The 57,671-nt window shown below is 73.2% G+C and carries 42 protein-coding genes, 1 pseudogene and 1 riboswitch (2 of these 44 only partly in view); of the genes and pseudogenes, 27 read left to right on the forward strand and 16 right to left on the reverse strand.

The features are described 5' to 3' along the window. A protein-coding gene (locus ACGFI9_RS10445; protein ID WP_393177248.1) for an OmpL47-type beta-barrel domain-containing protein crosses the window boundary here: on the reverse strand, nt 1-1,096 show its 5' portion. The gene continues 2,027 nt to the left of window position 1, outside the view; 1,096 of the gene's 3,123 nt are visible here — the first part of the coding sequence; the start codon lies at nt 1,094-1,096; its stop codon lies off the left edge, out of view. 504 nt (nt 1,097-1,600) lie between these two features. On the opposite strand from ACGFI9_RS10445, the gene ACGFI9_RS10450 reads away from it, so the two are divergent. Next, the gene (locus ACGFI9_RS10450; protein ID WP_393177250.1) at nt 1,601-2,476 is read left to right on the forward strand and encodes an ATP-grasp domain-containing protein; all 876 of its coding nucleotides are present in this window, start codon (nt 1,601-1,603) and stop codon (nt 2,474-2,476) included. Between the two features lie 547 nt (nt 2,477-3,023). Next, nucleotides 3,024-5,057 carry a M4 family metallopeptidase gene (locus ACGFI9_RS10455; protein ID WP_393177252.1) on the forward strand — a complete coding sequence of 678 codons (2,034 nt, stop codon included), beginning with the start codon at nt 3,024-3,026 and terminating at the stop codon, nt 5,055-5,057. Between the two features lie 67 nt (nt 5,058-5,124). Here the strand turns inward: ACGFI9_RS10455 and ACGFI9_RS10460 are convergent, their stop codons facing one another. The 4 genes from ACGFI9_RS10460 to ACGFI9_RS10475 all read right to left on the reverse strand — a co-directional run bounded on the left by ACGFI9_RS10460 (nt 5,125) and on the right by ACGFI9_RS10475 (nt 9,647). Beyond that, nucleotides 5,125-5,586 (reverse strand): YbaB/EbfC family DNA-binding protein, encoded by a 462-nt coding sequence (locus ACGFI9_RS10460; protein ID WP_393177254.1) that lies wholly within the window; start codon nt 5,584-5,586, stop codon nt 5,125-5,127. 78 nt (nt 5,587-5,664) lie between these two features. Further along, nucleotides 5,665-6,675 (reverse strand): radical SAM/SPASM domain-containing protein, encoded by a 1,011-nt coding sequence (locus tag ACGFI9_RS10465; protein ID WP_393177256.1) that lies wholly within the window; start codon nt 6,673-6,675, stop codon nt 5,665-5,667. 129 nt (nt 6,676-6,804) lie between these two features. Next, a complete protein-coding gene (locus ACGFI9_RS10470; protein ID WP_393177258.1) occupies nt 6,805-7,458 on the reverse strand; it encodes a transglycosylase family protein in 654 nt (217 codons plus the stop codon). A 5-nt stretch (nt 7,459-7,463) separates the two neighbouring features. Next, nucleotides 7,464-7,628: riboswitch (cyclic di-AMP (ydaO/yuaA leader) on the reverse strand. Nucleotides 7,629-7,817: 189 nt separating this feature from the next. Continuing rightward, nucleotides 7,818-9,647, reverse strand: coding sequence for a glycoside hydrolase family 3 protein (locus tag ACGFI9_RS10475; protein ID WP_393177260.1), 1,830 nt, complete (start codon nt 9,645-9,647; stop codon nt 7,818-7,820). 166 nt (nt 9,648-9,813) lie between these two features. Between ACGFI9_RS10475 and ACGFI9_RS10480 the strand changes: the two genes are divergently transcribed. The 4 genes from ACGFI9_RS10480 to ACGFI9_RS10495 all read left to right on the forward strand — a co-directional run bounded on the left by ACGFI9_RS10480 (nt 9,814) and on the right by ACGFI9_RS10495 (nt 13,113). Next, nucleotides 9,814-11,382, forward strand: coding sequence for an LLM class flavin-dependent oxidoreductase (locus ACGFI9_RS10480; protein ID WP_393177262.1), 1,569 nt, complete (start codon nt 9,814-9,816; stop codon nt 11,380-11,382). 71 nt (nt 11,383-11,453) lie between these two features. Then, a complete protein-coding gene (locus ACGFI9_RS10485) occupies nt 11,454-11,930 on the forward strand; it encodes a winged helix-turn-helix transcriptional regulator (RefSeq protein WP_393177264.1) in 477 nt (158 codons plus the stop codon). Nucleotides 11,931-11,966: 36 nt separating this feature from the next. Continuing rightward, a complete protein-coding gene (locus ACGFI9_RS10490; RefSeq protein ID WP_393177266.1) occupies nt 11,967-12,665 on the forward strand; it encodes an SDR family oxidoreductase in 699 nt (232 codons plus the stop codon). Nucleotides 12,666-12,753: 88 nt separating this feature from the next. After that, nucleotides 12,754-13,113, forward strand: a complete 360-nt coding sequence (locus ACGFI9_RS10495) for a hypothetical protein (protein WP_393177268.1) — start codon at nt 12,754-12,756, stop codon at nt 13,111-13,113. 111 nt (nt 13,114-13,224) lie between these two features. Here the strand turns inward: ACGFI9_RS10495 and ACGFI9_RS10500 are convergent, their stop codons facing one another. Continuing rightward, complete coding sequence (locus ACGFI9_RS10500) at nt 13,225-15,918, reverse strand: AAA family ATPase (RefSeq protein ID WP_393177270.1); 2,694 nt, start codon at nt 15,916-15,918, stop codon at nt 13,225-13,227. 110 nt (nt 15,919-16,028) lie between these two features. Between ACGFI9_RS10500 and ACGFI9_RS10505 the strand changes: the two genes are divergently transcribed. Both ACGFI9_RS10505 and ACGFI9_RS10510 read left to right on the forward strand, forming a co-directional pair. Next, on the forward strand, nt 16,029-16,376 hold the full coding sequence (locus ACGFI9_RS10505) for a nuclear transport factor 2 family protein (protein ID WP_393177272.1): 348 nt from the start codon (nt 16,029-16,031) through the stop codon (nt 16,374-16,376). A 20-nt stretch (nt 16,377-16,396) separates the two neighbouring features. Next, nucleotides 16,397-17,776, forward strand: a complete 1,380-nt coding sequence (locus tag ACGFI9_RS10510) for an MFS transporter (protein WP_393177274.1) — start codon at nt 16,397-16,399, stop codon at nt 17,774-17,776. A gap of 52 nt (nt 17,777-17,828) precedes the next feature. On the opposite strand, the gene htpG is transcribed toward ACGFI9_RS10510, so the two are convergent. Next, nucleotides 17,829-19,661 carry a molecular chaperone HtpG gene (htpG, locus tag ACGFI9_RS10515; RefSeq protein ID WP_393177867.1) on the reverse strand — a complete coding sequence of 611 codons (1,833 nt, stop codon included), beginning with the start codon at nt 19,659-19,661 and terminating at the stop codon, nt 17,829-17,831. Nucleotides 19,662-19,860: 199 nt separating this feature from the next. Here htpG and ACGFI9_RS10520 point away from each other — a divergent pair, with 199 nt between their 5' ends. From ACGFI9_RS10520 to ACGFI9_RS10530, 3 genes are read left to right on the forward strand one after another with little or no spacing between them, the layout of a single operon-like run. Continuing rightward, nucleotides 19,861-20,589, forward strand: coding sequence for a FadR/GntR family transcriptional regulator (locus ACGFI9_RS10520; RefSeq protein WP_393177276.1), 729 nt, complete (start codon nt 19,861-19,863; stop codon nt 20,587-20,589). Beyond that, nucleotides 20,586-21,413 carry a sterol desaturase family protein gene (locus tag ACGFI9_RS10525; RefSeq protein ID WP_393177278.1) on the forward strand — a complete coding sequence of 276 codons (828 nt, stop codon included), beginning with the start codon at nt 20,586-20,588 and terminating at the stop codon, nt 21,411-21,413. Before ACGFI9_RS10520 ends, ACGFI9_RS10525 begins: the two co-directional genes overlap by 4 nt. Before the next feature lie 11 nt (nt 21,414-21,424). Beyond that, nucleotides 21,425-22,051: a lysoplasmalogenase gene (locus ACGFI9_RS10530; protein WP_393177280.1), complete on the forward strand. Its 627-nt coding sequence runs from the start codon at nt 21,425-21,427 to the stop codon at nt 22,049-22,051. Between the two features lie 101 nt (nt 22,052-22,152). Here the strand turns inward: ACGFI9_RS10530 and ACGFI9_RS10535 are convergent, their stop codons facing one another. Continuing rightward, nucleotides 22,153-22,404, reverse strand: a complete 252-nt coding sequence (locus ACGFI9_RS10535; protein WP_393177282.1) for a flavin reductase — start codon at nt 22,402-22,404, stop codon at nt 22,153-22,155. Nucleotides 22,405-22,694: 290 nt separating this feature from the next. Between ACGFI9_RS10535 and ACGFI9_RS10540 the strand changes: the two are divergent. Further along, nucleotides 22,695-23,228: pseudogene (locus ACGFI9_RS10540) on the forward strand (DUF5753 domain-containing protein); the annotation flags it as partial. Then, a complete protein-coding gene (locus tag ACGFI9_RS10545; RefSeq protein ID WP_393177284.1) occupies nt 23,219-23,416 on the forward strand; it encodes a DUF397 domain-containing protein in 198 nt (65 codons plus the stop codon). The pseudogene ACGFI9_RS10540 and the gene ACGFI9_RS10545, both read left to right, overlap by 10 nt. A gap of 81 nt (nt 23,417-23,497) precedes the next feature. On the opposite strand, the gene ACGFI9_RS10550 is transcribed toward ACGFI9_RS10545, so the two are convergent. Together ACGFI9_RS10550 and ACGFI9_RS10555 are read right to left on the reverse strand one after the other, a co-directional pair. Next, nucleotides 23,498-24,571 carry a PKD domain-containing protein gene (locus ACGFI9_RS10550; RefSeq protein ID WP_393177286.1) on the reverse strand — a complete coding sequence of 358 codons (1,074 nt, stop codon included), beginning with the start codon at nt 24,569-24,571 and terminating at the stop codon, nt 23,498-23,500. A 109-nt stretch (nt 24,572-24,680) separates the two neighbouring features. Continuing rightward, nucleotides 24,681-25,019, reverse strand: a complete 339-nt coding sequence (locus tag ACGFI9_RS10555; protein ID WP_393177288.1) for a hypothetical protein — start codon at nt 25,017-25,019, stop codon at nt 24,681-24,683. 67 nt (nt 25,020-25,086) lie between these two features. Between ACGFI9_RS10555 and smpB the strand changes: the two genes are divergently transcribed. The 7 genes from smpB to ACGFI9_RS10590 all read left to right on the forward strand — a co-directional run bounded on the left by smpB (nt 25,087) and on the right by ACGFI9_RS10590 (nt 30,761). After that, entirely contained in the window at nt 25,087-25,575 is a 489-nt protein-coding gene (gene smpB, locus ACGFI9_RS10560; protein WP_393177290.1) for an SsrA-binding protein SmpB, read from the forward strand. 146 nt (nt 25,576-25,721) lie between these two features. After that, a complete protein-coding gene (locus tag ACGFI9_RS10565; RefSeq protein ID WP_393177292.1) occupies nt 25,722-26,615 on the forward strand; it encodes an SGNH/GDSL hydrolase family protein in 894 nt (297 codons plus the stop codon). A 130-nt stretch (nt 26,616-26,745) separates the two neighbouring features. Next, nucleotides 26,746-27,321: a helix-turn-helix domain-containing protein gene (locus ACGFI9_RS10570; protein WP_393177294.1), complete on the forward strand. Its 576-nt coding sequence runs from the start codon at nt 26,746-26,748 to the stop codon at nt 27,319-27,321. Beyond that, nucleotides 27,318-28,595, forward strand: coding sequence for an MFS transporter (locus ACGFI9_RS10575; RefSeq protein WP_393177296.1), 1,278 nt, complete (start codon nt 27,318-27,320; stop codon nt 28,593-28,595). The genes ACGFI9_RS10570 and ACGFI9_RS10575 overlap by 4 nt, the downstream gene beginning before the upstream one ends. 86 nt (nt 28,596-28,681) lie before the next feature. Further along, nucleotides 28,682-29,911 carry an NAD(P)/FAD-dependent oxidoreductase gene (locus ACGFI9_RS10580; RefSeq protein WP_393177298.1) on the forward strand — a complete coding sequence of 410 codons (1,230 nt, stop codon included), beginning with the start codon at nt 28,682-28,684 and terminating at the stop codon, nt 29,909-29,911. Nucleotides 29,912-29,916: 5 nt separating this feature from the next. Beyond that, nucleotides 29,917-30,231: a TusE/DsrC/DsvC family sulfur relay protein gene (locus ACGFI9_RS10585; protein ID WP_393177300.1), complete on the forward strand. Its 315-nt coding sequence runs from the start codon at nt 29,917-29,919 to the stop codon at nt 30,229-30,231. A gap of 14 nt (nt 30,232-30,245) precedes the next feature. Next, nucleotides 30,246-30,761, forward strand: a complete 516-nt coding sequence (locus tag ACGFI9_RS10590; protein WP_393177302.1) for a DsrE/DsrF/DrsH-like family protein — start codon at nt 30,246-30,248, stop codon at nt 30,759-30,761. Nucleotides 30,762-30,819: 58 nt separating this feature from the next. On the opposite strand, the gene ACGFI9_RS10595 is transcribed toward ACGFI9_RS10590, so the two are convergent. Continuing rightward, on the reverse strand, nt 30,820-33,447 hold the full coding sequence (locus tag ACGFI9_RS10595; RefSeq protein WP_393177304.1) for a glycoside hydrolase family 3 N-terminal domain-containing protein: 2,628 nt from the start codon (nt 33,445-33,447) through the stop codon (nt 30,820-30,822). 235 nt (nt 33,448-33,682) lie between these two features. Here ACGFI9_RS10595 and ACGFI9_RS10600 point away from each other — a divergent pair, with 235 nt between their 5' ends. Both ACGFI9_RS10600 and ACGFI9_RS10605 read left to right on the forward strand, forming a co-directional pair. Further along, the gene (locus tag ACGFI9_RS10600) at nt 33,683-34,921 is read left to right on the forward strand and encodes an RICIN domain-containing protein (RefSeq protein ID WP_393177306.1); all 1,239 of its coding nucleotides are present in this window, start codon (nt 33,683-33,685) and stop codon (nt 34,919-34,921) included. Between the two features lie 160 nt (nt 34,922-35,081). Further along, the gene (locus ACGFI9_RS10605; protein ID WP_393177308.1) at nt 35,082-35,933 is read left to right on the forward strand and encodes a PhzF family phenazine biosynthesis protein; all 852 of its coding nucleotides are present in this window, start codon (nt 35,082-35,084) and stop codon (nt 35,931-35,933) included. Between the two features lie 48 nt (nt 35,934-35,981). Here ACGFI9_RS10605 and ACGFI9_RS10610 read toward each other — a convergent pair whose 3' ends face one another. Both ACGFI9_RS10610 and ACGFI9_RS10615 read right to left on the reverse strand, forming a co-directional pair. Beyond that, nucleotides 35,982-45,653 carry a hypothetical protein gene (locus tag ACGFI9_RS10610; protein WP_393177310.1) on the reverse strand — a complete coding sequence of 3,224 codons (9,672 nt, stop codon included), beginning with the start codon at nt 45,651-45,653 and terminating at the stop codon, nt 35,982-35,984. A 252-nt stretch (nt 45,654-45,905) separates the two neighbouring features. Further along, nucleotides 45,906-51,704 (reverse strand): TIR domain-containing protein, encoded by a 5,799-nt coding sequence (locus tag ACGFI9_RS10615; RefSeq protein WP_393177312.1) that lies wholly within the window; start codon nt 51,702-51,704, stop codon nt 45,906-45,908. Nucleotides 51,705-51,800: 96 nt separating this feature from the next. Here ACGFI9_RS10615 and ACGFI9_RS10620 point away from each other — a divergent pair, with 96 nt between their 5' ends. Next, nucleotides 51,801-53,027 carry an SLC13 family permease gene (locus tag ACGFI9_RS10620; RefSeq protein WP_393177314.1) on the forward strand — a complete coding sequence of 409 codons (1,227 nt, stop codon included), beginning with the start codon at nt 51,801-51,803 and terminating at the stop codon, nt 53,025-53,027. Next, on the forward strand, nt 53,024-53,863 hold the full coding sequence (locus ACGFI9_RS10625; protein ID WP_393177316.1) for a PhzF family phenazine biosynthesis protein: 840 nt from the start codon (nt 53,024-53,026) through the stop codon (nt 53,861-53,863). The genes ACGFI9_RS10620 and ACGFI9_RS10625 overlap by 4 nt, the downstream gene beginning before the upstream one ends. A gap of 6 nt (nt 53,864-53,869) precedes the next feature. Here the strand turns inward: ACGFI9_RS10625 and ACGFI9_RS10630 are convergent, their stop codons facing one another. Then, entirely contained in the window at nt 53,870-54,373 is a 504-nt protein-coding gene (locus tag ACGFI9_RS10630; protein WP_393177318.1) for a winged helix-turn-helix transcriptional regulator, read from the reverse strand. 115 nt (nt 54,374-54,488) lie between these two features. Here ACGFI9_RS10630 and ACGFI9_RS10635 point away from each other — a divergent pair, with 115 nt between their 5' ends. Both ACGFI9_RS10635 and ACGFI9_RS10640 read left to right on the forward strand, forming a co-directional pair. Continuing rightward, nucleotides 54,489-55,280 carry an SDR family oxidoreductase gene (locus tag ACGFI9_RS10635; RefSeq protein WP_393177320.1) on the forward strand — a complete coding sequence of 264 codons (792 nt, stop codon included), beginning with the start codon at nt 54,489-54,491 and terminating at the stop codon, nt 55,278-55,280. Nucleotides 55,281-55,307: 27 nt separating this feature from the next. Beyond that, the gene (locus ACGFI9_RS10640) at nt 55,308-55,631 is read left to right on the forward strand and encodes a nuclear transport factor 2 family protein (protein WP_393177322.1); all 324 of its coding nucleotides are present in this window, start codon (nt 55,308-55,310) and stop codon (nt 55,629-55,631) included. An 11-nt stretch (nt 55,632-55,642) separates the two neighbouring features. Here the strand turns inward: ACGFI9_RS10640 and ACGFI9_RS10645 are convergent, their stop codons facing one another. Both ACGFI9_RS10645 and ACGFI9_RS10650 read right to left on the reverse strand, forming a co-directional pair. Beyond that, nucleotides 55,643-56,092: a hypothetical protein gene (locus ACGFI9_RS10645; RefSeq protein ID WP_393177324.1), complete on the reverse strand. Its 450-nt coding sequence runs from the start codon at nt 56,090-56,092 to the stop codon at nt 55,643-55,645. Next, nucleotides 56,085-57,413 carry a molybdopterin-dependent oxidoreductase gene (locus tag ACGFI9_RS10650; protein ID WP_393177326.1) on the reverse strand — a complete coding sequence of 443 codons (1,329 nt, stop codon included), beginning with the start codon at nt 57,411-57,413 and terminating at the stop codon, nt 56,085-56,087. Before ACGFI9_RS10650 ends, ACGFI9_RS10645 begins: the two co-directional genes overlap by 8 nt. A gap of 160 nt (nt 57,414-57,573) precedes the next feature. Here ACGFI9_RS10650 and ACGFI9_RS10655 point away from each other — a divergent pair, with 160 nt between their 5' ends. After that, on the forward strand, nt 57,574-57,671 hold the beginning of the coding sequence (locus ACGFI9_RS10655) for an NAD-dependent epimerase/dehydratase family protein (RefSeq protein WP_393177328.1). 964 nt of this gene lie beyond the right edge of the window; 98 of the gene's 1,062 nt are visible here — the first part of the coding sequence; it begins with the start codon at nt 57,574-57,576; the stop codon falls past the right edge of the window.

The raw sequence follows: 57,671 nt of genomic DNA on the forward strand, positions 1-57,671 counted from the left end.
CCGTGGCGGTGACGGTGGGCGGGGTGGTGTCGACGGGCGGCGGCTCGACCACGGTGAACGAGACCTGCTGCGCCGACGAGGTGTTGCCGGCCTTGTCGGCGGCCCGGTAGCTCAGCGTGTGCTGACCCGGCTGGTTCACCGTCACCGGCGCGCCGTAGGTGGCGTATGCGGCCCCGTCGAGGGAGTACTCGACCGTGTCCACCCCGGACTCGGTGTCGGTGGCGGAGAGGGTGACGGTCGCGCTGCCCACGTACGCCCCGTTGGCGTCGCGCTGGCCGGTCACGGCGGCCGTCACGGTCGGCGGGGTGGTGTCCGTCGGGGCCGGCTCGACCACGGTGAACGACACCTGCTGCACCGTCGAGGTGTTCCCCGCCTTGTCGGTCGCGCGGTAGCTCACCGTGTGCTGGCCCGGCTGGTTCACCGTCACCGGCGCGGAGTAGGTGCCGTAGGCGCCGCCGTCCAGGGCGTACTCGACCCGGTCGACGCCCGAGCCGCTGTCCGACGCGGACAGGGTGACCGTGGCGCTGCCGACGTACGCCCCGTTGGCGTCCTTCTCCCCGGTCACCGCGGCGGTGACGGTGGGGGCCGTGGTGTCGGAGCTGCCCCCGCTGACCACCAGCAGTCCGGTCATCCCGCCGTGGCCGGGAATGGAGCAGAAGTACCGGTAGGTGCCTGGGGAGAGCACCACGTCGACCGTCCAGCGACCCCCGTTGGCGTCCGTCGGATCGGCCAGGATGTTGACGTCGACGTCGCTGTTGTACCGGCTGTCACCGGTCTCGAACGTCAGGGTGTGCTGCATCCCGGTGGTGTTGCCGGTGGCGGCGCTGTTCTCGAAGACGAGGGTGGCCGGGCCGGCGACGGCGGTGGTGGGCGCCGACCGGTAGGCGAGGAAGTTGTCGCCCGCCGTCCAGGTGAGCACCTGGGCCTGCAGGGGCGCCGGGGCGGCGGCCGACGCCGACCGTTCCGGGTCGGCCGGCCGCGCGTTCGCCGGGGACGAGGAGAGGCCGGTGGTCAGCAGCGCCAGGGCGGCGAGGGCGGCCACCGATCTCCGGAGCCGGCTCAGGGAATGCCGGTCCCGCGGTGGATGTGGGTTCATGGAAGCCTCTTTCACGGTCCGGGAGACAGCGGGCGGAGCGTGCGTCGGGTGTCGTCGGTCCGGCGGAGCTGTGGATGCCGGCTCAGCAGCCCGGCGGCCTCCTCCCAGGCCGCACGGGATCCCCGGCCGTGGCCGGCGGCCACGGTCGTCCGATGTGCGTGGAGAGCTGTCACCACGCCGGCGGTGCGGCCGCCGGGCACGGTGGTACGTCGGAGCTGGCGATCGGTCGGGTACGGACGGTCGGTCGGCCCGTGAGGCGGGGCCGCCGTGATGCGTTGACCCGGGGTACGGCCATCCCTGGCCGGTCGTGGTCACCAGACGTGTTGCGCCGCCGGTGGGCCACAGTCGAGAGCTACCGTGCCGGGTAGTTCATCTCGACGAAACATATTGATGGTGCCCGACACTACTGACTTACCTTCAGCGTGTCCATAGCTTTCGTTGGTTTCGTGACTACTTTTCTACGCAGCAAACGAAAGTGGCCGAAGGATTCCTACCCCCGGCAGGATGGACACCGTGCTGCTGCTGTTTCCCGCCGACCCGCTCCGGCCCCGTCGGCCGGATCCCCACTTCGCCCCCGAGGCGGACGCCGCCCGCGCCGCCGGGGCGCCGGTCGCCCTCATCGACCACGACCTCCTCGCGGCAGGCGGGGACCCGGCCCGGGCGGTGGCCGCGGTACGCACCCCGGGGTGGGCCGTCTACCGGGGCTGGATGCTCTCGAGCGACCGGTACGCCGCCCTCACCGAGGCCCTCGCCGCCCGGGACGTCCACCTGTGGACCACGCCGGAGCGGTACCGGCGCGCCCACGAGCTGCCCGGGTGGTACGCCGCCCTGGCCGCCGTCACGCCCGCGTCGGCCTGGACGGCCGGATCCGACCGGGCGGCGTTCGACGAGGCCCGGCGCGCCCTGGGCCCGGGGCCGGCCGTGCTGCGCGACCACGTGAAGTCGGCCAAGCACCACTGGCATGAGGCGGCCTTCGTCCCGGACCTCGCCGACGGTGCAGCCGCGTGGCGGGTCGCGACCCGGCTGCGGGAACTGCGGCAGGACGACTTCGCCGGCGGGTTCGTGCTGCGCCGCTTCGAGCCGTTCACCGGCGCCGAGGTGCGGACCTGGTGGATCGGCGGCCGGTGCGTGCTGGCCGGAGCGCACCCGGACACCCCCGAGCAGCCACCCGAGGGCGGGCCGGACCTCTCCCTGCCGGCCGCGGCGGTCGCCGCGCTCGACCTGCCGTTCGTGACGGTCGACCTGGCCCGGCGCACGGACGGGCGGTGGCGGGTGATCGAGCTCGGTGACGGTCAGGTGAGCGACCGGCCGGCCAGCCTCGATCCGGCCGCCCTCATCGAGGCGCTGCTCGCCGCCGCGCCGACCCCCGCGTCCCGGTGATCGTCTCGGGGCACGCCGCACCGGTCCGGCGGACCGGGCACGATGAGACAGTCGTCGATCATTCGTTACCAGTCGGTAACCGGGCGGACACGGCGTAGTGACATCCACCGTACGGATGATCATCAGGGCCCGTTCGGCACCGACCGGCGGTCCGGAAGGCCCCGGAGTGATCGACATCTTGACCGAGGGGGAATACGCGCCATCCGTCGAGAGCGGCAATGGTCGCGAAATGGACGCTTAATCGTCCACTCAGGACGGCATCAGCCCTGATCAGGGGCTATAGAAGATCATGGCTTCCTTGGTTCGTCGCTTTCCGGGCCGCGACCGAAAGGTGACGGTTGCCCGGGTCACCCATTGCTCCGGGCCCGGGACCGTGTGATTGTGCTCCACGAGTCGCCGACCCCCGGCGGCTCAGGCGGTCGATCTGTCGAACCGGGGCCACGCCGGCATGCCTCGGAGAGCGGCCGTCGCCCGCCTCACGGCTACACCGCGCCACGCGCCCCCACCGGGCTCCGTGCGGCGCGCCTAGGAACAGGAGCACACCCCCTTGAAGCTCTCACCCCGCCTTGCCGCGCTCTCCGGCGCGGCCGCGGCCGGCCTGATCGCCGCGGGCACCGCCGCGGCCGTGCAGGCCGCCCCGCCCAGTCCCACGCCCGACGCCGCCCAGGCCCGCGCCATCGCCGCCAAGTCGGCCAGCGCGCTGGTCGCCTCCCGCCCCTCGTACCTGCACGCGAGCGCCGACGAGGCGTTCGTGCAGAAGCAGGTCTTCTCCTCCGAGGGCACCCAGTACGTCTCCTACGAGCGCACCTACAAGGGCCTGCCGGTGACCGGTGGTGACTTCGTGCTGGCGACCGACTCCGCCGGCAACCTGAAGTACGCCTCGGTCGCCCAGGAGCGGGCCATCGGCAACCTGGCCACCACGCCGAAGCTGACCTCCGCAACCGCCGAGCAGACCGCCCGGGCCCAGCTCAAGACGGTCACCGCCGTCGAGGGCAGCAGCCTGGTCGTCTACACCCTCGGCGCCCAGCCGGCGCTGGCCTGGGAGACCACCGTGCGCGGCACCGACGCCGACGGCCCCAGCCGGCTCACGGTCGACGTCGACGCCCTCACCGGCAAGGTCCTGCGCACGCAGGAGCACATCGTGACCGGCAGCGGCACCGGCGCGTGGAACGGGCCGGTCACGCTGAACACCACGCTGTCCGGCAGCACGTACTCCATGAAGGACCCGAGCAAGCCCACCCTGGTCTGCCAGGACGCGGCGACCAACACCACGTTCAGCGGCTCGGACGACGTCTGGGGCAACGGCACCGCCACCAACAAGGAGACCGGCTGCGTCGACGCGCTCTTCGGCGCGCAGACCGAGGACAAGATGCTCTCGGCCTGGCTCGGCCGCAACGGCGCCGACGGCAACGGCGGCTACTGGCCAATCCGGGTCGGCCTGAACGACCAGAACGCCTACTACGACGGCACCCAGGTGCAGATCGGCAAGAACACCGCCGGCGGCTGGATCGGCTCGATGGACGTGGTCGCGCACGAGATCGGCCACGGCATCGACGACCACACCCCGGGTGGCATCTCCGGCAGCGGCACCCAGGAGTTCGTCGCCGACACCTTCGGCGCGGCCACCGAGTGGTACGCCAACGAGCCGTCCACCTACGACCCGCCGGACTTCCTGGTCGGCGAAGAGGTCAACCTGGTGGGCAGCGGCCCGATCCGCAACATGTACAACCCGTCGGCGCTGGGCGACCCGAACTGCTACTCCAGCAGCATCCCGAGCACCGAGGTGCACGCCGCGGCCGGCCCGGGCAACCACTGGTTCTACCTGCTGGCCATGGGCAGCAACCCGACCAACGGCCAGCCGACCAGCCCGACCTGCAACGGCAGCACGGTGACCGGCCTGGGCATCCAGAAGGCCATCAAGATCATGTACAACGCGATGCTGCTGAAGACCACGTCGTCGTCGTACCTGAAGTACCGCACCTGGACCCTGCAGGCGGCGAAGAACCTCTACGGCAGCACCGGCTGCACCGAGTTCAACACCGTCAAGGCCGCCTGGGACGCGGTCAGCGTGCCGGCCCAGACCGGTGACCCGACCTGCTCCGGCAGCACCACCCCGCCGCCCACCGGCTCCTGCTCCGGCCAGAAGCTGGCCAACCCCGGCTTCGAGTCGGGCAACGTGAGCTGGAGCGCCTCCTCCGGCGTCATCACCACCGACACCGGCCAGGCGGCCCACAGCGGCTCGTGGAAGGCGTGGCTGGACGGCTACGGCACCACCCACACCGACACCCTGTCCCAGTCGGTGACGATCCCGTCGGGTTGCCGGGCGACGCTGACCTTCTGGCTGCACATCGACACCGCGGAGTCGACGACGACCACCGCGTACGACAAGCTGACCGTCAAGGCGGGCAGCACCACCCTGGCCACCTACTCCAACCTCAACAAGAACACCGGCTACGTGCAGAAGTCCTTCGACATCTCGTCGCTGGCCGGCACCACCGCCTCCATCTCCTTCAGCGGCGTGGAGGACAGCTCCCTACAGACCTCGTTCGTCGTCGACGACACCGCGGTCACCCTGAGCTGATCCGATCAGCAACGCGAGCGGCCGGTCGTCGTCCTCCCGACGACCGGCCGCTTCGCCGGGTCAGGGCTCAGGCGGGCCGGTCGGCCCGGGCCGCGGTGTCCCCGGCCCGGTTGAGCCGGGCGACCACGCCCTCCATCGCCTGGCTGAACATCTCCATCTGCCGCATCGACTGCTCCTGCAGCCCCCCGAGCCGCGCGGCGAGGGCGTCGACGTCGTCCCGGGCCGAGGCGCTGACCTGCACGTCGAGCTCGGCCAGGGCGGCGTTGACCGCCTCGACGACCTGCCCGCAGACGCCGTCCCAACCGGCCGAGGTGAGGGCCGGGTCGACGGTCACCGACTCGATCCGTCCGCCCTGGACCGCCACGGCTCGGACCCGGCCGTCGGCCGCCACGCCCTCGGCACGCAGCAGTCGCCCGGAATCACCGTCGGTGTCCTCGGCGGCGCGGGCCCGCATGGACGACAGCGCCTGCTGGGTCTGGGTGAGCAGCTCGTCGAGGCTCGCGGCCGCGGAGAACGGGTCGTTGGTCATAGCCGCGCTTTCTTCACGTCTTTCCGGAGCACCGTGACGATAGCAATTGCCCCCGACGGCGGCGGTGCGCGCACCGCGTCAGAACGTCCGCCGGTACAGCGAGCAGCCCTGACACACCTCGGGCGGCGTGTCGCCGGCGAGTCGCCGCCGGAACGCGCGGTACTCCGCGCCGTACCAGATCTCCGGGAAGGACCGTTCCGCGACCGTGCCGAGCCGCACCCGGTCGTCGCCCATCACCATGCAGCAGGGCTGCACCACGCCGGTGCTGGTGATGTAGGCCGCCTCCCACGGCCAGGAGCACCCCGGCCGGTCGCCGGGGGCGGCGGGCGGCGTGGCGGTGCGGGGCAGCCGCAGGCGTACGCCGAGCCGGTCGGCCTCGGCCGCCGCCCGCTGGAACGCCTCGGCGGCCCGGTCGGCGTCCACCCCGGTCCAGAGCGCCTGGTCGGCGGTGAACGCGCGGATCTCGGCGTACCGGCCGGCGGGGTCGGCGTCGGAGAAGCTGTGCGACAGGTTCTGCACGTGCAGCTCGTCGACGCCGATCCGGCCCAGCAGCCGGACCAGCGCGGGCAGCTCGTCGACGGTGTCCCGCATGGCGACGAAGACCACCCGGATCCACGGGGTGTCGCTGCCCGCCGCCCGCTTCGCCGCGACCAGGCCGGTCAGGTTCGCCACCACGGTGTCGAAGTCGGCGCCGTCGCGCACCCGCTGGTACGCCTCGGCCCGGGCGCCGTCCAGCGAGACGTGCATCCAGCCCACCCCGCTGGCCACCAGCTCCGCGGCCCGCCGCCGGGTCAGCAGGGTGGCGTTGGTGTTGAACCCGACGGTGATGTCCCGCGCCACCGCCGTCGCGATCATCTCCATCAGGTACGGCGACAGCAGCGGCTCGCCGAGCCCCTGGAGGGTGAGGCCGCGCAGCCCGGGCAGGTCGTCCACCACCCGGTGGAACAGCTCGGGGCGCATCGCCCCGGCCAGCTTGTTGACCGGCGGCCGGTACCGGACCAGGCACATCAGGCAGCGCAGGTTGCAGGCGGAGGTGACCTCCAGCTGGAGGGTCGTCGGCAGCGGCGGATCGTCGACAGCGACCGGCATGCCCTCGCTTGCCCGGGTGCGACCGCGCTAAACCGGCCGTCCCGGGTGCGACGAACGCCCGGCCGGGAGCGTCGGCCGGGCGTTCGTCGTGCGGTGGACCGGCTGCTGGTGGTCCGGTCCGGTGCCGGGTCAGCGCAGGCGCAGCCGCTGGCCCGGGAAGATCAGACCCGGGTCGTCGCCGACCACGCGCTTGTTGCGCTCGTACAGCGCCTGCCAGCCGCCGGCGAGGTTGTGCGCGTCGGCGATCTCGGACAGGGTGTCCCCCGGCTTGACCGCGTAGGTGCCGCCGCTGCTCGGGGTGGTGGCGCGGTGCTTGCGGGTCACCGGCCGGTCACCCCGGTACGACCGGTCCTTGGTGGCCTTCTTGTGCGCCCGCTTCGACCCGCCGTCCGGCCTGGACGAGTAGTGCTTGGCCGAGCCGGCCTTCTTGCCGCAGACCGGCCAGGCCCCGATGCCCTGCCCGTCGAGGACCTTCTCCGCGATGGCGATCTGCTCGCCGCGGCTGGCCAGGTCGGCACGGGCGGCGTACTGCTGGCCGCCGTAGCCGTTCCAGGTGCTCCGGGAGAACTGGAGCCCGCCGTAGTAGCCGTTGCCGGTGTTGATGTGCCAGTTGCCGCCGGACTCGCACTGGGCGATGGCGTCCCAGTTGACGCTGGAGGCGCTGGCCGGTGCGGCCGGCCCGAGGATGGCGGCGGCGCCGGTGGCGGCGCCGACGACGAGCGCCCCGACGGCGAGGCGACGCGGCGTGGTCCGTCGGTGACGAGCGACGTGTTCACTTGCCATGGTGGGTTTCCTCCACGCCGACGAGGTGAGCTGTCGGGTTCGGGCCGAGGAGCCCGGCCGCGCATGGCGGCTTCACCCCGAGGTGTCGAGCACCGAGGAACGTGGGTCCCCCGCTCCCGCCTGAGGTCAGGTACCGCCGGGCCGGTGGCGGAATTAGGCGTTACCGGCCCGTGGTGTCCGCGATCGCGAACGGCTACGACGTTAGGAACGGTTTGCGACGAACGCCCACTTCTTGTGAAGTTCTTCACCCGGCCGGGCGACGGCGTCGCCGTCCGGGTTGCGCGGGGGCCGGACGTGGTCTATCAGCGGGCTCATCACCCACAGTGACCGTCCACGCCGGCCCCCCCGTCGCCGTCCCTTCAGTACGTCAGGCCGTAGCCCTGCGGGAAGAGCGGGACCTGCCCGTCGCCGGCGTTGATGGGCTGCTGGCTGACCGAGTTCATCCAGGTCATCGGCAGTTTGCCGGTGGGCGCGTACCCGCCGAAGAGGACGTCGGCCACGCCGGCGCCCTCGGTGCCGGGCAGCCAGGAGGCCAGTAGCGCGGACCACTTGGGCAGCTCGGCGGAGATGTCCATCGGCCGGCCGGAGACCAGCACCACGATCACCGGCACCCCGGCGTTGCGCAGCGTCGAGATCGTCCGCAGGTCCTCGCGGTCCAGGCTCATGCTGCCGGTGCGGTCGCCCTGGCCCTCCGCGTACGGTGTCTCGCCGACCACGGCGATCGCGGCCCGGTACGTGCCGTCGATGCCGGTGCCGCGCTGGTTGTAGGTGACCGTGGTGGTCGGGCCGACGGCGGCGCGGATGCCCTGCAGGATCGTGGTGCCGGGGGTGATGTTCCCCGAGGATCCCTGCCAGGAGATGGTCCACCCGCCGCTCTGGTTGCCGATGTTGTCGGCGTTCTTGCCGGCCACGAAGATCTTGTTGTTGTCCCGCGCCAGCGGCAGCACGCCGCCGGCGTTCTTCAGCAGCACCTGCGACTGTCGGACGGCCTGCCGGGCGAGGGTCCGGTGCGCGGCGCTGCCCACCGTCGCGGTCCAGCTCCGGTCGGTGTACGGGCGCTCGAAGAGCCCGAGTTCGAACTTCTTGGTGAGGATACGCCGGTTGGCGTCGTCGATCCGGCTCATCGACACGTGCCCGTTCTGCACCTCGGCGCGCAGGGTGCTGATGAAGCTCTTCCAGGCGGTGGGGACCATCACCATGTCGATGCCGGCGTTGATCGCGGTGCTCACCTCGGCGGCGGTGAAGCCGGCGTTGCCGTCGATCTGGTCGATGCCGTTCCAGTCGGAGACCACGAAGCCGGAGAAGCCGAGCTCTCCCTTGAGGACGGTGGTGATCAGGTACTGGTGGCCGTGCAGCTTCACCCCGTTCCAGCTGCTGTAGGAGATCATCACCGCGCCCACCCCGCGCTGCACGGCGGCCTGGAACGGCGGCAGGTGGATGGCCCGCAGGTCCGCCTCGCTGAGCTGGGTGTCGCCCTGGTCGTCGCCGCCGGTGGTGCCGCCGTCGCCGACGTAGTGCTTGGCGGTGGCGAGCACCGAGGTGGGTCCGCCGAGGGTGTTGCCCTGCAGGCCGGTGACCAGGGTGGACAGGCTGGACGGCAGGTCGGGGGTCTCACCGAACGACTCGTAGGTACGCCCCCACCGGTCGTTGCGGGCGACGCAGAGGCAGGGCGCGAAGTCCCAGTCGAGGCCGGTGCCGGTGATCTCCTCGGCGACGGCCTGGCCGATCTGCTGCACCAGGGCGGGGTCGCGGGTGGCGCCGAGGCCGATGTTGTGCGGGAAGATCGTCGCGCCGTACACGTTGTTGTGCCCGTGCACGGCGTCCACCCCGTAGATCATCGGGATGCCGAGCGGGGTGGCGAGGGCGGCCCGCTGGAAGCCGTCGTACATGTCGGCCCAGGACGTGGCGGTGTTCGGCGACGGCGCGGAGCCGCCGCCGGAGAGGATCGAGCCGAGCCGGTAGGTGGTGAGGTCGGCGGCGGTGACCGAGCCGCGCTCGGCCTGGGTCATCTGGCCGATCTTCTCGTCCAGGGTCATCCGGGACAGCAGGTCGGCGACGCGGGTGGCGACGGGCAGCGACGGGTCCTGGTACGGCAGGACGGCGGCGGCGGCCGGCACGGGCGCGGCCAGGGCGGTGACCGCGACGAGGAGCAGGATCAGCGGGAGAGGGCGGTGATGGTGGCGGGTCACGGGTCGCTCCTTCCGGAGGAACACTGAGGCCGGTGACCGGACCCTACGCCCGCGCGCATCGACTGTGAACAATCCGTGCAGGTTCCGGAACCGTCGCGCGGGCCGGCGCCGGCGGGGGCTACCGTGGCGGAGGTCGCGCAAGATCGGACGAGGTGACGGGACGGACATGACCGACCACGGACACGAGCTGCTCTTCGGCGGCTTCGTCACGCCAAGCGCCGGGCAGCCCGAGCAGGTGGTGGCCCTGGCCAAGCTCTGCGAGCAGGCCGGCCTCGACCTGGTCACCTTCCAGGACCACCCGTACCAGCCGGGCTTCCTGGACACCTGGACGCTGATGTCGTTCGTGGCCGCGGCGACCAGCCGGGTCCGGCTGGCCGGCAACGTGCTGAACCTGCCGTTGCGCCAGCCGGTGGTGCTGGCCCGCAGCGTGGCCAGCCTGGACCTGCTCACCGGCGGCCGGGTCGAGCTGGGCCTGGGCGCCGGCGCGTTCTGGGAGGCGATCGAGGCGGTCGGCGGGCGGCGGCTCAGCCCGGGGCAGGCGGTGGACGCCCTCGACGAGGCGATCCGGGTGATCCGCGAGGTCTGGGACACCGGGCGGCGCGGCATGGTCCGGGTCGAGGGCGAGCACTACCGGGTGGTCGGGGCGAAGCGCGGGCCGGCGCCGGCGCACCCGGTGGGGATCTGGGTCGGCGCGTACAAGCCCCGGATGCTGCGGCTGGTCGGCCGGGCGGCGGACGGCTGGCTGCCGTCGCTGGCGTACCTGCCGAAGGGGCCGGCGGAGCTGCCTGCCCTCAACGCGCTGGTCGACGAGGGGGCCGAGGCCGCCGGCCGGGACCCCGCGGCGGTGCGCCGGCTGCTCAACGTCAACGGCGCGTTCACCCGCTCGACCACCGGCTTCCTGGAAGGGCCGCCCGAGCAGTGGGTGGAGGAGCTGGCCGGGCTCGCCCTGGACCACGGCATCTCCACCTTCATCCTCGGCAGCGATGAGCCCCGGGCCATCCAGCTGTTCGGCCAGGAGATCGCGCCCGCGGTCCGCGAGCTGGTCGCCGCCGAACGCACCGCGCCCGGCAGCCGTGCCCGCGCCCTCCAGGAGGAGCAGGCGGCGGTCGAGGCCGGCGGGTCGACCGGCCTCGCGGTCACCCCCACCCCCGATCCCGGCGTACGGCTGAGCCGGCGGACGCTCTGGGACGAGTCCACCCGGCCCACGCCCCCACCCCCGCCGGCCGGGCACGTCTACACCCCGCACGGGCAGGCCGCCGGCCAGCACCTGGTGGACGTGCACGACCACCTGCGCCAGGAGCTGACCCAGGTGCGGGACCTGCTGGAGCAGGTCAAGCGCGGGGCGGTCTCCGCCGGGGCGGCCCGGGCCGCCCTGCACGAGATGACGATGCGGCAGAACAACTGGACGCTGGGGGCGTACTGCGCCGCGTACTGCACGGTGGTGACCCAGCACCACGGGCTGGAGGACAACTCGATCTTCCCGCACCTGCGCCGCTCGGACGCGGGCCTCGGGCCGGTGCTGGACCGGCTGGCCGAGGAGCACGCGGTGATCCACGACGTGGTCGAGGGCGTGGACCGGGCCCTGGTGAACCTGATCCGGCAGCCGGGCGACTTCACCGAGCTCCAGGAGGCGGTGGACCTGCTCACCGACACCCTGCTGTCGCACCTGTCGTGGGAGGAGCGGGTGATCGTCGAGCCGCTGGCCCGGTACGGCTTCTACGCGGGCCAGGTCTGAGCGTTATTCCCGGTCCCGGCGTGACGTAGCTGGCTTTTGGTTTCCTAAGTCAGCCGGGTAGCGTCGTCGGCATGACGGACTTCCTCGCCCAGCGCGACACCTGGTCGACCGCCAACTGCTCGATCGCCCGCGCGCTCGACGTGGTCGGCAACCGGACCACGCTGCTCCTGCTCCGCGAGGCGTCGTTCGGCACCCGGCGGTTCGACGACTTCGCCCGCCGGGCCGGGGTCAGCGAGCCGGTCGCCGCCGCCCGGCTCAAGCAGCTCGTCGCCGACGGTCTGCTGGAACGGCGGCCCTACCGCGAGCCCGGCCAGCGCACCCGGGACGAGTACCTGCTCACGCCCAAGGGGCGAGACCTGCTGCCGGTGCTCGCCGCCCTGCGCCAGTGGGGCGACGCGTACGCCGTCGACGAGCCGTCGGTCCGGGTGGCCCACCGCGACTGCGGGGCCGCCGTCCAGGTCGCGCTGCGCTGCGACGCCGGGCACGACGTACCGCCCGGCGAGGTGGACGTGCTGCCCGGCCCGGGCCTCCTGCCGGCCACGACCTAACCCACCCCCTCCCTGCCACCTCCTCAGGAGCGAGACATGAAGATCGCTGGACGCACGGCCCTGGTCACCGGGGCGAACCGCGGCTTCGGCCGGCACCTGGCCGCCGAGCTGCTGGCCCGCGGCGCCACCGTCTACGCGGGTGCCCGCAACCCGGACACCGTAGACCTGCCGGGGGTCACCCCGGTCCGCCTCGACATCACCGACCCGGCCTCGATCGAGGCGGCCGCACGGCTGGCCGGCGACGTCACCCTGCTGGTCAACAACGCCGGGGTGAGCACCGGGGCCGACCTGCTCGACGGCGACCTGGCCAAGATCCGGCTGGAACTGGAGACCCACTACCTCGGCACGCTGTCGATGGTGCGCGCCTTCGCGCCCCGGATCGCGGCCAACGGCGGCGGGACGATCCTGAACATCCTCTCCGCCCTGTCCTGGATCACCTTCCCCGGAGTCGGCGCGTACGGCGCGGCCAAGGCGGCCGAGTGGTCGATGACCAACGCGCTGCGCGCCCAGCTCGCCGACCGGGGCGTGCGGGTCGCCGGCCTGCACGTGGGCTACATGGACACCGACATGACCGCCGGGGTGACCGGGCCGAAGTCCGACCCGGCGGAGATCGCCCGGATCGCGGTGGACGGCATCGAGGCCGACCAGTACGAGATCGTCGCCGACGAGACCTCCCGGCGAGTCCTCGCCGGCCTGTCCGGCGGCGTCGCCGCCCTCTACCCCGCCCTCCCCTGAGGCGCAAGGAAGGGCCCCTTGTTAACGCCTGGGCGATAAGAAGGGGCCCTTCCTCACCGAAGGACGGGTGCGGTGGCACAGTGTCGGCATGCGACAGGGGTACGCCCACCGAGCCGTGCTGGGCATGACGCCGGACGCCGACGACCGCGCACCCGGGGCGGCCGTCACCGTCGCCCTGTGCGGCCACTGGGAGCACGAACCGCCCTGCCCGGTCGCGGCGCACCACACCGGCGTTGAACGGGTGGGCGACGAGGTGCGGCTGCGCATCCTCTTCGCCACCGAGCCGCACCTGGAGCAGCGCGTCCGGCGGGACATCGACCGGGCGCTGGCGCGCGGCGAACTGGCCGGCCCGGACGGCAGGACGACCCGCTGGCGGCTGCTGGACAGCCGGCCGGCCGAGCCGTCGGCCCACGAGGCCGAGCACCTCCAACGCCTGGTCCGCGGCTAGGCGCCGGGACGACAACGCCGGCCGCGGCACCGACCCGGCGACCCGGCAGGGGCCACGGGCGAGCCGGTCGGCAAGGACCGGGTGAACCGGGACGAGTCACGCAGCTCGCGGTCAGGGACTTCCCAGGTCCAGCTCGGCCAGTTCGGCGCGGGACACCACGCCGAGCTTCGGATACGCCTTGTAGAGGTGGTAGCCGACGGTGCGGGCGGACAGGAAGAGCCGCGTCGCGATGTCCTTGTTGGACAGGCCAGCGGCCGCGAGCGTGACGATCTGCAGCTCCTGCGGAGTCAGTCGTGCGGCGGGGCCGGTGGGACGCCGGGGTGCCGGGGTACCGGCGGCACCCAGCTCGGTGCGGGCCCGCGCCGCCCACGGCGCCGCACCCAGCTTCTCGAAGCCGTCGACTGCGGCGGCCAGGTAGGTGCGTGCCTCCGCGCGACGGCGGGCCCGGCGCAACCACTCCCCGTACAGCAGCGCCGTGCGGGCCTCGTCGAACGGCCGGTTGAGCCGCCGGTACGCGGACAGCGCCGCCGCGTACGACTCCCCCGCCGTCTCGTCCGGGCCGAGCAGCGCCTGGCAGCGCAGCACGACGGCATCGATCCACGGCTGCCTGGCGTGCGCGGCCCAGCGTCGGTACTGGGCGAACGCCTCTGCCGCCGCGTCCGGCCGGCCGGCCCGTACCGCGGCCTCGACCAGGTCGGGAGTGCTACGGGTGGCGGAGATGTGGAACCTGGCCCGACCCTCGGCCAGCGGCGCCAGCGACGCCAGCGCCGACTCGGCCCGGCCACGACCGAGTTCCAGCAGGCCACGTGCGGCATACACCCAGGGCACCTGCCACGCCGGGTCGCCGCCCGCGACGCGCGCGAGCGCCTCATCGGTGATCCGGCGGCATCCGTCCTCGTCCCCGGCCACCGCGGTCAGGTACGCCAGCGGTTCGCCGAGCCGATCGATCCACTGGCGCTGGTCGGTGTCGCGGGCGATCGCCAGGGCCTCCTCCGTCGCCGCGGCCGCCTCGGCCTGCCAGCCCGCGAACTGCCGGCCGCACGCCAGGTAGAAGAGCGCCTGCGGCAGCCAGCCCACCCGGCCCTGTCGGCGCGCCAGCTCCACCTGTTCCTCGGCCAGCTCGACGGTGACCGTTTCCTGCCCGAGGACCAGCCCGAGCCCCGCGACGAGGATCGCCGCACCCGGCTCGTTCGCCGCTCCACGGGCCGCCGCGATCATCGCCCCGGACGCCGCCCAGTCGATGCCGTCGCCATCGTCCGCCACGCCGACGATCGGGGTGACGGCGTGCATCAACAGCCGGGCCAGCGGGGTCAGTGGGTCGTCGGGCACCAGCGCCGACCGCAACCGCGCCACCGACTCCGACAGCTGCCGCTCCCCCGCGTACCACCCGACGTGCAGCGCCTCCACCAGCAGGCTCAGCGCCAGATGCTGGTCAGTGCTGGCCACCCGGGCGGCACCGTGCAGCAGACGCTCGTGCGCCGACGGCAGCGTGCCGCGCCAGAAGTCGGCCGCGGCGCGCACCGCGGTCAGCCGGGCCGCCAGCAGCGGATCCTCCGGACCCGAGCGCTCGGCCAGGGCGGCGAGCGTGTCGGAACGGTCCAGGTCGCCCGCCTCCGCCGCGGCCTCGGCGGCGAGCGTGAGCCGGCGCAGGTGGGCGGCGGGCTCGGCGGTGAGCTGCGCGGCCCGCTCGTACGCGGCAGCCGCGGCGGCGTGCCCGCTGCGCTCACCGGCCCACGCCGCGGTGCGTTCCAGCTCGGCGGCGACCCCCTCGTCGGTCCCGATGGTCGCCGACGCCAGGTGCCAGGCACGACGATCGGCGTCGCCGGGGCGGTCCAACGCGGCGGCCAGCGCGTCATGCACGGCGATGCGCCGGCCGGGCGGCGTGCCGTGCCACACGGCGGCCCGGACCAGCGGGTGCCGGAACGACACCGTTCCGTCCGCGGTCACCAGGCCGGCCCGGACCGCGGCGTCCAGCTCGGCGCCGCCGGCGCCCAACTTGCCGGCGGCGCGCAGCACCACAGCCAGGTCGCCGGTGTCATCGGCGGCGACCACCTCCAACACGGTGCGCACGCTGTCCGGCAGCGTGCGTACCCGGGCCTGGAACGCGTCGCGGAGCCGGTCCGGCAGCGCACCGCCGGCCGAGACCGCCACCGCCGGCAGCTCGATCAGCGCCAGTGGGTTGCCGACCGCCTCGGCAAGCACCCGGTACCGCGCGCCGGCGTCCAGGTCGGCGGCGTGCTCGGCGAGCAGCGCCGCCGCGGCGGACGGGTCCAGCCCGGGCAGCGGGAGCTCCGGCACACCGGGTGCCGGAAAGCCGTCGGTGCGGGCGGCGAACAGCAGGCCGACCGGCTCGGCGCCGACCCGGCGCGCCGTGAACAACAGCGCGTCGGCGGACGCCCGGTCCAGCCACTGGGCGTCGTCCACGACCGCCACCAGCGGACCGTCGTCGGCCAGCTCGGACAGCAGCGACAGCAGCGCGAGGCCGACCAGGAACCGGTCCGGCACGCCGGCCGCGGCCAGCCCCAGCGCGCCGCGCAGCGCCTCGGCCTGCACCGTCGGCAGGGCATCGAGCCGATCGAGCACCGGGTGCAGCAGCAGGTGCAGGCCCGCGAACGGCAGTTCGGCCTCCGACTCCACGCCGACGCCGCGCAACACCCGCAGCCCCGACGTGTCGGCGTGCTCAAGCAACGCGGTCTTGCCGATGCCCGGCTCACCGCGCAGCACCAGCGCGCCGCTGCCGCCGGACCGCACGGTGTCCAGCAGCTTGCCGACCACCGCCAGCTCAGCGTCCCGCCCGTACAGCATGGCGGAGACGTTACCGACGCCCACCGACAGATGTACTGATGCGCGACAGATTCCGGGACCGGCGCGGCTCCATAGCGTTCAAGGCACCTCACACGAGATGGAGAAACGTCATGAAGGTCATCGACCGGTACCTGGAGAGCTGGAACGAGACGGACCCGACCCGGCGACGGGCGCTGATCGACGAGGTGTGGGCCGAGCACGGCCGGTACACCGACCCGCTGGCGGTCGCGGAGGGCCGGGACGCGATCGACGCGACGATCGCCGCCGTGCAGGCGCAGTTCCCGGGCCTGCGGTTCAGCGCCGGCCCGGTGGACGCGCACCACGACATCGCCCGGTTCACCTGGACCCTCGGCACGGACGACAGCGAGCCACTCGTCGTCGGCTTCGACGTCGCCGTCCTCACCGAGGACGGCCGGATCGCCGCGATCCACGGCTTCCTCGACAAGGTCCCGGCATGACGACGCTGGAAGGACGCCCCATGAGCGCCATCGCCGCGCCGGCAGCCACGCCGCGGGCCGACACCGGCTGGGGCGCCCTGCTGGTGCTGCTGACCGGCACGTTCGTCACGCTGCTGGACTTCTTCATCGTCAACGTGGCGATCCCGTCGATCCAGGTGGACCTGCGGGCCGGGCCGTCGGCCGTGCAGTGGGTGGTCGCCGGGTTCGGGCTGGCGCTGGCCGCGGGTCTCATCACCGGTGGCCGGCTGGGCGACCTGTACGGGCGGCGCCGGCTGTACGCGTTCGGCCTCGGCCTGTTCACGCTCGCCTCGGCGGCCTGCGGGCTGGCGCCGAGCGCCGGCGTGCTGGTCGGCGGCCGAGTACTCCAGGGTGTCGCCGCCGCGCTGCTGATGCCGCAGGTGCTCGCCATCATCAACACGGTCTACACCGGCGGCCGGCGGGCCCGCGCGTTCAGCGCCTACGGCGTTGCGGTGGGGCTGGGCGCGGTGTTCGGGCAGCTCATCGGTGGGCTGCTGATCCGGGCGGACGTCGCGGGTCTCGGCTGGCGCAGCATCTTCCTGATCAACGTGCCGATCGGCGTGGCGGCGGTGGCGGCCAGCCGGCGCCTGGTGCCCGAGTCGCGCTCGGCGACCGGCGCCCGCCTGGATCTGACCGGTACCGTACTGGCCACGCTCGGCCTGATCGCCATCGTGTACCCGCTGCTGGCCGGCGAGTCCGCCGGGTGGTGCCTGGCGGCGCTGCCGCCGCTCACCGCGTTCGCCCTGCACCAACGCCAGCTGGCGGCGCGGGGTGGCGCACCGCTGGTGAACCCACGCCTGTTCAGCGACCGTGCGTACATCGTGGGCGTGGTGGTCAGCCTCGCCTTCCAGCTCACGATGGCGTCGTTCTTCCTGGTGCTGGCGGTGTACCTGCAGGACGGGCGCGGCCTGTCGGCGCTCGCGTCCGGGCTGCTCTTCGTGCCGCTCGGCGTCGGATACCTGGTCACCTCGATGCTGTCCGGGCGGATCGCCGCCCGGGCGGGCCGCCGGACGCTCACCATCGGCACGCTGGTGGTCGCGGCGGGGTACGGCCTGCTCGCGCTCGCCGCGGACGATCCGATCGGCTGGCTGGTGCCGGGGCTCACGGTGGCCGGCGCGGGCATGGGCTTCGTGGTGGCACCACTGCCCTCGATCGTGATGGCCGGCGTGGCCGCACGGCACGCGGCGGCCGCCTCGGGGGTGCTCTCCACGGCGCAGCAGGCCGGCAACGCGGTCGGCGTGGCCCTGATCGGCAGCGTGTTCTACGGCGCGCTCGGCACCGGACCCTTCCCGCACGCGTTCGCGCTCAGCCTCGACGTCCTGGTGGCGCTGAGCGTGGTGGTGGCGGTCCTCGTCCGGTTGCTGCCCCACCGCAGCGCCTGACGGACGACGGAGCCGGCCCGGCACGCGCCGGGCCGGCTCGGGTCATCGCCGGCTACAGGGTACGGGCGAGCCGATCGGCGAGGATGCGGGTGAACCGCGACGGGTCGGCCAGCTCCCCGCCCTCGGCGAGCAGCGCCATGCCGTACAGCAGCTCGGCGGTCTCGGTCAGCGCGGTGGCGTCGGCGCCCTGCTCGTGGGCCTTGCGCAGCCCGGTGACCAGCGGGTGGGTCGGGTTGAGCTCCAGGATCCGCTTCACCTGGGGCACCTCCTGCCCCATCGCCCGGTACATCTTCTCCAGCGTCGGGGTCATGTCGTGCGCGTCACCCACCACGCAGGCCGGCGAGGTGGTGAGCCGGGTGGAGAGGCGGACCTCCTTCACGCTGTCGGCCAGCGCGCCGCTCATCCAGGTGAGCAGGTCGGCGTACTCCTGTCGCTCGGCCTCGGCCTTCTCCTTCTCCTCGTCGGTCTCCAGGTCGACCTGGCCCTTGGCGACCGAGCGCAGCGTCTTCCCGTCGTACGCGCCGACCCGCTCGACCCAGACCTCGTCGACCGGGTCGGTGAGGATGAGCACCTCGTAGCCCTTGGCGCGGAACGCCTCCAGGTGCGGGGAGTTCTCGATGGTGGCCCGGTTCTCGCCGGTGGCGTAGTAGATCTCGGTCTGGCCGTCCTTCATCCGCTCGACGTAGTCGCGCAGGGTGGTCAGCTCGGCCGGGTCGTTGGTGGAGGCGGCCCGGACAAGGTCGAGCAGGGCCTCGGTGTTGTCCGGGTCCTCGAGCAGACCCTCCTTGACCACCGCGCCGAACTCGCCCCAGAAGGTGCGGTACGCCTCGGCGGACAGGTCCTTGAGGGTGGCCAGCACCTTCTTGACCAGGCGGCGGCGCACGGCCCGGATCTGCCGGTCCTGCTGGAGGATCTCCCGGGAGATGTTCAGCGACAGGTCGTGCGCGTCGACCACGCCCTTGACGAAGCGCAGGTAGTTGGGCATGAGCGCGTCGCAGTCGTCCATGATGAAGACGCGCTTGACGTAGAGCTGCACGCCGCGGCGGCCCTGCGGGGAGAACAGGTCCAGCGGGGCGTGCGAGGGCAGGAAGAGCAGCGCCTCGTACTCGAAGGTGCCCTCGCCCCGCATGTGGATGGTTTCCAGCGGGTCGGCCCAGTCGTGCGCGACGTGCCGGTAGAACTCCTTGTACTCGGCCTCGTCGACCTCGTCCCGGGAGCGGGCCCAGAGCGCCTTCATCGAGTTGAGCGTCTGCTCCTCGCGGGTCGTCGCGCCGTCCTCACCGGACCGCTCGACGGTCATCCGGATCGGCCAGGCGATGAAGTCGGAGTAGCGCTTGACGATCTCCCGGATGGTCCACTCGGCGGTGTAGTCGTGCAGGTTGTCCTCGGTGTCGGCGGGCTTGAGGTGCAGGGTGACCGAGGTGCCCTGCGGGGCCTCGTCGACCGACTCGACCGAGTAGGTGCCCTCGCCGGTGGACTCCCAGCGGGTGCCGCCGCGCTGCCCGGCGCGCCGGGTCAGCAGGGTGACCTTGTCGGCGACCATGAACGTGGCGTAGAAGCCGACGCCGAACTGGCCGATCAGCTCCTGCGAGGCGGCGGCGTCCTTGGACTCGCGCAGCTTGCGCAGCAGCTCCGCGGTGCCGGACTTGGCGATCGTGCCGATCAGCCCGATCACCTCGTCGCGGGACATGCCGATGCCGTTGTCCCGCACGGTCAGCGTCCGGGCCTCCTTGTCGACCTCGATCTCGATGTGCAGGTCGGCGGTGTCGACCTCGAGGTCCTTGTCGACCAGCGACTCCAACCGCAGCTTGTCCAGCGCGTCCGACGCGTTCGAGATGAGTTCGCGCAGGAAGACGTCCTTGTTCGAGTAGATCGAGTGGACCATCAGCTGGAGCAGCTGACGGGCCTCGGCCTGGAACTCCAACGTCTCAACCCGGTCGCTCACACCGACTCCCTTCCACCAGTTCGCGGGTCTTCCGGCGGAAAGGATACGAGGCGTGCGCACCGAAACAGCGCAGGGTGGCGGAAAGCCGTCTGGTCCAACCAGTTGACGGGTTGATGTGTCCGGGGCCACACTGCTGGCCATGGCCTTCGCCCCCGTCCCCCGCGCCTCGGTCTCCGACCACGTCTTCGGGCAGCTCCGCGACGCCATCGTCAGCGGCCGCTACCGGCCCGAGGAGACCCTCCCCGGCGAGCGCGAACTGGCCGCCGCCTTCGAGGTCAACCGGCACGCCGTCCGCGAGGCGCTGCGCCGCCTCCAGCAACTCGGCCTGGTCCGGGTCAGCCAGGGCGGCGCGACCCGGGTGCTCGACTGGCGGGTGCACGCCGGGCTGGACCTGGCGCTGTCGCTGGCCCGCTCCGGCGACGTACTCCCGGTGGCGACGCTGGTCCGCGACATGCTGGAGATGCGGGCCTGCGTCGGCATCGACGCGGCCCGGCTCTGCGCCGAGCGGGCCGACCCGGCGGTGGCGGCCGCGCTGGTCGCGGCCGCCGAGGAGTACGGCTCGCTCGCGCCCGCCCTGGCCCGGATGGCCGAGGCCAACATCGCGATCTGGCGGCTCGTGGTGCGCGGCAGCGGCAACACCGCCTACCTGCTGGCGTTCAACAGCCTGGTCGCCGGCACCTTCGCCGTCGGCGACGTCCCCCCGGACGCCCGCGCCGCCGAACTGCTCGACGTGGCCGGCCACCGGCGGCTCGCCGCCGCCATCGAGGCCGGCCAGGGTGCGGCGGCCGCCCGGCACGCCCGGGCCCTGCTGACCGCCCCGGTCACCACCCCCACCACCCCCGCCCCGCGAAAAGAGGCCCGAGCATGATCCCCGCCGTGCTCTACGCCGTCCCGGCGTTCCTGCTGCTCATCATCATCGAGGCGGTCTCCTACCGGTTCCTGCCCGACGACGACGAACGCGGCTACGAGCTGCGCGACACCACCACCAGCCTCTCCATGGGGCTGGGCAGCCAGATCATCGGAGTGCCCTGGAAGCTGCTCACCGCCGGCCTCTACGCGGCACTCTGGCTGGTCGCGCCGATCCACCTCTCCCCCGGCCACTGGTGGACCTGGGTGATCGTCTTCTTCGCCGACGACATCGCCTACTACTGGTTCCACCGGCTGCACCACGAGGTCCGGATCTTCTGGGCCAGCCACGTGGTGCACCACTCCAGCGTCTACTACAACCTCTCCACCGCGCTGCGGCAGAGCTGGACGCCGATGACCTCACTGCCGTTCTGGCTGCCCCTGGCCCTGCTCGGCATCCCGCCGTGGATGATCTTCCTGCAGCAGTCGATCAGCCTGCTCTACCAGTTCTTCCTGCACACCGAACGGGTCAACGTGCTGCCCCGGCCGATCGAGCTGATCTTCAACACCCCGTCACACCACCGGGTCCACCACGGCTCCAACGCCGAGTACCTGGACCGCAACTACGGCGGCATCCTGATCGTCTGGGACCGGCTCTTCGGCACCTTCGAGCCGGAACGTGCGACGGTCCGGTACGGCCTGACCAAGAACATCACCACCTACAACCCGCTGCGGGTGGCGACCCACGAGTTCGCCGCGATCTGGGCCGACGCACGCTCCGCCCGCTCCTGGCGGGACCGCCTCGGCTACGTGTTCGGCCGGCCCGGCTGGCAGCCCGCCCGGTGAGGCGCCCCTGGTTGCCCCTGTTCGGGGTGGTCGCCGCGGTCGAGCTGGTCGGTGTCGCGCTCGACTCGACCGCGGTGCAGTGGGTGGCCAAGCCGCTGCTCGCGCCGCTGCTGATGGCGTACCTCTGGACGGCCCGGCGCCGGTTCGACGGCGTCGCGGTCGGGCTGGTCTTCGCCACCGCCGGGGACGTGGCCCTGCTCGTGCCGGGCCGGGCCGCGTTCCTGGCCGGCATGGGCTGCTTCCTGGTCACCCAGCTCGGCTTCGCCACCGCGTTCCTCCGGCACCGCCGGCCGCCCGTTCCGGCAGTGTTGGCGTACGTGGCCCTGTGGGCGGTCGCCAACGGTCTGCTGTGGGGCGCGCTGGGGCCGCTGCGGCTGCCGGTGCTCGGCTACAGCCTGACCCTGTCCGTGATGGCCGCCGCCGCGACCAGCGTGTCCCGGCGTACGGCGGCTGGCGGGGCGCTCTTCCTCGTCTCCGACCTGCTGATCGGGGTGGGCGCGGCCGGCGTCGCCGTGCCCGGCCACGGCCTGCTGGTGATGACCACCTACATCGCGGCGCTGCTGCTGATCACCACCGGCTGGGCCGCCGCCCCGACCCTCGCCGGAACGGCTCGTCGCCCGGTGGCGGCGCCCGCTTGATCCACTCCGGCAGGTGTCGCCCACCCGGCTTGATCCGCTCCACCTCGCGCAGGTCGCGGTATCCCACGCGCCCGATACCGCGGTCGGCCACTCCCCCGGGGCTACCCGCGGGGGCTCGCCCAGGCGAGGAAGCGGTCGTGCAGGACGGGCGGCGGGACGTCGGCGTCCAGTTCGGCGAGTTGCGCGGCGGCCTCGGCCTGGAGAGTCGCCAGGTAGATCAGCAGGCCGGGGCGGTTCTCCCGGTACTCGCCGAGCAGGCGCAGCTTCGCGGGCGAGCACGGCCAGGCGATCCCGCACGCCTGGCAGCGCCAGGTGAGCCGGGACGGCAGGTGCTCGGGCCGGCGGCGGGTCACCGCAGCCTCAGCGCCACGGCGCGGGCCTCCTCGTCGGTCAGCGGAAGGAACCAGAGGAACCGCCGCACGATCTCCGGCGGACGCGGGCCGTCCGGGCGACCGCGCAGGTCCCGGATGGCCCGGCGGGCCAGCCGGACGAACTCGGGGAGAAGCTACGCGCGACGCGCCGCATCGGTCGGCGGGTCGGTCCACGCCGGGCAGGGCCAGTCCGCGCCGCAGCCGTCGCACACCCAGGCCGGCGGCGCCGTCGAATGCGCGGCCAGCGGCACGATCCGGGCCGGGTTCAGCACGAGCGCGAGGCGCTGTCCCTACGCAGCTTCCAACTCGCCTGGATTCCGGGACTTCTTCAGACCGAGGCGTATGCCCGGGCAACCCTGACGGGCGAGGCGCTGACCGCAACGGAAGTGGCCGACCTGGCCGAAGCCCGGATCAGTCGGCAAGCGGTCCTCCGCCGCGAGCGTCCGCCCCTCTTCATCGCGGCCATCGATGAATCGGTCCTTCGGCGCACCTCCGGCGGCGACCACGCCATGATGGCGGAGCAGCTTGCCTACCTTGCGGAATGCGCCACGATGCCCACCGTGCAGGTCTACATCGTCCCGCTGACCGCCGGCATGTACTCGGGCCTCGGCGGCCCTTTCACTGTGGCCGAACTCGCGGACGGCGGTCGCGTCGCACACGTCGACAGCCAGGCACGAGCGCAGATCATCGAACAGATCGAGGAGATTGCTACTCTGGATCGGCGGTGGGAGCGCATTCGCGGCGAGTGCCTGTCCCGGGCGCAATCCCTAGACCTCATCAGGGAAGCAGCAGGATCATGGACTTGACCGGCGCGCGGTGGCGCAAAAGCACCAAGAGCGAGAACAACGGCGGCGATTGCGTCGAAGTGGCGGACAACCTCCCGGGGGTGGTCGCCGTCCGCGACTCCAAGGACCCCACCGGCCCGGTCCTTGCCTTCACACCGTCGGCGTGGCAGGCGTTCGTCGCCGACATCGCCGAAGTGACCGGCGCGTGATCCACTCCACCTCGCGCATGTGGCGGTATCCGAGCGTGTCGGACACCGCCACATGCCGCATCTGGAGAAACCCGGCAGCGGTCAGTTGACCCGTACCGGGGTGGAGAGCAGTTCGTTGTCCGCCCCGAGCGCGTCCCGGTTCGGCCGCAAGGCGGCCACCGCCCGGAAGGTGATCTTCCCGGCAGCCTGGTCCTCCGCTGTGACGGTGTAGCTGAACGAGAAGGCGACGGTCTTGCCCGCCGGCTGCACCGGGACCGGCTGCGTGTCGATGCCGACCTCCTGATAGCCGTACGGCTGGTTCCGGTAGAGCCGCACCTCGACAGTCTCGTCGTACCGGGTGTTCTGCACGTTGACGGTGACGCCGATGCTCTGCCCGACCCGGGCGGTCGACGGCACGCCGAGCCGGACGATCGACACGTCGTGGGTACGGACCATCACCACCTGCGTGGCCGAGGCGCTCCGCCCGTCGACCGTCCACGCCGTCAGCCGCACGGAGTAGTCGCCGTCGGCGTTGAACCGGTGCCGCGGATACTGGTCATCCGTCGTGGTGCCGTCGCCGAAGTCCCAGCGGACGGAGGCGATACCCAGCCCCGCCGGGTCGTAGATCGACGGCCAGAACGAGACCGTGTCGAAGATGCTGGGCTCCCACCCTGGGGGCGAGAAGTCGACCTCCGGGTCCGGCGCGACGTCCAGCCGGAAGGTCGTCTGCTCGGAGAAGCTCGCCCCCGTCCGGAACAGGTAGGTCGTGCCGGCCTGCGCCTCGAAGGTCACCGGCGTGTAGCCGTAGGCAGGCCGGCAGTACACCTCCGTGAGGCTGTCCAGCGAGCTGCCGGTGTAGACGGCGATGCCAGGATAGTCCGGCAGGGTGCCGGCCGTGACCATGCGGGTGGTCGTCGGCGTGTACGAGTACCAGACGGTGCGGGTGGAGCTGAAGCACGACGTCGGCTCGCCGTCCTCCGCCGTCGCGGTGGTGAGATCCTGGACGTTCGAGTACGGCAGCGCGTCGACCGGCAGCGCGTCGGCGAAATTGTCGTTGGTCACCGCCTGGGTGACCACGTCACCCTCCTGTTCGGCGAAGGCCGCGGTGGGTCCCGCGACGAGTAGTGCGATCACCCCCGTGAACGCGATGGCGAGTGCTGCGTGACGTTTGACCACTGGTTCCTCCTGGGCCCCGTGTCCCATGTGGATCTGACCGGCCGACCGTAGGTCGCCGCACCATATGGCGGGGTTAAGACAACCTCGGGTTTGGGCTAAGGAGCCGACGTCACGAGGCCCGGGTCTCGGCGGCGACTTCGCGAACGGCCGCACCGTACTGGCTTCGACCGAAGACGAAGGGGCCGAAGTCGCCGTAGTCGCGCTCGGGTCGGTGGGGTTGAACGAAGCCGCTCCACATCACCACCAGGTCCCCGACGTTGACGTGATCGAGCACCAGCCCGGCGTACGCGCCCGGCACGTCGTAGCCGGCCGCACGCTCGAAGGCCGAGACCAGCTCGACCAGGCTGACGCCGTCGACGTGCGGCAGCAGCTCGCGGGCGGGGTCCGGGCCGTCGCCCCATGGGCGGATCTCGAACCGCACCCTGCGGAGGAGCGGCGGAGTCGGCACCGACCCAGTGTGCCTCGCGCGATCACATCGCCGGACCCCGGCCGGCGCCGGCGGGTATCCTGCCGGCGTGGCCAGGGAGAACGGGCGCAAGCTGATCGCCTCGAACAAGAAGGCGCGGCACGACTACACCATCCTCAAGACGTACGAGGCGGGGATCGTGCTGGCCGGCACCGAGGTGAAGTCGCTGCGCGAGGGGCGGGTGTCGCTGGTCGACGCCTTCGCCCAGGAGCGCGACGGCGAGATCATGCTGTACGGCCTGCACATCGCCGAGTACGGCTACGGCACCTGGACCAACCACGCGCCCCGGCGCACCCGCAAGCTGCTGCTGAACCGGGTGGAGATCGCCCGGATCCTGGAGAAGCTGCGCGACGGCGGCATCACGCTCGTACCGCTGTCGATGTACTTCTGCAACGGCTGGGCCAAGGTCGAGCTGGGCCTGGCTAAGGGCAAGAAGTCGTACGACAAGCGGCAGGCCCTCGCCGAGCGGGACGCCAACCGGGAGATCGCCCGCGAGCTGGGCCGCCGCCTCAAGGGCCGGGCCGGCGCCGGCCGCTGACCGGACGGCCTGCCGCACCGCTGCTGTCCCGGCGTGCACACTGAGCCGGGGTTTCCTCGACCCGCGAAGAAAGATAGATGTAAATATTGACGCTTGGCGTTAGCACGGACACAATCAGGCACCCATCCGCCACCCTGGGAGCCACCATGATCCGTCCCCGCCTGCCGTTGCGCCGGGCGGCCGGCCGGATGGCCGCGCTCGCCGCCGCCACCGCCGGTGTGCTGCTCGCCTTCGCCCCACCCGCCAGCGCCGCCGTGCCCACCGGCCGCTACGTCGCGCTGGGTGACTCGTACACCGCCGGCCCGCTGATCCCCACCCAGGTCGACCTCAACTGCCTCCGGTCGGACCGCAACTACCCGTCCCTGGTCGCCGCGTCGGCCGGCTCCTCGTCCTTCGCCGACGTGAGCTGCTCTGGGGCCACCACCAACGACATCCTCAACACCGGCAGCGGCCAGCTGGGCATCTCGGTGCCGCCCCAGCTCAGCGCGGTGACCTCGAGCACCGCGCTGGTCACGGTGGAGATCGGCGGCAACGACATCGGCTTCTCCAGCATCATCAGCGACTGCGCGCAGGCCAGCCTCAGCAGCCCGTTCGGCTCGCCCTGCAAGAACAAGTACACCGCCGGGGGCACCGACCAACTGCAGGCCCGGATCAACGCCACCGCGCCGAAGGTGGCCACCGTGCTGCAGGCGGTCCACGCGGCGGCCCCGGGCGCGCGGGTTGTCGTCATCGGCTACCCGGCGATCCTGCCGGACAGCGGCTACGGCTGCTGGCCCGTCGTCCCGATCGCCTACCAGGACGTGCCGTACCTGCGCGGCGTCGAGAAGTCGCTGAACGGCATGCTGGCCAACACCGCCGCCGCGAACAACGCCACCTACGCCGACGTCTACACCCCGTCGATCGGACACGACGCCTGCAAGAGCAGCAGCACCCGCTGGGTCGAGGGTCTGTTCCCGGAGAACTCGGCCGCCCCGTTCCACCCGAACGCCCGGGGTGAGCAGGGCATGGCCAGCGCCGTGCTGGCCAGACTGAACAGCTGACGGTCCTCGGACCGCCCGGCCCCGTCACGTCGCGACGGGGCCGACGCTGTTGCTGGAGTCGGCATGAGCGTGCGCCGACTCGTTGACAAGACTTCTTGTACATCATCCCTTGTCGGTTTAGGCTGACGCCGTGACGAACGAACCGAGCACCCTGCGCCTCACCGATCCTCGCGCCATGCGGGCGCTCGCCCACCCCACCCGGCTGCGGCTGCTCGGCGAATTGCGCGTCCGCGGCCCGCAGACCGTCGGGATGCTCAGCGACATCACCGACGAGGCGGTCGGGTCGGTCAGCTATCACCTGGGCAAGCTGGCCGAGCACGGCTTCGTCCGGGAGGCCCCCGAGCTGGCCCGCAACCGCCGCGAGCGCTGGTGGCGGGCGGCCCACGCCCGTACCTCCTGGGAGCCGGTCGAGGCGCTCGCCGACCCGGAACGCAAGGCCGCCTCCGACCTGCTGCGCCGCGCCATCCTGGACCGGTACGTCGACCAACTGCGGAACTACCTCGACGCCGAGGCCACCCTCGACCCACAGTGGGTACGCGGCACCACCAGCAGCGACTCCACCCTGCACCTGACCAGCGACGAACTGCTGGAGCTACGGGCGGACCTGGCGGCGCTGGCCGAGCGCTGGCGGGCCCGCAGCGACGCGAACCGGCCCGACACCCGCACCGTCACCCTCATGTACCACGCCTTCCGGGCCCCGCGATGACGCCGGCCCCGCCGCGCCGGGCCCCGCTGGTCGGCCTGCTGAGCGCGCACGTCGTGTCGCTGACCGGCAACATGCTCACCCTGATCGCCCTGCCGCTCTATGTGCTGGCCGAGACCGGATCCCCGGCCGCCACCGGGCTCGCCGGCGCGTTCGCCACCGCGCCGGTGGTGCTCGGCGGCGCGTTCGGCGGGGTGCTCGTGGACCGGATCGGCTACCGCCGGGCCAGCATCCTCGCCGACCTGGTCTCGGGCGCGACGGTCGCCGCCGTCCCCGCGCTGCACGCCACCGTCGGGCTGCCGCTCCCGGCACTGCTGGTGCTGGTCTTCGTCAGCGGCCTGCTCGACACCCCGGGCCAGACCGCCCGTACGGCGCTGCTGCCCGAGGCGGCGACCGCCGCCGGCGTACCCATCGAGCGGGCGATCGGCTGGTTCGAGGCCACCGAGCGCGGCGCCCGGCTGATCGGGGCACCGGTCGCCGGCCTGCTGGTCAGCGCGCTCGGCGCGCTACCCGTGCTGGCGGTGGACGCGGCGACGTTCGCCGTCTCGGCGCTGGCGGTCGTGGCCCTGCTGCCGGCGGGCATGCGGCCCGAGACGGCGGAGGTGACCTCCGGGGGCTACTGGCCCGACTTCGCGGCCGGGCTGCGCTTCCTGGTCCGCGAGCCGCTGCTGCGCGCCATGGTGCTGCTGGTGCTGGTGACCAACCTCTTCGACGCGACCAAGAGCAACGTACTGCTCCCGGTCGTCGCCGCGCGTGACCTCGGCGGGGCGACCGCGTTCGGCCTGCTGGTCGGCGCGATGGGTGGCGGCGCGCTGGTCGGTTCGCTGCTGTTCAGCGCGGTGGGACACCGGCTGCCCCGGCGGGCCACCCTCGTCACCGCGTTCGCCGTCGCCGGCGCGCCGCCGTTCTGGGCGCTGGCCGCCGCGCCGCCGCTGCCGGTCGTGGCCACGGTCTTCGCGCTGGCCGGGCTCGCCGCCGGGGCGATCAACCCGCTGATCGGCGCGGTCGAGCTCGAACGGGTGCCCGCCCACATGCGAGCCCGGGTGTACGGGGTGATCGGGGCGGGCGCGTGGGGCGCCATGCCGCTCGGCGCGCTCGGCGCCGGGGTGGCCGCCGACCGGTTCGGCACTACCGCCACCCTGGTCACCGTCGGCACCTGCTACCTGCTGGTGGTCCTCACCCCGCTGCTCGGCGGCCCCTGGCGGGCGATGGGCCGCCCGGTGCCCGAGCAGCGGCAGCCGGAACGACCGACGACCGTCGACACCCGGTCGGGTTGACGACCCGCCTTCCGGGACGGGACCTCTGGCCCTGACGGCAGCGGCCACCTCGCACATACCCTCGGGGGTATAGGAGGTGGTCCGCGATGAGACGGCTTCTGGTACTGGGCGCGGGCACGGCCGGGACGATGGTGGCCAACAAGCTCCGCCGCCGGCTGGACCGCTCGGACTGGGATGTCACCGTGGTCGAGCAGCGGGACCGGCACTACTACCAGCCCGGATTCCTGTTCATCCCGTTCGGCGCGGCCCCCGCGGCGGCCTTCCGGCCCACCGAGTCGCTCCTGCGCCCCGGGGTCAACCTGCGGCACGGCGAGATCGACCGGGTGCTGCCCGCCGGGAACGAGGTGCTGCTGACCAACGGGGAACGGCTCCCGTACGACCAGCTGGTCGTCGCCACCGGCGTGGCACCCCGGCCCGACCAGACCCCGGGCATGCTGAACGCCGACCGCTGGCGCAGGAACGTCTTCGACTTCTACACGTACGACGGGGCCGTGGCGCTTGCCCATGCGCTACAGCGCTTCCCCGGCGGCCGGCTGGTCGTGCACGTCACCGACCTGCCGATCAAGTGCCCGGTGGCGCCGCTGGAGTTCGCCTTCCTCGCCGACGCGTGGTTCCGCGCGCGCGGCATGCGGGACCGGGTGGAGCTGGTCTACGCGACGCCGCTGCCCGGGGCGTTCACCAAGCCGGTGGCGGCCCGCCATCTCGGCGCCATGCTGGACGACCGGAAGATCGCCGTGGAGCCCGACTTCCTGGTCGAGCGGGTCGAGGACCACCGCCTGGTCTCCTACGACGACCGGGAGATCCCGTACGACCTGCTGGTCACCGTGCCGCTCAACATGGGCGCCGAGTACGTGGCCCGCTCCGGGCTGGGCGACGAGCTGAACCTCGTCCCGGTCGACCGGCACACGCTGCTCTCCACGGACTGGCCGAACATCTTCGCCGTCGGCGACGCCAACGACCTGCCCACCTCCAAGGCCGGCTCGGTGGCGCACTTCTCCGTCGAGGTGTTCGTGGACAACTTCCTGCAGCACGTCCGGGGCGAGCGGATGACCGGCCGCTTCGACGGGCACGCCAACTGCTTCGTCGAGTCCGGCGACGGCCGTGGCCTGCTCATCGACTTCAACTACGACACCGAACCCCTGCCCGGCAGCTACCCCCTCCCCGGCGTCGGCCCGTTCCGCCTGCTCCGGGAGAGCCCGGTCAACCACTGGGGGAAGCTCGCGTTCCGCTGGCTCTACTGGAACGTGCTGCTGCCCGGGCGTCCCGTACCCCTGCCGGCCCGGATGTCGATGGCCGGCAAGCATCCCGAGGAGTGATCGCGATGACCGTCACCAGCATCGCCGGGCGCGAGATCCACGTCGACGCCGAGGGCTTCCTCACCGCGTACGACGAGTGGGACGACGACCTGGCCGCCGGGCTGGCCGCGCAGATCGGCATCGAGCTGACCGACGCCCACCGGCGGATCCTCACCGCGCTGCGGGAGGACTACCGGCAGCACGGGGAGACCGCCACCCTGCGCCGGATCTCCGGGCTGACCGGGGTGCCCACCAGGGAGCTCTTCGCGCTCTTCCCGAAGAAGCCCGCCAAGAAGATGGCGTACGTCGCCGGCCTGCCCAAGCCGCGCGGCTGCGTATGAGAGGAGGAACGGTCATGACCACCAACGCCCCGGCGACCCTACCGACCGTGGTGCCGAACTTCGATACCGACACCGGCCGCAAGCTCGCCATCATCTGCTCCAAGGGCAGCCTCGACATGGCCTACCCGGGCCTGGTGCTGGCCAACGCGGCACTCGGTGAGGGGGTGGAGACCCACCTGTTCTTCACCTTCTGGGGCTTCGACATGATCACGAAGTCGCGGATGGCCGACCTGAAGTTCACCCCGGTCGGCAACCCCGCCACACATGTGCCGCAGGGCCTCGGCGGCCTGCCCGGGATGACCGCGCTCGCCACCCACCAGCTCCGGAAGCAGATCGCCGAGCTGGGCGTGCCCGACGTGCCGGAGTTCCTCGACCAGATCGTCGCCGCCGGCGGGCACCTCTGGGCCTGCCGGATGTCGGCCGACCTGATGCACCTCACCGAGGACGACCTCTACCACCAGGTGGAGGGCATCATCAGCGCCGCCGACTTCATCGAGAAGACCGAGGGAGCGCAGCTGCTGTTCATCTGAGGTGTCAGGAGGGGCCCCCGGTACCACGCGAGGCGTCAACAGGGGCCCCTCCTTTCCGTTAAGCGACGCGGGCGAGGAGGGTGAACGCGCGGAGCGGGTCGCCGCTGAGCTGGGCGTGGTCGGCGTCGGCGATCAGCCTCGCCCAGTCCGCCGGGGCGTCGCCGCGGACCACGGCGGCCTGGGCGGCGTCCCGGGCCACCCCGAGGATCGCCTCGACCAGCGCGGCGTCCCGCTGCCCGGCGCGGAGCTGCCGGTCGAGCGTCCGCAGCGTGGCGGGCGCGTCGCGCAGCGAGCCGTCGGCGTTCCAGCCGCCGGCGAGGGCGGCCCGCAGCTGAGGCCGGTCGGCGGCGAGCGCCGCCAGCCGGTCCCGGCCCGGGTGGGTGCGCAGGCCCCAGCCGAACGGGAAGAGCGGCTGGTAGTCGGCGTCCCCGACGTTGATCGGCACCTGTGCCTCGGTGCGCGGCCAGCTCACCGGCAGCCGGCCGGTGAAGGGGCGGCGGCCGAAGAGCACGTCGGCCACGCCCGCGCCCTCGCTGCCCGGCAGCCAGGAGGCGACCAGGGCGTCGATCTCGCCGAGCTGGTCGGTGAGCACCTGCGGCCGGCCGGAGACCACCAGCACCACGCAGGTGGGCACCTCGGCGCAGACCTTGTCGACGACCGCCCGGTCGCCGGGCTGGAGGCTCAGCGACTTCTCCTCCTGCTGCGGCACGGTGCACCAGCCGCACTCGGGGCCGCCGACGTCGCCGTAGCCCTCCGCGTACGGGGTCTCGCCGACCACCACCACACCCACCTGGGCGTCGCCGGTGGGGGCCGAGGCGTCCGCGCTGTAGGTGACCCGGGCCTGCGGGGCCACCTCCCGGATGCCGTCGAGGATGGAGGTGCCGGGGATCGCGTCGCCGGAGACGCCCTGCCAGGCGATGGTCCAGCCACCGGACTGGTTGCCGAGGTCGTCGGCGTTGCGCCCGGCCACGTAGATCGACGCGTCGGGGCGCAGCGGCAGCGCCTGCCCGCTGTTCTTCAGCAGCACCTGCGACTTGGCCACCGCCTCCCGGCCGATCGCCCGGTGCGCCGCGCTGCCGACCTGGTCGACGTTGGCCGCCGAGGCGTACGGGTGCTCGAAGAGGCCCAGTTCGAACTTCTTGGTCAGGATCCGCCGGACCGCGTCGTCGATCCGCGCCGTGCTGACCCGGCCGGCGGTCACCTCGGCCAGCAGCAGCTGCTCGAACTGCTCGGCGCTGTACGGCTCCATGAACATGTCGGTGCCGGCGTTGACGCCGGCCCGGACCTTGTACGCGGTCAGCCCGCCGTTGGTGGGCTCGGCGGGGTCGGGGATCTGGTGGATGCCCTCCCAGTCGGAGATCAGGAAGCCGTCGAAGCCCAGCCGGCCCTTGAGCTCGTCGGTGATCAGCTCGCGGTTGGCGTGCATCTTGGTGGGGTTGCCGAGCCCGTCCTCGGTCCAGTCCACGCTGGAGAAGGAGGGCATCACGCTGCCGACCTTGTGCCGGCGCACGGCCGGGCCGTACGGGGCGAGGTCGACGCGGGCGAAGTGCTCCCGGTCGGTGACGGTCACGCCCTGGTCGATCGGGTACTTCTGCTCCCACCAGGGCTTGCCCTCGTTGGCCGCGGCGGTGGCCTCGTCGTAGTCGGTGTCGCCGTCGCCGGCGTAGTGCTTGGCGGTCGCGAGAACCCGGTCGGCGTCGCCGAGCCGGCCCTGCAGGCCGTCGATGACGGTCTCCATCGACACCACCAGCGCGGGATCCTCGCCGAAGCTCTCGTAGCTGCGGCCCCACCGCTCGTCGCGGGAGACGCACAGGCAGGGCGCGAAGTTCCACGGGATGCCGGTGGCGCGCACCTCGGCGGCGGTGGCGTGCCCGACCCGCTCGACGAGCGCCGGGTCGCGGGTGGCGCCGAGGCCGACGTTGTGCGGGAACACGGTCGCGCCGTACACGTTGCCGTGGCCGTGCACGGCGTCGATGCCGTAGATCAGCGGGATCTGCAGCCGGGTGCTCAGCGCCTGCGCCTGGAGCCCGTTGACCATCTCGACCCAGGCGGCCGGGGTGTTGCTGGCCGGCGTCGAGCCGCCACCGGAGAGGACCGAGCCGAGCTGCCAGCGGGCGACGGCGGTGGGGTCGTCGGCCACCGCGGCCCGCTCGGCCTGGGTCATCTGGCCGATCTTCTCGGCGAGGGTCATCCGGCCCAGCAGGTCGGCCACGCGCCGCCGCACCGGTAGCCGTCGATCGAGGTACGGCAGGCCGTGCGCGTCGACCACCACGGTGGGCTGGGCGGCGACGCCGGCCCCGGCGGCGGTGACGGTGAGCGGGACGGTCTCCGCGGTCTCGGCGGCGGCGTCCCGGCGCAGCGTGACCGCGAGCGACCGGCCGGCCCCGGACGGGCTGCCGGCCGGGAAGGTGAGCGTGCCGGACGCGGCGGTGTAGTCGACGCCCGCCGTGGCGGTGCCGGCGCCGGTCGACCAGCGGACGGTGACCGGCCGGGCCAGCGGCCGGCCGTCCGAGGTGGACAGGATGACGTCCACCGGCACCCGGCTGCCCTGGGTGGCCGGGTAGACGAGCCGGTCGGTGGCGACGGTGACGGTCTGCGTGTCCGCGGCCGCCGCCGGCGGGGCCGGGAAGAGGGACACGGCGAGCAGTCCGGCCCCGGCGAGTGTGGCGTATCTGGGAAATCTCATCTGCTGCCTCCCCACGGGACCCTCGTCCCGGTAGGGGATCCTTCCGAACCCGATCGCGTGACGTCAATGTTTCCGGGCGGTTCCGGAACCGGATCCCGAACCTCGGGGAAGCGCTCTCTTGACAGCTCCGGGCTTCGTTCATAGCTTCATCGAAGTCTATCTTTATGGTTTGTTTACCGTTCGGCGGCCCGTCCCCCGGCCGGGCGGAGACAACCGGAACCGGAGGGGAGGATCCGTGCGCAGCATCCGCACCATCGCCGCCGTGGCACTCACGGCCGTGGGCCTCACGGCCGCGCTCACCACCATCCCGAGCACCCCCGCCATGGCCGGACCCGGCGCCGTGACCTGGTCCGACGACTTCAACGGCGCCGCCGGCACCCCGCCGGACGCCAGCAAGTGGCGGTACGACACCGGCGGCAGCGGCTGGGGCAACAACGAGCTGCAGTACTACACCACGAGCACCCGCAACGCCGCCCTCGACGGCAACGGCAACCTGGTGATCACCGCCCGCAAGGAGAACCCGTCCGGCTACTCCTGCTGGTACGGCAGCTGCCAGTACACCTCGGCCCGGCTGCTGACGCGGGGCACCTTCGCGCAGGCGTACGGCCGGTTCGAGGCGCGCATCAAGATCCCGCGCGGGCAGGGGATGTGGCCGGCGTTCTGGATGCTCGGCAACGACATCGGCACCAACCCGTGGCCCAACAGCGGCGAGATCGACATCATGGAGAACGTCGGCAGCCAGCCGTCCACGGTGTACGGCACGATTCACGGGCCGGGCTACTCGGGGGCCAACGGCCTGGGCGGCTCCACCTCGCTCCCGGGCGGACAGGCCCTCGCCGACGCGTTCCACACCTACACCGTCGACTGGGCGCCCGACTCCATCACCTGGTACCTCGACGGGGTCGCGTACTCCCGCAAGACCCCGGCCGACGCGGGCAGCAACCGCTGGGTCTTCGACCACCCGTTCTTCATGCTGCTGAACGTCGCGGTCGGCGGCAACTGGCCCGGCTCGCCGGACGGCAGCACGGTCTTCCCGCAGACCATGGTCGTCGACTACGTCCGGGTGCAGGCCTGGGACACCGGCAGCGGCGGTGGGACCGGCGGCCCGATCGTCGGGTACGGCGGCAAGTGCGTGGACGTGGCCGGCGCCAACACCGCCAACGGCACCCCGATCCAGCTCTGGACCTGCAACGGCACCGCCGCCCAGCAGTGGACCTGGGCGTCCGACGGCTCGGTCCGCGCCCTCGGCAAGTGCATGGACGTCACCGCCGGCTCCACCGCCAACGGCGCCAAGGTGCAGCTCTACGACTGCAACGGCACCGGCGCCCAGCGGTGGGTGTTCAGCTCCACCGGTGACATCGTGAACCCGCAGTCCAACAAGTGCCTGGACGCCACCGGGGTCAGCTCCGCCGACGGCACCCGGCTGCAGATCTGGGACTGCACGGGCGGCGCCAACCAGAAGTGGCGCCGCTGACGCCGTACCGACCGGGGCCCGGCTCTCCCACGGGAGTGCCGGGCTCCACTCGTCGGCCGGCCACCGACACCTCGCCCGGCCGAGGACCCCACCGACGTCCGGCACGAGGGGGAGATCCACCGGACCAGGTCCACCGGGAGCCGACCCGTAACCTGGCGCCATGACGGAAGTCCTGCGCTATGCCGCCTTCACCACCGACCCGGCGGCCGGTAACCCCGCCGGCGTGGTCCTCGACGCGGGTGGCCTCACCGATCCGCAGATGCAGGCCATCGCGGCCGACATCGGCTACTCCGAGACGGCGTTCCTCACCGCCACCGGCCCCGGCGAATTCGACGTCCGGTACTTCAGCCCGCAGGCCGAGGTGCCGTTCTGCGGCCACGCGACCATCGCCTCCGCGGTCGCGGTCGCCGAGCGCGGCGGCACCGGGGAGCTGACCTTCCGGACCCGGGCCGGGACCGTCGCGGTGTCGACGGCCCGGGACGCCGACGGACGCCCCACCGCGACCCTGACCAGCGTGGCGCCCTCGGACGCGCCGGTCGCTCCGCACGACCTCGCCGAGGCGCTCGCCGCCCTGGGCTGGGCCAGCGGGGACCTTGATCCGGCGTTGCCGCCCCGGGTCGCGTACGCCGGGGCCCACCACCTGATCCTGGCCGCGGCGACGCGGGAGCGGCTGGCCGCCCTCGACTACGACTTCGACCGGCTCCGCGATCTGATGCGGCGTCAGGACTGGACCACCGTCGCGCTGGTGTGGCGCGCCACCGCCACGGAGTTCGACGTGCGCAATCCGTTCCCGGTCGGCGGGGTCGTCGAAGACCCGGCGACCGGGGCGGCCGCCGCCGCGCTCGGCGGCTACCTGCGAACCCACCGGTTGGTCGAACCGCCGACCACGCTGCGCCTGCACCAGGGGGCGGACCTGGGCCGGCCGGGGCTGCTGGTGGTCGACGTGCCGGCCGCCGGCGGCATCCGGGTGACCGGCAACGCCGTGGTCATGCCCGACCCGTCGGGGAGCTGAACAGGCCGGAGCCCGGCTCCCCGAGGGGGGCCGGGCTCCGCGCGTCACTCAGTCGGTGCAGGACGGGGTGTCGAAGTGCCCCGGGGTGGTCGGGAACGCCGCCCCCGCCCCCTGGTCCGGGTTGTCCCGCGGATAGACGTAGGACAGCTCGATGAAGGCCGAGGTGCCCGCCGTGGTGACGTCGGTCGCGCTGCGACCGGCGCCGGTGGCCCAGGCCAGCCGGGTGAGGAAGTCCTGCATCGCCGGGCTGTGCTGGCGGATGTCGTTGAACCCGCCGTACGCGGCGTTGCAGTGCGTGTACAGGTTGTACGCGCCGTTCCAGTCGAACAACCGGTCACCGTTGTTCGGCCCGTTCTGCGTCACGTCGCCCTGCAGCACGTCCCGGTCCCAGCCACCGTAGATCCAGTCGGTGCCGTGGTGGTGCTGGTTGTCGGCGAGGACGTCGTTGTCCAGGTTGGTCGCCTCGAACCAGCGGCACGGGTCGATCGTCCCGGAGGCCAGGTCGACCGGCCAGGCCCCCGCCGCGCAGTTGTCCGGGTAGGAGCCGCGCGGCCGGAAGTCCAGCAGGTCCGCACCCAGCACCGCGGTGACCGCCGGGCCGCTGGTGGCCCCGGCCCCACCGAACAGGTGGTCGACGTACTGGTCCTGGTCGCCCCGGGCGGCGGCGCTGAACACGCCGTCCACCAGGCACTGCGGGTTGGCCGCGTCGAGCACCGGGTCGCAGCCCTTGCCGCCCCAGAGCACGTCCGCGCCCTCGCCGCCGAACACCTCGTCACCGCCGCTGTCGCCGTTGGCGATGTCGTCGCCGAAGCCGCCGTGGATGTTGTCCGCGCCGGCCCCGCCCCGGATGTAGTCGGCCGCGCCCGAGGTCAGGCCCGCGTACGGCATGGGCGCCGAGGTGGAGCTGCCGATCCAGGCGTCCCCGTCGGTGTCGTGCAGCAGGTCCACCCGGCGGTCGTACCCGCCGGCCCGGAACCCGGTGTACGTCTCCTGCGGGACGGACGACAGGGTCGTGGTGAAGCCCAGCGCCGCCACGTCGTCGGCGTTGAGGTACTGGTTCACCACGCCGCCCCGGTCACCGAGGACGGCGTCCCGGCCGTCGTCGCCGTACAGGGTGTCGGCGCCCAGCTCACCGAAGAGGTCGTCGTCGCCGGCGCCGCCCCGGATCAGGTCGTCGCCGTCCTGGCCCCACACCCCGTCGTTGCCCCCGTCGCCGTAGAGCTGGTCGTTGCCGTAGGCGCCGGCCGGCTCGCAGGTGGACTGGGCGGTGGTGCAGAACCGGGTGGACGGGCCGGGCAGCGCCGGGTCGTGGGTCCGGGCCACCGTGGCGTCGGCCGGCACCGCGCCGGTCGGGTACCGCTCGGTGTAGACCCGCTCGGCCGGCTTCCCGTTCACCGTGGTCACCGTCCGCAGCAGCGACCCGTTGTCGCCGAGGACCACGTCGTCCGCGCCGTTGCCCTCGACCACGTCCCCGGTGTCCCGGAACCCGGCGGCCGTGCTGCCGCCGATCAGGTCGTCCTGCCCGTCCGGCGCGCCCGCGCCGACCAGGTCGGCCGGGGCCGCCGGGTCACCCGGCCAGCCCGGGTCGGGCAGCGGGGTCATCGTGGTACGGCCGGCCGCGCCGAGCGGGTTGTCCCCGCGCAGCGTGTCCGCGCCGCCGTTGCCCTCCAGGTAGTCGCCGTCACCGTCACCGGTCAGCGCGTCGTCGCCGTCCTGGCCCCAGAGGGTGTCGACGCCGTCGCCGCCGCTGATCCGGTCCGCGCCGTACCGGTTGGCGGTGGCCGCCGCCCGGTCCAGCAGCACCACGATCCGCGGGCCGAACGCGTTGCCGTCCGCGCCGAGCCGGACCGTCACCGCCGTGGGCTGCTCACCGGCGAGCGGGCGGAGCACCGCGCCGTTGTCGCCGATGACCGCGTCGGATCCGGGTCCGCCGAACACGGCGTCCGCGGTGTCCGGCTGGCCGGTGGTGGTCGCCCCGGTCCCGTCGTACGCGGTGCTGGAACCGCCGACCAGGTCGTCGTCGCCGGCGTCGCCCTCGACCCAGTCGGAGTCGGGGCCGCCCTCGGCGAAGTCCGCGCCCGCGTCGGCGTGCACCCGGTCGGGGCCGCCCTGGCCGAAGATGACGTCGTCCGCGTCGCCGCCGGAGATCAGGTCACCGCCGCTGGTGCCGGCCGCGGGGGTGAACCCGAGGTCGAGCAGGGTGACCTTGCGCGGCGTGCCGCTGCGGCCCTGGGTGACCCGGGTCGCGTCGGTGGTGGCCGGCGTGAACCGGGCGTTGTCCCCGGCGATCAGGTCGGCGTCGGCGTCACCGTAGAGCTGGTCGCCGGTGTCCGGGCGGCCGGTGCCGGCGGCCGGCTCCTGCGCGGAGCCGCCGGCGATCTCGTCCCGACCGACGCCACCGTGGACCAGGTCGGATCCGTTGTTCCCCTCGAGCTGGTCGTCCCCGCCGTCGCCGTCGATCCGGTCGCCGCCGAGCCCGCCGTACGCGACGTCACCGTCCGGCCCGCCGGAGATCACGTCCCCGGCGCCGGCCGTCGCCACGTCCCCGGCGAGGTCCAGCGGGTACGGTCCGACGTCCCCGATCCGCGGGGTGCCGTTGTCACCGACGATCCGGTCCACGCCCTCCTCGCCGTAGACGAAGTCCCGGCCGTCGGCCACGCCGGCGACCCGGCCGCCGCCGTAGAGCACGTCCCCGTCGGGGCCGCCGAAGACCTGGTCGCCGCCCTCGTTGCCCTCGGCGGTGTCCACGCCGGTCCCGCCGTACAGGCCGTCGTCGCCGGTGTTGCCGAAGAGCAGGTCGGTGCCGTCGTCGCCGTGCAGCTGGTCGACGCCCGGACCGCCCCAGGCCCGGTCGTCGCCGCCGCCCAGGTGCAGGGTGTCGTCGCCGAGCTGGCCGCAGGCGCGGTCGTCGCCGCCGCCGAGGTCGGCCCGGTCGGCGCCGCTGCCGGCGGTGACCACCTCGACCCCGGCGCCGCCGAGGATGAGGTCGGCCGAACCCTGGTCGGTCGGATCGGGCTGGGCGCCGGCGAGGCTGGCGTCGGCGCAGGTCTCGGCGGTGAGGCGCTTGTCGCCGAAGACGGTCGCCCCGCCGTCGCCGCCGATCACGTGGTCGCTGCCGAGGCCGCCGACGAGCAGCTTGTTCTGCGACTGGGTGCCGGCCGGCAGCGGCTGGTGGGTGACCTGGCGGGCCGGGCCGTAGCCGTCGGTGCCGTCGGGGTCGCCGACCGTGGACGGTTCGGCGATCACGTAGTCCTCGTCGGGGCCGCCGAACAGTTCGTCGGTGCCGTAGCCGCCGACCAGCACGTCGTCGCCGCCGTAGCCGTAGAGGTGGCCGGTCTGGCCGTTGGCGGAGTGCGAGACGACCAGGTCGCTGCCGGCGCTGCCGTGGACGGTGTCCTGGCCGGAGCCGGTGTCGACCTTGTTGACCAGCCCGGCGTCGCCGCTGCCGGCGGCGTCCACGTCGGACGGCGGGGTGCTGCTCGCGGTGTGGATGGTGTCGTCACCCTTGCCGCCGTTGAGGATGTCCGCGCCGGGGCCACCGACGATGGTGTTCTTCCCGTTCGGCCGGTCGTCGACGACCACGGCGAGCACGTCGTCGCCGCCGTTGCCGTAGACCGTGCTGGCGCCGTGCCCGACGGTGACGTGGTCGTCCGCGCCATCGGTCTCCTCGGTCGGGGCCTTGAGCTTCGTCCAGTCGACCAGGTTGTCGAGGCTCTTGTCGCCGACCGAGGTGTGCACGGTGGTGGCTTCGGACCGGTCGACCGCGCCGAGGTTGCCGTCGCCGGCCACCACGTCGTTGCCGTCACCGGTGGTGATGGTGTCCTTGTCGGCGCCGCCGGCGACCAGGCTCACCTGGCCGGCCGCCTCGGCGGTGACGATCACGTCGTCGCCCGGGCCACCGTCCACCCAGGCCGGGCCGGTGCCGGTGCGGATCTGGTCCTTGCCCTTCGAGCCGAGGACCACGGCCGCCTTGTCGAACGGGGCGGTCTTCGTCCCGTCACCGCCGGAGTCGCCGTCGCCGAGCAGCAGCACGGACATGGCGACCTTGTCCGGGTCGGCGACGCTGTAGCCGCGCCCGTCGACGACCACGCGGGTCAGGTTCGGGTCGAGGAACTCCTGCTTGCGGCCGAGGGCCTCGACCGCGAAGCCGTCGAAGTCGGGGTCGGGGTCGGCGAAGTGCACGGCGTACACCTTGATCACGTCACCGGCGTAGGTCGGCTTGGTGTTGTCCCAGGCGGTCTCGCCGCGCTCGTCGACCGTGCCGAACCGCCCGGCGAACACGACCAGCGTGTCCCCGACCGTGCCGCCGAGCTCCGGTGGCTTGGGTTTGCAGTCGGGTTGGGCGCGGAAGTCCAGCAGGGTGGCGTCGACCAGGGTGAAGTCGAAGGTCTTCTCGAACAGGAACAGGTTGATGGTGATGTAGACCTTGAGGAAGACCGAGAGCTGACCGCTGGTGGTGAAGAGGCAGATCGGGTTGACCAGGAGCGCCTGGAGGAACTCGCTGGTGCGGAACTTCCCGTCGTTGTTCGGGTCGTTCCAGCTGAACCCGACGGTGAGCCGGATGCCGCCCTCGATGCCCGCCTTGAGGAACAGCACGCTGACCTCGGCGCCCGCGGCGATCTCGCCGCGCAGGGTGACCACCGGGGCCGGCGTGCCGGTGCTGTCGGCGGTCTTGAAGTAGAGGCCGTCGAGCAGGCCGACCGCGTTGACGGCGGTGCCGTCGGTGGCGGCCTCGATCGCGTGCCGGATGCCCGCGGTGTCCAGGCCGGCGATGAACCGGGCGGTCACCGAGGCGCTGCCGGAGAGGGTGATCAGCACCGGCGGCGGGGCGTAGACCGGGCCGAACGACTGCCGCCAGCTGAAGCCGAGCGACAGCGGCCCGGAGTCGAAGCTGACCAGCTCGACGTCCTGGCCGAGCAGCAGCCCGAACAGCGAGCCGGGGTTGTCGAAGATCGGGAAGCTGAAGCCGGTCTTCTGGGCGTTGGTCTTGCCCTTCGAGTCCGGGGTGAACAGCTTGCCCGCCTCACTGGTGGCCGCCTTGTCGACCGCCGTCTTGACGTCGGTCTCCTTGGCCGGCTGGTAGCCGTTGTTCTTGTCGATCAGGCTCTCCGCCGAGGCGGGCGAGACCTCGGTGGTCAGCGCCTTCGCCGGGTCGACCCGGAACGCGCCGAGCGGGATGGAGCAGTTCGTGTTGCAGGTGGTGGAGATCTGGTTGACGAAGGTGATCACGGCGCGGACGGTGTCGACGAACTCGAGCTTCGGCCCGCCGTTGAGGGTGCTGAACGTCCGGGCCAGCCAGATCAGGGTGATGTCCGGTCCGCCGGTGGCCTTCGACAGGTCGGACAGCACCGGGATCGGCGCGTACAGGGTGTCGATGACCGGCTGGAGCGGCCCGGTGACGGCCTTGATCTTGTCCACCACGGGCTTGAGGATCTTGGTGAAGAAGGAGCCGGCGTCCAGCGCGATCTCGGTGAAGCTGACCTGGAGCGGCGTGTCGACGCTGTCGCCGGTCGCGGCCAGGCCGCCCTGCTGGTGCTTCAGGCCCCACTTGAGCTGGAAGCGGGCACTGATGCCGGGCAGGGCGGAGCCGACCTCGTCGCCGGTGTTCACCACCGCCGCCAGCCGCCAGTCGATGTTCACGTCGGCGGAGAGATCGGTGGCGATGAGCGAGCCCAGGTCGGCGAACTCGGCGAGGGTGAGCTTGTCTCCCGGCTTCGCCGTGCAGTTGTCGGTGACCGTGGGGTCGAAGCAGCTCTTCTCCCCCACCGAGCCCTTCAGGTCGATCCCGAAGTACGCCTTCACCAGCGGCGCGGTGCCCTGCTTCGTGGCGTTCACCTGGATGAAGGCGAGTTGGGCGGCCAGGTCGCCGGTCATGTCGAAGTTCGCGCCGATCTGCACCTCGGGCGAGGTGTCCCCGTCGTGGGTGGGGACGTAGAAGCCCTCGTCCCGGTCGAGGACCAGGTCCAGGTGCAGCTTCCAGCCGAGCTTGGCCTGGATGCCGTCGGTGGCGCCCTTCTTCGCCTTCAGCGACAGGCCCGGGATGCCGAGGTCGAGCGGGACGTTGGCGGTGAGGCACTGGTCCGTGTCGCTGGCGTCCTTGCAGCCCTCGGCGGCCGAGGGCGCGCCGCGGGAGCTGGTCAGCTTGATTCGGATGGACTGGAAGTTCTCCGGCTGGCAGGGCGTGGTCACGCCGCTGCGGCAGCCGACCACCGCGCTCACGCCCGGGTCGAGGTCGTGCAGGGCCGCGTTGAGGGCGGCCTCCATGCCGGCACTGTCCAGCGTGGCGTTGGCCAGCACCGGGCCGATCGCGGCCTTGACGTCCTCGCGCAGCTGGGCGACGAACTTCTGGCCCTGCTGGAGGTCGTCGCCGACCAGGGGGAGCTTGCCGTCGAAGCTGGCCAGCCGCAACGCCTCCTCGACCTTGGCCAGGTAGCCGTCGATGCCGACGTTGAAGTCGGTGAGCTTCAGCGACAGGTTGGCGAAGCAGGAGGTCAGGTCGGGAGTGTTGGCCGTGGGCGTCAGGTCCAGGCCCATGGTGAAGGTGAGCAGGTTGGTGGCGTCGGCCGGCTCGCAGTTGTTGACGAACAGCGGCGCGCGGGCGCAGATCGGGGTGCTGGCGCTGCCGATCCCGCCGCCGCAGTCGACGCCGGCGGTGGTGAAGGTCGGCGTGACGCCGAGCAGGTCGGTGACCGGCCCGTCGGCGGCCAGCCCGCCGAGGCCGACGCTGAGGTTGGCCTTGACCGTGGCGAAGTCGGGGTCCTTGCCGAGGTCCAGGGCGAGCGGGCCGACCCGGGCGGCGAGGGCCGCGTCGGTGACCCCGCCGCTGACGGTCACCTTCGCCGACGAGCTCTTGTCCAGCAGCGGCGCCGCGTTGAGCTTGAGCGGCAGCAGCAGGCCCAGCTGGGCCCGGGCGTCGACGTCGAGGGCGAAGGTGCCGGAGCTGTCCAGGCTGACCAGGTCCCGGGCACCGTCCCAGGCGAAGGCGAGCGGCCCGGCGGTGCGGACGTTGCGCTTCCAGTCCAGCCCGATCCGCAGGTACGGGCCGCCGGCCCGCTCGTCCAGGGTGAACTGGATCCCGCTGCCCGCGCCGATGGCGTTGTTGAGCAGGTCGAGGGCGTCCTGGAGGGTGTCCGGGGGCGAGGCGAGCAGTTTGTCCAGCGCGTCGGCCAGCTCGGGCCGCAGCGCGTACGCGGTGCCGTCGTCGGGCTTGGGCGTACCGGCGGCGGCGACCCGCAGGGTCTGACCGTCCACCCGGTCCAGCACCCGGTACGCCTGGCTGCCGATCACCACGGTCCGGCCGGTCAGCCGCTCGTCGAACGCCGCGTCGCCGCTGCGGTTGCCGTCCTTGAGCAGGAAGTTCGCGCCGTCGGCGACGAAGGTGACGCCCTTGCCGACGCCGCTCTCGTCGGCGCCGAGCAGTTCCCGGGCCGAGCGGCCGAGCAGCGGGATCTCGGTGTCCAGCGGCCCGCTGCCGCCGCCCGGCTGGACGAGCGCGGCGTTGATCAGCCGCAGCGCCTCGACGACGACGGCGAACAGCGCCTTCGGGTCGTCCGGGTTGAAGTCGACGGCGAAGAGCCCGGCGAGGCTGCTGGTGTCGACCACCGGCTGCTGGCCGGCCGTCCAGCTGACGTCCACGCCGACGCCCGTGCCGAGCGCCCCGGTCGCCCCGGGCACGCTGACCGTGACCTTGCCGGTGGTCTTCACCGACGACGAGACCGCGAGCAGGGTGGTCGGCTCGGACTGGAGCCGGCGGAACAGCTCGCCGAGGCTGATGTCCTGCGCCTGCTTGAAGCTGACCTGGAGCATCCGCTGGCCGCTGGCGGCCGGCCCGACGGCGAGGTCGCCGCCGAGCTTGACCTTGAGGAAGCCGGCGGTGGCGTAGAAGTCGACGCCGGTGGTGATCGGGAAGTCGGCGGCGAACAGCGGCGTCGCCGGGTCGGTGCGCAGCAGCACCCGGTCCGCGTTGGCGGCCGGGCTGCCGAGGTCGTCGCGCAGGTCGAGGACGAGGGTGATGGCGGCGCTGTACTTCGGCTTCACGGTGGCGAAGCTGGCCTGGGCGTTGGCCGCCCGCAGGCCGACCTTCTTGTCCCCGCCGGCCGGCTTGGTCAGCGTCCCGGCCAGCTCGACGGCGCCGATGTTCGGGCTGGAACCGCTGATCACCCAGACGCTGTCGTCCGTCGGCTGGCCACCGATCCAGTTCTCGCGGAGGGTGACCGAGGTGGCGGTGTTGGCGGCGATGGTGCCAGCGGAGGTGCCGGCGACGACCCGCTGGCCGACCAGCTCGCCCGGCGTGAACCGGTGATCGTCGGCGGGGAGGCTGAAGCCGTTGGCGGTGAAGGTGGCACCCCGGCCGGAGACCGAGGCGGCGCCCGGGTCCAACGGCACCGCGACGGTGGACTCCCGCTCCAGCTTCACCCGGAAGATCAGCTTCTCGCCTGCGAACGACAGGTTGTCGACGGGCAGGCCCTCGGCGGCGAGCAGCTTGACCAGTTCCTGGATCGAGGTGAACTTCGGCTGGCCGGCCTTGGCCGGGTCGTCCGTGGCCGGGTTGAACTCGGGGTCGTCCGGCTTCGGGTGGACGTACTTCTTGAGGAAGCCGGTGAGCTTCTCGTTGACCTTCACCGCGTCGGCGAAGGTGCCGCGCAGGAACGGCAGGCTGAGGTTGCCGGCCGGCCCGCTCTGCTGCACCCCGCCGAGCAGGGTGGCGAGCTGGGCCAGGCCGGAGGCGAGGTCCAGCGGGCTCATGTTGCGGAACTTGGCGATCGTCTCGTCCAGCCCGGTGGTGGTCACGGTCGGGCTGCCGACCGAGATGTCGTTCCAGTCGACGTTCACGGTCGCCGCGACGGCGGGCAGGTCGAACGGGGCACCGGAGGTGGCCGCGCCGAGCTTGACCACGCCGTGCACCGAACCGGGGCCGGGCTCGGTCTCGGTGTCGGAGATCTTTCCGCCGCCGGAGCCGTCCAGGGCCACTTGGACCAGCCCAGCGAGGGAGCCGGACGCGCCCAGCTCGCCGGTGCCGGGTCCGCTCGCGGTGTCGAAGGCGAGCCGGCCGTCGCCGTTGGGGTCGGTGAGGGTGACCTTGACGTGGGTCCGGGCGGTCAGGGTGCTGCCGGCGGTGAGGGTGACGCCGAGGATGCCGACCGAGGCGGTGGCCTGGTCCAGGTCGGCGCGGAGGGTGGCCGCCGCGTCGATGTCGATGCGTGGGGTGTCCCCGTCGCGGACCAGGTACGTCTCGCCGGCGGCGGTGTGCCGCGCCTTGAGGTGCAGCGTCGCCCAGCCGGTGACGTCGACCGCCTCGGCCAGGGTCACCCCGCCGACGGCCAGGTCCTTGTCGGTGACCTGCCGCTTGGTGGTGAGCAGCACGTCGAGCAGGTGGTCCCCGCCGCTGGTGCTGACCGTGCTGGTCAGCCGGGTGCCGCCGCCGAGGTCGACGTCGTCCTTGGTGAGCCCGCTCGCCAGCGCGTCGGAGGCCTTGCGGGCCAGCTTGTCGGTGTCCACCAGCGCGCCCGGACTGACCCCGAGCAGCGGCAGGGGCTGGCCGAGCAGGCCCACCCGGGACAGTCCGCCCTCCGCCCAGGTGGCGGTCCGCGACATCAGGTTCTTGAACGCGGTCTCCCACGCCTCGTCCGCGTGGGCGGGTGCCGCGGTCCACACCAGGGCGAGCGCGGCGGTCACCACCGCCGCGGTCAACCCGGCGAGCAGCCGCCGTAGAGCCACCATGAGCCACCTCTTCCTCGACGGCCGTCACCGACGGCCCTGGTCCCGGGCCAGCACATCGATCGCGGAAGTGACTCACAACGACTGTGTCGAGATGGTGACAGGGCGTCAGACCGATCGGTCGACCGCATCCCGCCGAGGGTGCCGTACGGACTGAGCGCTCAGCTCGCACAAAGGACCACACCGGACGGCGCACACCCACCGTCCACGGGGGACGACCGGCGGCCCGGCGTGGCCGGCCCGCTCCGTCGAGGGTCAGAACGGGGCGTCCACCGACAGCCGCCGCACCTGGGTCAGGTACGGGTCCAGCTCCCCCACCTCGAACCGGCAGGTGCCGATCACGTGCCAGAACTGGCCACCGGGGTCACCGTCGAGCTTGTACCGGCCGTCCGGGCTGACCGCGGCCCAGCCCTCCGGCAGGCCGATCAGGGTGGCCCGCAGCTGGCCGTGCTCCGGGTCGGCCACGTCCCACATCCGGACAGTGCCGTCGTCGCCGGCGCTGGCGAGCAGGCTGCTGTCCGGGCTGAACGCCACCGACCAGACCCGCCGGGTGTGCGCGGCGAGGGTGCCGTGCAGCCGGCCCGTGCCCGGATCCCACAACCGGATGATCAGGTCGTCCCCGGCGGTGGCGAGCAGCGTCCCGTTCGGGCTGAAGGCGCAGGACCAGAGCCGGCCGGTGTGCTCGGTGAGCACGGTGCGCCGCTCGCCGGTGAGGGCGTCCCACACCACCGCGGTGCCGTCGTTGCTGGCGCTGGCCAACAGCGTGCCCTCGGCGTTGAAGCAGACCGCGTACACCCGGTCGGTGTGCTGTTCGAGCGTCAGCCGGCAGGTGGCGGTGGCCGCGTCCCAGAGCCGGACGAGCTGGTCGTCGCAGCCGGTGGCGATGGTCTCGCCGTCGGGGCTGAACGCGACCGCCCGGACCCGGCCCCGGTGCGGGGTGAGGGTGGCGAAGTGCCGGCCGGTGCGCCGGTACCAGAGCCGGACCGTGTCGTCGTCGTTGGCGGTGGCCAGGGCGTCCCCGTCCGGGCTGAACGCGGCCGCCCAGACGTGATCGGTGTCCACGTTGAGTTCGCGCTCGTCGACGCCGGTGTCGGTGTTCCACAGGTGCACCCCGCCGTCGCCGCTGGGCGAGGCGACCAGCGACTCACCCGGGCAGAAGACCACGGACAGCAGCCGGTCGGCCGGGCTGGCGAGCTGCCGGACCAACCGGCCGGTACGCGGCTCCCAGAGCCGGACCACGCCGTCGTTGCCGCAGGCCGCGAGGACCTCGCCGTCCTCCCGGAAGGACAGCGCGGTGACCCGCCGGCCGTGCCCGCGCAGGGTGTGCTGGAGCTGCCCGCTGCGCACGTCCCACATCCGGGTGGTGCCGTCGTTGCTGCTGGTCGCCACCTGGGCCTGGTCGGGCCGCCAGACCACCGGCCAGACCGAGCCGCGGTGCCGGGTCAGCTCGTGCCGGGGCTGACCGTCGGCGGTGTCCCACAGCTGGATGGCGCCGTCGCTCGCGGCGGTGGCGAGCAGGCTGCCGTCCTCGTTGAACCGGACGCTGTAGATAGCGCCGCGCTGCCGGCCGAGCACCCGGACCGTCCGGCCGGTCTCCACCTCCCAGAGGCGCAGCGCGCCGTGCGTGTCACCGGTGGCCATCAACCCGCCGTCGGGGTGCACGTCGAGGGCGTACACGTCCGCCTCGTGGCCGCGCGGCTGGCGCAGCAGCTCACCGTCGCCGGCCCGGCGGATCCACACCCGGCCGTGCTGGCCGACCGCGACGAAGGCCCGGCCGTCGGGGGTGTGCACCACCCGGTAGACCACCTCCGGCTCGCGTACCTCGAAGGCGAGCTTGCCGGAGGCGATGTCCCAGCCACGGACCACGCCCGCGCTGTCGACCACCACCAGCCGGCGGCCGTCCGGGCTGAACGAGGTGCCCCAGATCGGTGCGGCGTGGCCGGGCCACTCGTGGCGCAGCCGGGCGCTGCGGGTGTCGTAGAGCCGGACCACGCCGGCCGCGTCACCCACCACCAGCCGGCCCCGCGCCCCGTCGGTGAGCAGCGGCCACACCCAGCCGGCGAAGACGTCCTCGATGACGTGCCGCACGTCGCCGTGGTCGGCGTCCCACAGCCGTACGGTCAGGTCGGCCGCGCCGGTGACCAGCTGGTGCGAGGCGGCGTCGAAGCGCACCGCGTACACCCGGCCCCGGTGGCCCTGGAGGGTCCGCACCGGCAGGCCGGTGGCCGTGTCGCAGATCAGCACACCACCGTCGTCGCTGCCCACGGCGAGCACCGCCCCGTCCGGGCTGTACGCCACCGGCACGGGCAGCCGGCCCACCTCGAAGCCGTACGAGACGCCCACGGCCGGCGGGGCCAGGCCGGGCGCCACCGGACGGCCCGGGGCGACCACCGCGCCGCGCAGTTCCGGCGCGCGCAGCAGCGCGGCGTCGGCGCCCACGTCGATCAGCGCGGCCCGGTGCCAGCTGCTGCCGGCGATCCGGGCGCCGCGCAGGTCGGCCCGGAACAGCCGCGCCCCGGCCAGCTCGGCCCCACGCAGGTCCGCCCCGACGAGCCGGGTCTGGTCCAGCCGGGCGCCGCGCAGCCGGGCGTGCTCCAGCCGGGCCTCGGTCAGGTTGGCGGCGACCAGCCGGGTGTCGGTCAGGTCGGCGCCGGTGAGGTCCGCGCCGGCCAGCTCCCGGTGGGACAGGTCCTCGCCGCGCAGCACCGCGCCGCGCAGGTCGGCCCGGTCGGGCAGCCGCAGCCGCGCGCTCAGCCGCAGCGCGTTGGCCCGGACCGTCTCCCCGGCGGACTCGTCGCCGAGCACCCGGGACGTCCACGCGGTGCACCGGGCCGGGTCGGCCAGGTCGCCGAGGAACTCGACGGTCAGCGCCGACAACGGGCGCACCGCCAGCGCGGCGGGCTCCTCACCCCGGTTGATCTGGTCGGCGATCCCCTCGGCGACCAGCCACTCCATCACCGACAGGTGGATGAACCCGAACAGGCCGTCGTCGGTGCGCACCAGCAGGCTGCCGGCGCCGACCGCGTGGGCCGCCTGCGGGCCGGACAGCCGGGACTCGACCAACCCGGCGAGCTGGCCGGTGGCCTCGGTCAGCTCGGCCAGCCGCAGGTACGACTCGCCGCTCTCCCAGAGCTGGAAGGCGAGCCGGCTGACCGCGTGCCACAGTTCGGGGCGGCGCAGGTTCACCGGCGCGCCCGGGATCCCCTGGGTCCGCCGCTCCTCGAAGTCCAGCCAGGACTCGAGGATCTCCCGGTAGAGCGCGGCGGCGCTGAACGTGCCGCCCGCGCCCGCCACGGCGGCCAGCCGCCCCTCGTCCAGGTTGGCGATGAAGCCGAGCATCCGCGGGTTGCGGGAGAGGCCGAGCAGGTCCTTCACCCCGGCGAGCAGGTCCAGCCGCTCCCGCGCGGCCCGCTCGTCCCCGCCGTACCGGTTGCGCAGGAAGGTCTCGATCTGGCCGGGGGTGAAGTCCTCGATGGCCAGCACCCGGCGGTGCGGCAGCAGCCCGACCCGCTCGCCGAGCGCGGTCAGCACCTGCGAGTTGGTCTTGAAGTGCTGGGTGCGGCTGCTCACCACGATCTTGGCGTTGCCCTCGGCGGCCTGGAGCAGCGTCTCCAGGTGGTCGGCCGCCCGGTCGTACGTCACCCGGGCCACCAGCTCGTCGAAGCCGTCGAAGAGCAGCACGATCCGCCCTTGGCGGAGCATGTAGCGGAACGCCTTGAGGTCGATCACCTGCTCGCCGTGATTGGCCAGGTGCGCGGCCACCAGGCCGTCCACCGAGTGCGCCTTGTCCAGCGCGCGCAGCTCCACCAGGATCGGGATCAGGTCGGGGGCGGCGGTGGGCAGCCGGCGGGCCACCTCGCGCAGGGCGAACGTCTTGCCCCGGCCGAAGTCGCCGAGCACCAGCACGAACCGGCCGTCCGGCGCGGAGGCCAGCTCGAGCAGCTCGTCCACCACGTCCTCGCGGACCCGCTGGTCGGCGCCGACCAGGTGGCGGTAGCGCTGCGGCACGTACTGGCCGGGCGGGTAGAGCCGGTCGGCCTGCAGCCGGGCGGTCTGCGCGGCGACGTACTCCCGCAGGTCGAGCAGGCCCTGGAACTCGGTCAGGTGCAGCACCCGCACGCCGCGCCGCTGCGCCTCCTCGGCCAGCCCGCGCGGCACCCGGTCGCCGTCGTAGACCAGCTCCGAGGGGATGTCCGGGTCGGTGGCGTGCACCCGGCGGGCGAACTGGTCGACGTCGGCGGCGGTCGGGGTGCCCACGTGCGCGCCGACCCGCTGCTGCCGGACCACCCCGTCGGCCCGGTAGGTGACGAACAGGTGCGGCGGCTCGGCCGCCACCCGGCGCACCACCACCCGGTCGTGCCGCGCCTCGCACACCTCGGCGAGCCGGTCCAGCAGCCGGTCCAGCGGGTCGGGCGGGACCACGGCCGGGGCGGCGGCCGGCCCGTCGACCAGGGTGCCCTGGGTGGGGCCCTCCACCGCGGTGGGCAGTCGCGGGTCGGGCACCTGCGCCGGCCCGGCCGCCCCGAAGGTCGCCTCCGCCCGGGGCCAGCTCGCCGCCGTCGGCTCGCCCACGTCGTGCCGGTCGTCGCGGCCGAGCACCCAACGGGTCATCCCGTCGGCGGCCAGCCGGAGCACCTGCGCCCGGCCGTCGCGGGAGGCGGTGGCCAGCGGCACCCCGAGATCGACCCGCGCGCCGGACGCGGCGTCGCAGAGGAGCAGGTTGAGCATCGGCCCGACCAGGCGGTGGAACGAGCCCCGGTCGCGCAGCGTGGCCCCGTCCGGGACGGCCACCTCCTCGGCGTACGGGTGGCGGGTGCCCGGTGCGTGCGCCATCGCGCCCAGCCGCAGCCAGCCGGACTGCTGGTAGTGGCGCAGCCGCTGGGCGAACCAGGTGGACTGGGCCTCGCCGAGGAAGCCGTACCGGTCCTCCTCCCGGTGGGTGATGGCGATGGTGGAGTTCAGCCCGGCCACCACCACCCGCAGGTCGGGCACCGGGAACAGGGTCCACGGCTGCTCGCTGTCGAAGATCCGGTCCTCGAGGCCCTGGTACAGCTCGTCGAAGAGCCGCGCGTAGTGCCGCCACTTCGGCCAGTACGGCGGCTGCGGGTCGACGTCGTCGGCCTCGCAGGTGGCGAAGTACGCGCGGCTGGCGGCCATGGTGACGTCACGCGGGCCGGGCACCACGACCAGCCGGTGCGGCTCCAACCCGAGCAGCACCCGCAGCCCGGTGAGGAAGGTCAGCGCGTCGGAGAACTCCCGGGCGCTGCCCGACTCGGTCAGGTTGCCCGACACCACCAGCAGGTCCGGCCGGGGCACCCCGTCGTTCAGCAGCAGGGTGAGGTCACCCATCAGGTGTTCCTGGAGTTCGCCGGGGGTGACCGGGGCGCCCGGCTCGATGACGCCCCGGCCGAACCGCGGACCGGCCACCTGGAGCACGGTGAGCGCGCTGCGGGCCACCGGCGCGGCGGTCACGGCGGGTGGGAACGGCGGCGGGTTGATCGGCGTACGCCGGGCGCGGCGCGGCGCGGGCGGACCGGCGGCCGGCGTGGCGAGCACCCCCGCCGGGTCGGCCGGGTGGTGCGGGAAGGCCGGTTGCAGGACCGGCTTGGCCCGGCCGTTGAGCGCCTCCCGGATCCGGTCGAGCACCCGGGCCCGCGCCTGCGCCGGATCGGTGACCCCGACCAGGTCGACGTACGTGATGGTGGCGAGCAGGCCGTCGATCGGGCAGTCCTCCACCCGCACGGTGACCAGCTTGTTGCCGGTGCCGTCCGGGTCGGCGCGCAGCGCGGCCTGCCACTCCAGCTTCCCGTACGTGGAGTGCAGGTAGCGTTCGGAGAGGACGGCGACCACCACGGCCGCCTCCCGGACGCCCCGGTCCATGAAGTCGATGAAGTTGGTGCCCGCGACGAAGTCCCAGGCCTGGAGCAGGGTGCGGTAGCCGGCGGCCTCGAACTCCCACGCCAGCCAGGTCGCCCAGCGCTCATCGGCGGGCGAGTAGCTGATGAAGAAGTCGATGGGGCGGTCGGACCGGGTGGGGTGCGCGCCTACAGCCACATGGTCATTATGGCCACTGACGGTCAATCCGTGGCCACCCTCGGCAGCCGCGTCGGGCGCGACCGGGCGCGCGGCCGTGTGCGAGGATCATCCCTCGTGGAGACCGTCGGCGAGCCGCCGTCCGCCGCACCGGACCGATCCCGCTGGGGCCGGCTGCACGTGCTCGACTGGATCGCGATCGGGCTCGCGGTGATCGGCGTGGGCTGTGTCCTCACCGGACTCCTCCCCCGCGCCGACGCCGAGGCCACCGTACGCCGGATCATCCCGATCCTGATCTTCCTCGGCACGGTGGTGGTGCTGGCCGAGCTGACCGCGGTGGCCGGGGTCTTCGACGCCCTCGCGGCGCGGGTGGCGATCACCGCGCGGGGCAACTTCCGGGCGCTGTTCTGGCTCTGCGTCGGGTTCGCCTCGGTCACCACCATCGCGCTCAACCTGGACACCACGGCGGTGCTGCTCACCCCGGTGATGATCGCGCTGGCCCGCAAGCTCGGGGTGCCGCCGACACCGCTGGCGATGACCACGGTCTGGCTGGCCAACACGGCCAGCCTGCTGCTGCCGGTGTCCAACCTGACCAACATCCTGGCCAGCGACCGGATCGGCCTCGATCCGGTGCCGTGGGCGGCCCGGCTGTGGTGGCCGCAACTGGTCGCCATCGTGATCACCATGCTGCTGCTCTGGTGGTGGTACTGGCGGCCGGCGCGGGCCGGCGCCGACCCGTTCGTCCCGCCGCCGCCGCACGTGCCGCCGGACCCGGTGCTGTACCGCACCGCGCTGGCCGCGTGCCTGCTCTTCGTGGCCGGGATCCTGGTCGGCGTCGAGATCGGACTCGCCTCCGGGGTGGCCGCCGCGATCCTGGTCGCCGGGTTCGCCGTCCGCGCCCGGGGCAGCCTGAAGCTCAAGCTGATCCCGTGGCGGCTGCTGGTCTTCGTGACCGGGCTGTTCCTGGTGGTGCAGACCATCGGCCGGCACGGCCTGGACACCGTGATGGGCACGCTGATCGGTTCCGACCCGGGCGCCGAGGGCGCGCTGCGGGCCGGCGCCGTCGGCGCGCTCTTCGCCAACGTGGTCAACAACCTGCCCGCGTACGTCGCCGGCGAGGCGGTCATCGCCACCGACCACCACACGCAACTGCTCGCCCTGCTGGTCGGCACGAACGTCGGCCCGCTCGCCACGCCGTGGGCGTCGCTGGCGACGCTCATCTGGTACGAGCGCTGCCGGGCCGCCGGGGTGTCGGTGCCGCTGGGCCGGTTCGTCGCCACCAGCGCCGCGCTCGCCGCCCTGGGCACCACGGCCACGGTCGCCGCCCTGCTGGTGAGCTCGTGAGCCCCGGCGTCACGGTCGTTCACGCCTGCCAGCGCGCCGGGCGGGGCGGCAGCCCGACCGCCGTGGTGGAGGAGGCGTCCTGGAGCGACGCGGAGCGTCGCGCGGTGCCGGTGGCGGCGGGCACGTCGCACGCGGTGTTCGTCGACGCCTCGCAACACGGGGTGGTGGCATTGCGCTTCTTCACCTCCACCGGGGAGTTGCCGGCCTGCGGGCACGGCACGGTGGCCGCGCTGGCGGTGCTCGCCGAGCGCGCCGGCACCGTGGAGTACGAGACGCTCCTGCGGTCGGGTGGCCGGACCTTCCCCGGCCGGGCCACCGGGAGCGGCGGCCGGTACGAGGCCGACTTCGATCCCGGACCGGTCGAGTTGCGCGTCCCCACCCCGGCGGAGACCGGACCGGTCCTGGCCGCCCTGGGCATCCGGCCCGAGGCGCCGTCCCGGGTCGCCTCGGTGGGCCGGCCGCGGCTGCTGGTGCAGGTCCCGGACCGCCTGGTCCTGGCCGGACTGGCCCCCGACCTGGCCCGGCTCGGGGCGGCCTGCGACCGGCTGGGTCTGCTGGGCTGCTACGTCTACCACCCGCCGGGCGCGGACGGCCGCGCCGCGGCGCGGATGTTCGCCCCCTCGATCGGGGTGCCCGAGGACATCGCCAACGCCAACAGCACCGCCTGCCTGGCCGCGCACCTGGCCGATCAGGGCGTGCCCGCGCTGGCGGTCGACATGGGCGACGCGCTCGGCGAACCGTCGACCGTGCTCGCCCGCACCCGGCCCGGCCCGGCCGGGCCGTTGGTCCGGGTCGGCGGCGTCGCGACGATCAAGGGCAGCCGTTCCCCGGACTGAGCCGGGCTACCCCTCGGGCTGTTCCGGCACGACACCCGCGTACCGGGCGCGCATCACCTCGCCGGCGGCGGGGCCGGCGGCGAAGACGAACCGTTCCGGGTCCAGCGGTCGGCCGGTGGCCCGGTCCACCACGACCGGCTCGACCTCGGCGCCGGTCTCCCGGTCGACGAGGATCATGCTGCGCCGCTCGGGCGCGAGCCGGGAGTTGCCCCAGGCGGCGAGCGCGACGATCACCGGTCGCAGGCTGCGGCCCAGCTCCGTGAGCACGTACTCGTAGCGGTCGGGGTGCGTCTGGTAGCGGCGGCGCTCCAGCAGCCCGTTGGCGGTGAGGGTGCGGAGCCGGCTGGTCAGCATGCTGGAGGAGATCTTCAGGTTCTCCTGGAACTGGTCGAACCGGGTGTACCCGTCGAACGCGTCGTGCAGGATCAGGAGGGTCCACCACTCGCCCACCACGCCGAGCGTCGCCGAGAGCGGGCACTCGCGGTCCTCGAGGCGGATCTTCCCTGCCATGCGTGCTCCTCGCCGAGTGGGTGCTAAGGTCGCAGTGACTCACTTCTAGTTCAGCAGTTACACGATACGACGCCGCCGCGCGTCCGTCCCGTGCTGCCCGAGGAGAGGACGTGTGATGCCGCAGACCCTGCCCGACCGGGACTCGCTGGCCGGCCGACGGGCCCTGGTCACCGGCGGTACGAAGGGCGCCGGGGCGGCGATCGCCGACCGGCTGCGGGAGGCGGGCGCGACGGTCTGGGTCACCGCCCGCAACGAGCCGCCCGGCTACCCGTACCCCGACCTGTTCATCGGCGCCGACACCGCGTCGGTCGGCGGCGCGGAGACGGTGGCCGACCGGCTGTCCGGGGTCGGCGGCGTGGACATCCTGGTGCACGTGGTGGGCGGCTCGCACGCGCCGGGCGGCGGGTTCGCCGCCCTCGACGAGGCGACCTGGCTCGAGGAACTCAACCTCAACCTGCTCGGGGCCGTCCGGCTGGACCGCCGGCTGGTCCCCGCCATGATCGAGTCGGGGCGCGGCGCCATCGTGCACGTCTCCTCGATCCAGCGGCGCAAACCGCTGTACGAGGCCACCCTGGCGTACGCCGCCGCGAAGTCGGCGCTGACCACCTACAGCAAGGGACTCGCCAACGAACTCGCCCCGCTCGGCATCCGGGTCAACAGCGTGGCCCCGGGCTTCATCCAGACCTCGGCGGCCGACGCGCTGATCGACCGGCTCGCCGAGGCGTCGGGGGTCGACCGCGACGCCGCGCTCGGCCAACTGATGGCCAGCCTCGGCGGCATCCCGCTCGGCCGCCCCGCGTATCCGGCCGAGGTGGCGGACCTGGTCGCCTTCCTCGTCTCGGATCGCGCCTCGGCGATCGTCGGCGCCGAGCACGTCATCGACGGCGGCACCATCCCGACGGTCTGACCCGCCCTGACCAGCAAGGAGCAACCCGTGACCACCCCTCCCCCGATCATCCGCCGCTACTTCGCGCTGGCCGGCCAGCCCGACAAGGACCCCTACCTCGCCCTCTTCGCCGACGACGCCGTGGTCGAGGACGAGGGGAGGACCCACCGGGGCATCGCGGAGATCCGCGCCTGGCGCCGCGAGACACCGCTGGTCTCGTACGAGATCACCGACGTCGAGGACACCCCGGCCGGCACGGTGGTGACCGCCACCATCAGCGGTGACTTTCCCGGCAGCCCGTTCCCCGGCCTGCGGTTCCGGTTCGTGGACTACGACGAGACCCACATCCGCCGGTTGCGCATCGCTCCCTGATCTCCGCGCGGTCAGCGCGCCCGGCGGGACAGCCGGCGGACGACGTACACCAGCGCGCTGGCGGCGAAGAGGGCCGCGCTGACCGCCAGCCACTGGCCGACCCGCGCCCGGGGCGCCATGCCGGTCGCCGACGCGTACGTGCCGTCGCCGAGGCCGAGGATCCCGGGCAGGTAGACCAGCAGGAGCAACCCGGCACCGAGCGCCGGGACCCGCAGGTGGTTCAGCACCGACGGGCTGCCGCCGCGCCCCCACCCGGCGCGCAGCGCCCGGTCGACCGCCGCGTACGCCGGGAAGAGGACCAGGTCGTGCGCGACCGCCGCGCCCACGAACCACAGCAGCATCCGCCCGGCCGTCGGCTCGCCGGCCAGCCGCAGCGCGATCCACCCGGTCACCGCGAAGCAGCCCAGCAGGAGCAGCAGGTGCCAGGGCGCCGCGCCGTACGCCCGCCGGAACTCACCCATCGAACGCGATCTCCTCGACCCACTTGGTGCAGTGCACCCCGGGCAGCGCGGGCACGATGATCCGCGCCGGGTAGCCGTGGTCCGGGCTGAGGTCGACGCCGTTGACCCGCAGGGCGAGCAGCGCGTCGGGGTCGGTCACCTGGTTGCCCTGGAGGGTCGCCTGGCGGAACAGGCCGCCGCGTTCCAGCGAGCGGACCCGGGCCGCCGCCGGTGCGCTCGCGCCGACCAGGGCGGCCAGGTCGCGCAGCCGCACCCCGGTCCAGGTCTGGGCGGTGGACCAGCCCTCCACGCAGGCGATCGGCAGGGTGGCCGTGTGCTGTGCCAGGGCGAGCAGCCGGGCCCGGTCCAGCGTGACGGTGCGGCCCCCGCCGCGCAGGGTCAGCCGCCAGCCCGGCCCGGTCTGTGCCGGGGTGACGCCGGCCGCGGCGACGCTGCGGTTGACCGGGAAACCGTTCGGCCCGTCGTCGATCCGCCGGCCGCGCGGCAGCAGCAGCGCGGTGCGCCGCAGCGCGTCGACGCTCTGCCCGACGGTCAGCGCCGCCAGCAGCAGCGCCCCGCCGCCGACCAGGGCCAGCACCCCGCGCCGGCTCATCGTCGCCGGCCCCGGCCGCCGGGCCACCAGGCCGTCCGGATCCGCCGGCTCCGGCCGGGTCCGGTCCAGCGGGGTACGCCCGAAGCCCGGCCCGCGCAGCGCGGTGACCAGCCGGGGCAGCTTGATCACCACGTGGGTGACCAGGGCGGCCGTGAAGATCCAGGCGCCATACCAGTGCGCGGTGTAGAAGTCGAAGCCGAACAGGTACGCGTACTGGATGTTGAGCAGGCCGGTCACGATCTGGAACAGGATGCCGCCGACCAGCAGCAGCAACGACAGCCGCTCCAGCACCTGGGCGGCCGACCGGGCCGGCGGCCAGTCGAAGAGCTTGGGCACCACCGACCAGAGCTTGCCGAGCACCACCGGCACCAGCACGATCCCCAGCGTCACGTGCAGCCCCTGGGTGACCCGGAACAGCCAGGCGGGCCGGGTCGGCCAGTCGAACACCGGAGGGTGCAGCCACCCCACGTCACCGGGGAACGCCTGGCCGAACCGGGGCCCGTAGGCGATCCAGTCGAGCAGCCCGGTGACGATCACCAGCGGCAGGGTGGCGAGCAGCACCACACCGAACACCGAGGTCAGCCAGGGTCCACGGACCGGGCTGCGCCAGGCGCGCGCCACCGCGTCGGCGCCCGGCGGACGGTGCCGGTCCAGCCCCCGCCACAGCCGGGCCGGGACGGCGGACGGCGGGCCGTCCGGACCGGCCGGTGACGGTGGGCTGGTGGGCACGGCTCTCCTCCCTGAGTTCTCCAGCCAGACGCTAAACGCCCCGGCCGCCGACCGGTCCGCTTTGCCGCATTACCGATCCCTTACCGGCGAGTGTTACGGAGTGCTGACGTCCGGCGTGAAGAGCCCGACCGGGGCACGGGTCTGCCCTAGCGTGGGCCACATGCGGGTACTGGTCACCGGCGCCGCCGGTTTCATCGGATCGCAGATCGCCGACCTGCTGGTCGCCGAGGGGCACGAACCGGTCTGCCTGGACGCGCT

Source organism: Micromonospora sp. NPDC048930 (assembly GCF_043197935.1).
In the GTDB taxonomy this organism is placed as follows: domain Bacteria; phylum Actinomycetota; class Actinomycetes; order Mycobacteriales; family Micromonosporaceae; genus Micromonospora.

Excerpts from the sequence above, each read along its gene's own strand:
- ACGFI9_RS10495 (WP_393177268.1), top strand. The coding sequence starts at position 12,754 with ATGCGACAGGGGTACGCCCACCGAGCCGTGCTGGGCATGACGCCGGAC.
- ACGFI9_RS10595 (WP_393177304.1), bottom strand. The coding sequence starts at position 33,447 with ATGAGATTTCCCAGATACGCCACACTCGCCGGGGCCGGACTGCTCGCC.
- ACGFI9_RS10575 (WP_393177296.1), top strand. The coding sequence starts at position 27,318 with ATGACGCCGGCCCCGCCGCGCCGGGCCCCGCTGGTCGGCCTGCTGAGC.
- ACGFI9_RS10510 (WP_393177274.1), top strand. The coding sequence starts at position 16,397 with ATGAGCGCCATCGCCGCGCCGGCAGCCACGCCGCGGGCCGACACCGGC.
- ACGFI9_RS10590 (WP_393177302.1), top strand. The coding sequence starts at position 30,246 with ATGACCACCAACGCCCCGGCGACCCTACCGACCGTGGTGCCGAACTTC.
- ACGFI9_RS10505 (WP_393177272.1), top strand. The coding sequence starts at position 16,029 with ATGAAGGTCATCGACCGGTACCTGGAGAGCTGGAACGAGACGGACCCG.
- ACGFI9_RS10460 (WP_393177254.1), bottom strand. The coding sequence starts at position 5,586 with ATGACCAACGACCCGTTCTCCGCGGCCGCGAGCCTCGACGAGCTGCTC.
- ACGFI9_RS10485 (WP_393177264.1), top strand. The coding sequence starts at position 11,454 with ATGACGGACTTCCTCGCCCAGCGCGACACCTGGTCGACCGCCAACTGC.
- ACGFI9_RS10520 (WP_393177276.1), top strand. The coding sequence starts at position 19,861 with ATGGCCTTCGCCCCCGTCCCCCGCGCCTCGGTCTCCGACCACGTCTTC.
- ACGFI9_RS10480 (WP_393177262.1), top strand. The coding sequence starts at position 9,814 with ATGACCGACCACGGACACGAGCTGCTCTTCGGCGGCTTCGTCACGCCA.
- ACGFI9_RS10490 (WP_393177266.1), top strand. The coding sequence starts at position 11,967 with ATGAAGATCGCTGGACGCACGGCCCTGGTCACCGGGGCGAACCGCGGC.
- ACGFI9_RS10630 (WP_393177318.1), bottom strand. The coding sequence starts at position 54,373 with ATGGCAGGGAAGATCCGCCTCGAGGACCGCGAGTGCCCGCTCTCGGCG.
- ACGFI9_RS10610 (WP_393177310.1), bottom strand. The coding sequence starts at position 45,653 with ATGGTGGCTCTACGGCGGCTGCTCGCCGGGTTGACCGCGGCGGTGGTG.
- ACGFI9_RS10565 (WP_393177292.1), top strand. The coding sequence starts at position 25,722 with ATGATCCGTCCCCGCCTGCCGTTGCGCCGGGCGGCCGGCCGGATGGCC.
- ACGFI9_RS10465 (WP_393177256.1), bottom strand. The coding sequence starts at position 6,675 with ATGCCGGTCGCTGTCGACGATCCGCCGCTGCCGACGACCCTCCAGCTG.
- ACGFI9_RS10580 (WP_393177298.1), top strand. The coding sequence starts at position 28,682 with ATGAGACGGCTTCTGGTACTGGGCGCGGGCACGGCCGGGACGATGGTG.
- ACGFI9_RS10470 (WP_393177258.1), bottom strand. The coding sequence starts at position 7,458 with ATGGCAAGTGAACACGTCGCTCGTCACCGACGGACCACGCCGCGTCGC.
- ACGFI9_RS10645 (WP_393177324.1), bottom strand. The coding sequence starts at position 56,092 with ATGGGTGAGTTCCGGCGGGCGTACGGCGCGGCGCCCTGGCACCTGCTG.
- ACGFI9_RS10585 (WP_393177300.1), top strand. The coding sequence starts at position 29,917 with ATGACCGTCACCAGCATCGCCGGGCGCGAGATCCACGTCGACGCCGAG.
- ACGFI9_RS10525 (WP_393177278.1), top strand. The coding sequence starts at position 20,586 with ATGATCCCCGCCGTGCTCTACGCCGTCCCGGCGTTCCTGCTGCTCATC.
- ACGFI9_RS10545 (WP_393177284.1), top strand. The coding sequence starts at position 23,219 with ATGGACTTGACCGGCGCGCGGTGGCGCAAAAGCACCAAGAGCGAGAAC.
- ACGFI9_RS10450 (WP_393177250.1), top strand. The coding sequence starts at position 1,601 with ATGGACACCGTGCTGCTGCTGTTTCCCGCCGACCCGCTCCGGCCCCGT.
- ACGFI9_RS10605 (WP_393177308.1), top strand. The coding sequence starts at position 35,082 with ATGACGGAAGTCCTGCGCTATGCCGCCTTCACCACCGACCCGGCGGCC.
- ACGFI9_RS10635 (WP_393177320.1), top strand. The coding sequence starts at position 54,489 with ATGCCGCAGACCCTGCCCGACCGGGACTCGCTGGCCGGCCGACGGGCC.
- htpG (WP_393177867.1), bottom strand. The coding sequence starts at position 19,661 with ATGGTCCACTCGATCTACTCGAACAAGGACGTCTTCCTGCGCGAACTC.
- ACGFI9_RS10500 (WP_393177270.1), bottom strand. The coding sequence starts at position 15,918 with ATGCTGTACGGGCGGGACGCTGAGCTGGCGGTGGTCGGCAAGCTGCTG.